This is a genomic window from Pseudomonas sp. P1_F1_2 (genome assembly GCF_056405815.1).
Window position 1 is genome coordinate 1 of record NZ_JBFUBK010000045.1, and the last position, 45,370, is coordinate 45,370.

Sequence of the window (45,370 nt, forward strand, 5' to 3'; positions counted from 1 at the left end):
GGTTTTCGCAGCTGAAAAGTACGCGCTCGAGATTGAAATCTTTGCTACCGGCAAAGGTTTCCAGAAGTAGATTTCAAGCAGCAGCGTGCAAAAAAGGCGTTTTCACCAGTCAATGACCAGGCCGTTTTGGATGACCGACTTTTTCAACAGAATCGGCCAGAAGTGGTTACCCAGCGGGAGGAACAAAAGACCGCGAACCCGCAAGCATGGCCAATCTATTCACCTTCATCGAACGTTCCAGTGCGTACCTCCCCGTCTCGCACATACCGCGTGATCAGCACACCGCTGGACGTAATTATCGAGTTCACCAATGTGAAGGCCTCAGGTTGCGCCGTGTCGTCGAACAAGCGCTTGCCGCGTCCCAGAACCACGGGAAACGTCATCAGCCGAAGTTCGTCGACCAACCCGGCGGCGAGCAGTTGATGCACCAGATTGCCGCTGCCCTGCGTCAACAGGTCAGCGCCGTCGCGGTGCTTGAGCGTGCGGATCGCGTCGACAAGGTTTCCTTGCAATGCATGACTGTTGTGCCAATCCAGCGTCTCGGGGCGATGCGTGGCTACATGCTTGGGGACGCTGTTGAACAGGCTGGCGATGTCATGACTGTTGGAGTCGGCAGGTCTGTGGGGCCAGTACGCCGCGAATATGTCGTAAGTGCGCCGCCCCAGCAGCAACTCGAACGGCTGCGAAAACAGATCCTGTATCGCCTGGCCGGAGACTTTGTCGGCGTAAGGCACGATCCAGCCACCGAAGCGGAATTCGCCACTGGTGTCTTCTTCCGGCCCGCCCGGCGCTTGCATAACGCCATCCAGACTCATGAATGCGGCAACGGTGAGCTTGCGCATGGTCTTCTCCCGGTGAGTTCTCGTACAGGGAATGCCTGAGATCGGTGCGATGCGACAGATTCATTCCCTGTTTGTTAGTCGAACAAGGCGCGGTGAAATCGACATCGTAATAGCGGTAAATATGGAGTTCGACGAATTCGCTGTCTCGCGTGGGCAGCTGTTTCATGGCCATTAAGCTCCATCGTATCGACTTTCGATTTGCTCAATTGCGAGTCACTTCTATATTGAGGAGGTGCTCTGAACTTCCTGCCCTTTGTTGAGCCTTGGCCCATGGCAACTACTGATCAGCTGATCATCTGCGAGCACTGCGACTGTGTGTATGAAAAAGTCACGCTCGCCAAACACCAGAAAACCCTGTGTACGTGCTGCGGCGGCGTGCTCCAGCGCTATAACGGTCTGACAGTGGAGCAACGCCTGGCGTTGACCTTCGCCGCGTTGATGCTGTGGGTTTTCGCCAATTTTTATCCGGTCATGAGCATCAGCCTCAAAGGCTTGAAAAACAGTGCAACGCTCTGGGATTCAGTCCTGGCCCTGAGCATGGGACCGATCACCTTCATTGCGATGGTCGCGGCGATTGCGATGATCATCGCACCGATTTTCCAGCTGTTGTTGCTCATCTGGGTCCTGGGTTTTGCCCTCTCACACCGTCGTTCACCCGGTTTTAAATTCTGCATGCGCTGGCTGGAGGCCCTCAGGCCCTGGAGCATGCTGGAAGTCTGCCTGCTGGGTGCAATGGTGGCGGTCATCAAACTCGCCGGATTGCTGGACGTACTGCCCGGCATCGGCCTGTTTGCGCTTGCCGTGCTGAGCCTGATGATGATCCGCATCGCCGGGCGCGATATCCGTGAATTATGGGACATTCTATGAATACCCCTCCGGTCGCCAGCGAACTCAACCTGTGCCTGTGTCACAGCTGCGGCCTGGCCTGCGACATGACCGGCGAGCCGCATGAATGTGAGCGCTGCGGTGCGCCCCTGCATCGGCGCAAAACCAACTCGCTGAACCGCACGTGGGCCTACATGTTCACCGCCCTGGCGTTTTACGTCCCGGCCAATCTGTTGCCGGTGATGAACACCAAGATGGTCGGTAACGGTGCCGACAGCACGATCATGAGCGGCGTACTTGAGTTCTGGGAGGCCGGCGCGTGGGACATCGCCCTGATCATTTTCATCGCCAGCATCGCGGTGCCGGGCATCAAGTTTTTGGCCCTGACGTTCCTGCTGTTGTCCGTACACCGCGACAGCCAGTGGGCACTCAAGGAACGGTCGCAGCTGTACCGCTTTGTGGAGGTCATCGGTTACTGGTCAATGCTCGATGTGATCGTCGTGGCACTGGTGGCCTCCCTGGTGAAGTTTCAGGCCCTGGCCGACATCGAACCGCGCCCGGGCATCCTGTTTTTTGGTTTGGTGGTGGTGTTCACCATGCTGTCGGCGATGAGTTTCGACCCGCGCCTGATCTGGGATTCAACGCGGGAAAACCCACAAAACGAGGAGGTCATGGATGAAGTCGCAAGCCACTGAAGGGCCACAGGCCCCCGGACAGGCCCCAATCAAGACTGGCCGCAGCGTTTCACTGGTCTGGATCGTTCCGATTGTCGCGGTATTGGTGGGTATTTCCCTGGTCGTCCACAGCATCTTGCAGGAAGGCCCGACTATCACGGTTACGTTCAAGACCGGTGATGGCCTGACGGCCAACAAGACCGAGGTCAAATACCGCAACGTGATCATCGGCCAAGTCTCGGACGTAGAACTGAGCAACGACCAGAAGAGTGTCAACGCCACGATCAAACTGGCCAAGCAGGCCGAAAGCTTCACCCGTGAAGACTCGCAATTCTGGGTCGTGCGTCCGCGCATCGGTGCCGGCGGTGTCTCAGGGATCGATACATTGCTGTCCGGTGATTACATCGGCGCCGACATCGGCCAGGCCAATGGCCGCGCGAAAAACTTCAAGGGCCTGGAAAACCCGCCGGCGATCACCTATGGCGAACCCGGCAAGCGTTTCACCTTGCACACCCAGGACCTGGGCTCGCTGGACATTGGCTCGCCGGTTTACTACCGCAAGATTCCGGTTGGCCAAGTGGTGGCCTATGGATTGGACCCGGATGGCAAAGGGGTGAACATCGACTTGTTCATCCATGCACCCAATGACCAGTACGTCACCGAAAACACCCGTTTCTGGAACGCCAGCGGTATCGACGTAAGCGTGGGTGCCAACGGTTTTGCGGTCAAGACCGAATCCTTGTCCTCGATGTTGGTAGGCGGTATTGCCTTTCGCGCGCCGGAGTACAGCCCTAACGATAAACCTGCCGCCGAAGAATATGCCTACGAACTGTTCGAGGACCAGCAAAGCGCCCTCGCGCCACCGAATGGCAAGCCGCAATTCCTGGCCCTGCGTTTCGATCAGGCCATGCGCGGGCTCAAGGTCGATGCGCCGGTGGAATTCCTGGGCATGGAGATCGGCAAGGTGGTATCGGTCAATCTGGATTTCGACGCGCAAAAGCGCACGTTCCCGGTCAATGTCGGCATCGTGATCTACCCGCAGCGTTTGGGGCAGGCCCACACCAAAATGATCAAGGCGCTCAATCATGACCCCAATGACGAAGCGGCCAGCGTTCGGATGATTGGCTCGTTTATCGAAAACGGCCTGCGCGCCCAGGCCCGTACCGGCAATCTGTTGACCGGTCAGTTGTACATTTCCCTGGACTTCTACCCTAAAACCGAAAAAGTGGCCTTCGATCCAAACGCACGCCCGGTCATGATTCCGACGTTGCCGGGTAGCCTTGAGCAATTGCAGGAAAAACTGGAGGCCATGGTCGACAAACTCAACAAACTGCCAATCGATCGTATTGCCGGCAACCTCGACAGCAACCTCGTGGAACTGCGCAAAGGCTTGGCGCAATTCAATACCAAGACCCTGCCCGGTGTGAGCACCACCCTGTCGGACGTCAGCACGACCCTGCAATCGGCCAATACGACGATAAAGTCGGCCGGTTCCACCATCGCCGAAGACTCGCCGCAACGGGTACAACTGGGAGAAACACTGGATGAACTGGGGCGCGCGGCAAGAGCGTTGCGTCAGCTGGCGGATTATTTGAGCCGGCATCCAGAATCGCTGATTCGTGGTCGACCCGAAAATGCCTCGGCTAAGGACCTGAAACAATGACCGCGCCGCAGAACAARGGAGCACGACGTATGGGTTTTTCGCCGAAGATCACCTTGATCACTGCGCTGATGCTGCTGGCGGCCTGCCGCAGTGAACCGGTTCATTACCACACGCTGATGCCGCAGCAAACCGGGGGCGCGGCGCACAGTAACGGGATGTACATCGAGTTTGATGCTGTCAGTGTGCCGGCGCAGGTCGACCGGACGCAGATAGTCATTCGCCAGGGAAACAGTGGCCTGGTCCTGCTGGAAACCGACTGGTGGGGCGCATCACTGTCTGAGGAATTACAAAGCGCACTGGCGGCTCAACTGATCAACGCCAACCCCCCACGCAAATTGTCGTTGCGAGTGGAGGTGCAGCGCTTTGATTCTGTTCCCGGCCAGTACGGGCTGATCGAGGCGACCTGGCGCTTGCGGGGCATCGGTGAAGGCAATGTTTCATCACTCACCTGCCATAGCACTTTGCAAACACCTTCGGCGACAAGTATCGAAGACCTGGTTGCCGCCCAGCAGAACAATGTCAAACGCCTGGCGGCCGTGATCGGCCAGGCGGCCAGGGGGTCGCAACAGAGTTGCCCGTCCTCCGGTTGAAACCGATTACGCCGGCTTAAGCTCAACGGTGAAACAGCAGCCGTTGGGCTCAAGGCTGCCGAGCGTCACTTGCCATTGCTGTCGGCTACAGATCCGCTGCACCTGCGAAAGCCCTGATCCCAAGCCCGCTCCCCGACTTTCATCGTCGGGTATGAAAGGCTGGAACATCGCATGACGTTTTTCTTCCTCGGCAAAGCAACTGCGGAACTTCTGTAACAAGTTTCACACCGTATTTGATATTGACTTTCAAATACTCCGCGCAACTAGTTAGTTTGTAATAATGTTGTAGATCATCACACTAGAAGCATTTGCCCTTCGATCATCTGCGCAAAATTTTCACATCCGTTTCACCACGTTCACACGCCTCAGCCTTTAACGTACCGCTCATCATCCAGGTTTAGTAAAACTTGATTTGAAATTCGTCAGGTTTTTCTGCGGCCAAAGCCGCCTTATGTCCGGTGTCGCGAACAGTCAAGGGTAAGAACATGCTCAAAACGGTATCACCTGCCACCTCAGCGCCACGCCAGGGTTCGCGCCTCACCCGAGTGGTTGCGATCTCGGGCTCACTGTTGGTGGCTGCTCTCGTGACAGGTTTTGTCATGTGGCACACCTCGCCGACAAATCTGGGAAGCGCCGACGCCCAGGCCCATGCCGAACTGCTCAAGCATTGGCAGGCCGGAGAAGTGGTGGTGTTGGTGCGACACGCCGAGCGCTGTGACCGGTCGAGCAACCCGTGCCTGGGTCCTGCCGACGGCATTACCCGCCATGGCAGCGAAACAGCTACGGCGGTAGGTAAAGGCTTTATGGGCCTGGGCATGGCGCAGACCGATGTACTTGCAAGCCCGGTGACCCGCACCCAACAAACAGCGCACGCCATGTTCGGCAAAGATGCGGTCGCCCAAGAATGGCTGGCCAGTTGTGGCACCGCACTGCGTAACGATGTGGTTGCGCACAAGGTTGCCCATCGCAACAGCGTGCTGGTGACGCACAGTGGCTGTATCAGCGACTTTGAAAAAGAGACAGGTTTCAAACACGCTGCCGACAGTGAATACACCAGTTCATTGTTCGTCAGCATCGATGCACAAGGGCAACTCAAGGTGTTGGGCATCCTGCAACCTGAAGACTGGCCCTCGCTGGCGACTGCAGCAGCACGCAAGTAACGACTCGCCAGCCGGCAGTAACAATGGAAGGTGAACGGTGCATTTTAAGTGCACCCATGGAACCTTCCTTAGTTAAGTGCCCGACAGTGAAAGTTAATCTTTCTCAATGGACAGCTGAACGCTAGTTCACCTTTATTTTCGATTTTGTCAGGAACCATTCAACCAAGGAGGCTGATAGTTCCAGATCAAAGAAATCACTTACTCCGGCTGTATCTGTGCCTTCGGGCAATTTATTCCAGTGCTGTGCTTTCGCAGGATTGCGCCGAGCCCTGCACTGAATTCGGTAACGTCTCTAAGTCAGGTCGAGTCATGACGTCCCAAAACAATCCGTTGCGACACCCGGTCGGGGCACAGTCCTACCGTTATACCGGCACTTCAAACGCCGCCAATCGCTGGATTGTGCCCGGTCTGGTTCTCGCCTTTGTGGTGTTCTACCTGCTGCCCTTGATGACCCACGGCCTGTGGATCCCCGACGAGCCCCGTTATGCCCAGATCAGCCAGGAAATGCTCCTGAGCGGCAACTGGGTCGCGCCGCACTTCATGGGCATTCGCTACTTCGAAAAGCCCATCGCCGGGTACTGGATGATTGCCATCGGCCAGGCGGTTTTTGGTGACAACCTGTTTGGTGTGCGCATTGCTTCGGCGCTCAGTACCGGGCTAAGTGTCTGGTTGACGTACCTGATCGCCCGCAGGCTTTGGAGCGACCCGCGCAAAAGCGCGGCCTGCGCGTTGCTGTACATGAGTTTCGGGCTGATTGCCGGCCAGGCCGGTTACGCCAACCTCGATCCGCAATTCACCTTCTGGGTCAACCTGAGCCTGGTTGCGCTGTGGTTTGCCCTCGACGGTCAAACCCCACGAAGCAAGGTGGGTGCCTGGGCGATGCTGGGGTTCGCCTGTGGCATGGGCTTCATGACCAAGGGCTTTCTGGCCTGGTTGTTACCCGTGTTGATCGCCCTGCCCTACATGCTTTGGCAACGGCGCATGGGTGAACTGGTGCGTTACGGTTCGTTGGCCGTGCTGGTGGCGGTGGTGGTGTGCTTGCCTTGGGTGCTCGCCATTCACCACCGGGAGCCGGACTTCTGGCGCTTTTTCTTCTGGAACGAACACGTGCGCCGGTTCGCCGCCGATGATGCACAGCATGCGCGGCCATGGTGGTTCTATCTGCCCTTGCTGGTGGTGTCGAGCCTGCCATGGGCGGCGTTGCTACCGACCACGTTCATCAACGCCTGGAAGCACAAACGCCAGCCTGTCTTCGGTTTCCTGCTGCTTTGGCTGCTGTTGCCACTGGCTTTCTTCAGTTTGAGCAGCGGCAAACTGCCGACCTACATCATGCCGTGCCTATTGCCGCTGGCCCTGCTGATGGGGCACACGGTCATGGAGCTCCTGAACCAAGGGCGAGCGCGGTCGCTTCGCATCAATGCGGCGATCAACATCACCGTGGGCACTGTTGCCCTGATCGCCCTGCTCTATCTTCAGGTTTCCAAAGAGATCTACGAAAACACCGAGATGTTCAGCCTGTCGCTGGCGTTCATCGTGTTGCTCGGCTGGATCATCAGCAATTCATTACAAGCCCTGCGTCCACTGACTTTTTGGGCGATGCCGGCGATCGGCATCTGGATATTGATTGCGTTGTTGCCAGCCGCCATGCCGGCACAGGTCGTCAACAGCAAGATGCCGGACCAGTTCATTGCCGAACACCTCGATGCATTGGGCAAAACAAGTTCTTTGCTCAGTAACGATCTCGGTGCGGCCTCCGCGTTGTCCTGGCGTTTGAAGCGCCCGCAAGTCGATCTGTTCAATACCATCGGCGAGCTGAAGTACGGTCTCGGCGACCCGGCCATGGCTTCGCGCAAAGTGACCCTGGACAACGTCGATGAGTGGATGACCGAGGCGCGCAAAAAAGGCTCGGTCGGTGTGGTGATGCGGGTCAACAGTGTCGCGGAAATCGAAGAAGTCGAGCGGTTGCCTATCGATGGCAAACGCTATCAGCGTGGCAATCTGCAGATCCTGATTTTTCCGCAAACCAGCCCTGACAAAGTTTCGCCACCAGCACCGACTGGAAACCCGTCATGAAGTTCTGGGCCAGTGACAGGGGCCGGTTAACGCTCCTGCTGGGTGCAACAGCGTTGATGCTGTTGCTGGGGCTGGGCACCCGGGAGTTGTGGGGCGCGGAAACACGCTGGGCCAACATCGCCTTACAGATGCTGCAAAGCGGTGACTATATTGATCCCTACCTCAAGGGCGGGGCCTACTACGACAAACCCCTGCCCTCCTATTGGTTGATCACCGCCTCCGCCTGGTTGACGGGTGGCCTGGACCCTTGGTCGTTGCGCCTCTCGTCAGTGATTGCGGCGTGGCTGAGCGTGTGGCTGGTGTACCTGATCGGCGAACGGCTGTATCGCAAAGGTACCGGTTTGATTGCCGGCTGGATGCTGGCGACCACCTTCTATTTTATCTTCTGGGCACGGGTTGCCACGGCTGACATTCTCACGGTGTGCGGCGTACTGGCGGCGGTGTGGTGGTACTGGCGGGGGCCCGACGACACACGGTTCAGCCGCTACCTGGTGTTTTGCCTGCTGCTGTCCTTGACCTCACTGTTCAAAGGTTTGATCGGCTTCATCCTGCCAGGGTTGTTGTTATTGCCTCATCTGTTGCAGGAGGGTCGCTGGAAACGCCACCTCAATTGGCGGCTGTGTGCAGCCCTGTCGGTTGCCGGCGTTTTCTACATGACACCGTTCATGTTGTCGCATGTGTATGGCACACCGACCTATGGCGAAAGTGGCTTGGGCTTGGTGTTGCGCGAAAATGTCGTCCGGTTCTTCCAGCCGTTCGATAACATCGGGCCGATTTACACCTACCTGCTTTACCTTCCCGTCTACACCTTGCCATGGGCGCCGTTCTGGTTGTTGGCGCTGTGGGTCTCTGCACGCAACTGGCGCAGTGTCGAACCCAATACACGTTGGCTGATCTGGGGGCTGGGGCTGCTGATGCTGTTTTTCACCGCCAGCGGAAGTCGACGCAGCTACTACGTATTGCCCCTCGTGCCCTTCGCCCAGTTACTGGGGGCTTGGTGGATCACCCGGCGCATGGCCGAACGCAACGCCGACAGTGCGTTTGGCAGTCGCGGGTTGAAGATCGGTTTCGGGGTGAGCGCAGTCGTATTGATGACTGTGCTCGGCGTGCTGTACCCCTGGACTAACAGCGGTGGCGGCGTGGTGGATTTCGGTGAGACGGTCAAGTTTGAAGCCAGCAAGCGGGCGCCGTTGGAGCACTGGCGCATGGTGATGATCGACGTCGACAACAAAGTGCCGATGTACCTGCAAACCGGTGGCGCACCGTTCTATTACGTGCAGGAAACCGAGGACTTCCCTCGCTCCGGCAACACCGCGACACTGATGGCCTGGCTGGATAACGCCAGCGGCCAACACTGGAATCCGCAGCGCACCATTGTGGTCGCGCAGTACCACAAGGGTGATGCGCTGCCGCTGAACTACCTGAGTGCCGACCACCAGGTCATCACCACCACGCCCACCAACGGCGAGCGGATGTTCCACGCCCGAGAGGAACAGAGCGTGGCGTTTATTCCCGAGTCGTCCACGACGAAAACTGAAACGACCGGCCCCTAGGCGTCCGCCGGGCCACTGAGCTATCCTTTCGCCACCTTCTGGTGTGGAGCGGCCGCCCGTCACAATCGGGGCGATTGCTCAAATCCCGATACGGCTGGTGCCCCCCCCAACATCGCGCTTGATCTGCCTGACCTTGATCGATGACATCGTTTGACATCGATCAAGGGCAAGGGGTCAAAGGAATGCTAACCTGAATGGAAATGACATGTATTAACGGTTTCTTTGACGTTTTTTTCTCATTTAGCGCTCTACATTCCCTGCCGACTCAAAGCATGCAAATGATTCGCATTGATTGACAGATGAATCGGCGTGCATGACTTCTAAAAAAGAACAGGAGCAGCCCCCCAGAATGACGCCCTCGATCCCTTCGTTCCTCAAATCCGCACTGCTAAGCACTGCACTGCTGGCCGCCGGGCACRTGTATGCCGCTGATACCGCCGGTATCGTGGTCTACAACGCCCAACACGAAAGCCTGACCAAGGCCTGGGTCGAGGGTTTCACTCAGGAAACAGGGATCCCGGTCACCTTGCGCAACGGCGACGACACCGAGATGGGCAACCAGATCGTACAGGAAGGCGCCGCCTCCCCGGCCGATGTGTTCCTGACCGAAAACTCCCCGGCCATGGTGCTGGTCGACAAGGCCGGGCTCCTTGCTCCGGTAGCGCCGACCACGCTGGAACAAGTCGAATCAGCTTATCGTCCGGCGCATGGCAAATGGATCGGGATCGCCGCGCGCTCCACGGTGCTCGTGTACAACCCGAGCATGCTGCCTGAAGCCGATTTGCCCAAGTCGCTGATGGACCTCGCCGGGCCAAACTGGAAAGGCCGTTGGGGCGCGTCGCCGGCCGGCGCCGACTTCCAGGCCATCGTCGCCGCCGTGCTCGAACTTAAGGGCGAAGCAGCTACCCTCGAATGGCTTAAAGGGTTGAAAGCCAACGCCACGATTTATCGCGGCAACAGCGCCGTACTCAAGGCAGTCAATGCCGGCCAGGTCGACAGCGGCGTGATTTACCACTATTACAGCTACGGCGATCAGGCCAAGACCGGCGAAAACAGCAAGAACACCGCCCTGTACTACTTCAAACATAAAGACCCGGGTGCCTTTGTCAGTGTTTCCGGTGGCGGCGTTCTGGCCTCCAGCAAACACAAGGAAGAAGCACAGGCGTTCCTGAAATGGATCACCGGTAAAGAAGGCCAGAAAGTCCTCGAAACCGGTAAGTCGTTCGAGTACGCCGTGGGTAAAAACGCACCCTCCAACCCTAAACTGGTGCCTTTGCAGCAGCTGGACGCGCCAGCAGTCGATGCCTCAAAACTCGACAGCAAAAAAGCCGTGGAGCTGATGACTCAGGCGGGATTGCTCTAATTGATGCCAGAAACCCTGCCAGGGGGTGTCGCCACGGCGATGCCCTCGAACTTGCGACGACGCGCCCGTGGTGTCTTCGCAGGTCGCGGCGGCGCGTGGGTGATCAGTTTATCCATACTGGTCTCGCTCCTGTCGCTATTACCGATTGCCTTCGTACTCGGTGTGTCGATCCAGACAGGCTGGGCGGCCATCGTGCCGCTGGTCTTTCGACCTCGGGTCGCTGAATTACTGTTCAACACCGTGCTGCTGGTGCTGATCACTATTCCTTTATGCATCATGCTGGGCCTGGCGCTGGCCTGGCTGACAGAACGCACCAACCTGCCGGGTCGACGCGGGTGGTCGCTGCTGGCGACGGCGCCGCTGGCCGTACCGGCGTTCGTACACAGCTATGCGTGGGTGAGCCTGGTGCCACCGATACATGGGCTGTTTGCCGGCGTCCTGGTCTCGGTCATCGCCTACTTCCCGTTCCTGTACCTGCCAATCGCCGCCACCTTGCGCCGGCTCGACCCGGCCATCGAAGACGTCGCCGAATCGCTGGGGCTCAAGCCCTGGGCGGTGTTCTTTCGTGTGGTGCTGCCGCAACTGCGTCTGGCCATTTGTGGCGGAGCGTTGTTGGTGGGCCTGCACTTGCTGGCCGAATATGGCCTGTACGCGATGATTCGCTTCGACACCTTCACCACCGCGATCTTCGACCAGTTCAAATCCACCTTCAACGGCCCGGCCGCCAACATGCTGGCCAGTGTGCTGGCCCTGTGTTGCCTGGCGATGCTGACCGCCGAATCCGCCGCTCGCGGAACGGCGCGTTATGCCCGGGTGGGGTCGGGAAGCGCGCGCGCACAGCGGGTTGTGCGCTTGGGTTCGCTAGCCAAAACACTTGGCCTGCTGCTGCAAATCATCACCTGCACGCTGGCACTGGGTGTGCCGTTGATCACGCTGGGCAAGTGGCTGATGGCGGGCGGCACACAGGTCTGGGAACTGGACGAATTGATGCCGGCACTGCAACAGACATTGCAGCTTGGCGCGGCGGGCGCGGTTCTGACGACCTGCGCTGCGATTCCGATTGCCTGGCTGTCAATTCGCTCGCCGGGACGGTTGCAACGGGTACTGGAAAGCTGCAACTACATCACCAGTTCGTTGCCGGGGATTGTCGTCGCGCTGGCCCTGGTGACCGTCACCATCCACTTTGCGCGGCCGATTTACCAGACTACGATCACCGTGCTGCTGGCGTATTTGCTGATGTTCTTGCCTCGGGCGCTGGTGAGTTTGCGCGCGGGTATTGCCCAGGCGCCGGTAGAGCTGGAAAACATCGCGCGCAGCCTCGGCCGCTCGCCCGGTCGGGCCTTGTGGCTGATCACCTTGCGCCTGGCCGCACCGGGTGCCGCCGCTGGAGCAGCGCTGGTGTTTCTGGCGATTACCAATGAACTCACCGCCACCCTGTTGCTCGCGCCCAATGGGACGCGCACCCTGGCCACCGGTTTCTGGGCCATGACCAGCGAAATCGACTATGCCGCGGCTGCGCCCTATGCGCTGTTGATGATCCTGCTGTCACTTCCGTTGACCTGGCTTCTTTATCACCAATCCAAACGAACGGCTGGCCGATGAACGCACTTGAACTGCATGCCATTTCCAAGTCCTATGGCGACCAAAAGGCGCTGGAGAGCATCAACCTGTCGGTGCCCAACGGCAGCCGAACGGTGATTGTCGGCCCGTCCGGTTCAGGCAAAACCACCCTGTTGCGGATGATTGCCGGCTTCGAGTTCCCGGACACGGGCCGTCTTTCAATCAATGGCCAGACACTCGTCGACGACACCCACGAGGTGCCGGCCCATCAGCGCCTGATCGGCTACGTCCCCCAGGACGGTGCCCTGTTCCCGCACATGACCGTGGCCGCCAATATCGGTTTCGGCCTGTCGAAAAAGGGCCACGAAAAAAACGAACGCATCGCTGAACTGATGGACAGTGTGGCGCTGGACAAGAGCATGGCCAACCGTTGGCCCCACGAACTCTCCGGCGGCCAGCAGCAACGTGTGGCCCTGGCGCGGGCGTTAGCCCAGCAGCCACGCTTGATGCTGCTCGATGAGCCTTTTTCCGCCCTCGATACCGGTCTTCGAAGCGCCATGCGCAAGATGGTCGCCCGACTGTTGTCCGATGCCGGTGTCACCACCATCCTGGTCACTCATGACCAGAGCGAAGCGTTGTCATTTGCCGATCAACTGGCCGTGATGCGTGATGGCCGGCTCGTGCAGTCAGGCCACCCGCTGGATCTCTATCGCTACCCCGACGATGAGCAAACCGCGCTGTTTCTCGGGGATGCCGTGGTCATGCCTGCCAGAATCGAAGCCGGCTGGGCCCATTGCGACCTCGGCCGGATACCGGTGAACAACCACCGCAACAACAAATCGGCGCAAATCATGCTGCGCCCCGAGCAACTGCAACTCGTCAGCATCCATCCCAGCCCCGACGAAGTGGCCGGGTGCCGCGCCGTGGTCACCGACCGGGACTTCAGTGGCAATACCTGCACATTAACCGTGGAATTGCAGACCCCGGTCTTGGGGGAACAGTCGGGTCGGTCATTAACGGTACGCAGTTCAGGTATGTACGCGCCGCCTGCCGGCAGCGCGGTGCATGTCTCGACCATCGGCCATGCCCACGTGTTCAGCGAGTCGTAACCGGCCTGTTTTAAAGATCAAAGCGATCCACTGCGCGTCGCCGCTCGTTGTCGTCGCGCACATCGTAATTGGCGGTCGTCTGGATATTGCTGTGATGCGCCAGTTTCTGGGCAATGGACAAATCGTGCTCCTCGATCACGCGAGTAATGAATGAGCGCCGAAAATCATGCGGCATGATCTTCACACCCACCTCGGCACCGCGCTGGCGCGCAATGTAATAGATCGCATGCTTGGTCACGCGCTCGCGGGTGATATGGCTGCCACGCCGGATCCGATTGAACAGAAACGGGTCGTCCACTTCGCCCTCCTTGAGCTGTGAACGACGAAACGCCAGCCAGGCCTCCAGTTTGGTGAAGGCCCAGGCGGGTGCGTACTTGATCAATTGCTTGTTGCCCTTGGCGGTGACCCGCAGGCTGCGCTCGGCAAAATCGACCTGTGACAGGTCCAGGTTCACCGACTCCGACTTGCGCATGCCCGAACCGTACAAAATCCCGATGATCGCTGCGTCCCGCAACCCTTGTGGCCGGGGATCGGCGGCACACACCGCCATCAACTCCTGGATCAGCGTGCGCCGCAAGTTACGCCCCTGGGACAACCGGGTGCCGGCAATCCCTTTGACCGAGCGCATTTTCAGCAGATGCTCCTGACTGATCAGGCTCATACGCCACGCCTCGTTCATCACCCCGCGCACCGCGTTAACGTACAGCGATGATGTATTGGGGGCGTAGCCGTCTTCGCGCAACGCAGCCACTAGCGCAATGACATTTTCCGGCTGCAGCTGATGCCAGGGGATCTCCTCGATGTTCACGTCTTCGAAACCCAGGCGATCCGCGGCATCCTGCAAAACATATCGCATGGTCAACTGACTGGAGGGCGCGAGCCGGGCCAGGTACAGGGTCAACGGATTGGTCTTTGTAGCAACAGGATGGGTAACAGGTAAGTCAATCAAACGAAACGGCCTTGTGAAAACGATGCAGTAAAGCAACTAAGGGTTGAAATATCCTTCATCTAAAATGGAGACTTCCGTAGGACTTTCCCTCTAAAAACCGCGATGAACGRCACGAGTCTGAACAGTGCCTGTATGACGCTCAGATAAACGAATTGCCAACCGGGTTTTCATGTTCCTTTCACGAAAATGCGCATACCCTCAACGAGTCGCGACTGTCCCTCACAGGGCTCCAACGTGCCGACCGGAACAAAAAAAGTCAATTGATGCGGTTTATCACGCAGTTTCGGTAACTGATTGAAGCAGCTAATTTTTTATCGTCTACGCTTGCCTTGGATCCAACACATCCGGTATTTATGTCCGTTCATTTCAGCCCGAGGTGCCCATGAGTCAGGCGTTTCTCCCCTTCTCCCGCCCGAGTATCGGCGATGAAGAAATTGCAGCCGTAGAGCAAGTATTGCGCTCCGGCTGGATCACTACCGGGCCGAAAAACCAGCAATTGGAAGAGCAATTCGCCAACTATGTTGGCTGCCGGCATGCCGTTGCACTTTCTTCGGCCACCGGTGGCATGCACATCACCTTGCTGGCACTGGGCATTGGTCCGGGCGACGAAGTCATTACCCCGTCCCAGACATGGGTGTCCACCGCCAACATGATCTGCCTGCTGGGCGCCACGCCAGTGTTCGTCGACGTTGACCGCGACACACTGATGAGTGATGCCACCAGCATCGAGGCGGCCATCACCCCGCGCACCAAGGCCATCATTCCGGTGCACTACGCCGGCGCTGCCTTCGATCTCGACCCGCTCTATGCGTTGGCCGACAAACACGGTATCGCCGTCATCGAAGATGCCGCCCACGCCGCCGGCACCTTCTACAAAGGTCGACACGTCGGCTCGACAGGCACGGCCATCTTCTCGTTCCACGCCATCAAGAACATGACCTGCGCCGAGGGTGCGATGTTCGTCACCGACGACGAAGCGCTGGCCAGCCGGGTGCGCATGCTCAAGTTTCATGGCCTCGGCGTCGATGCTTACGACCGCATGACTCACGGCCGCAAACCTCAGGCACAGGTGATGGAGCCGGGTTTCAAATACAACCTGGCCGACATCAATGCCGCCATCGCACTGGTACAGCTGGAGCGCCTGGACGACATCAACGCCAAACGCACCGAACTGGCACGCACGTACCTGCAACGCCTGGAAGGCAGCGCCGTGCAGCCGCTCGCGGTGCCGACCTACCCGCAACAACACGCCTGGCACCTGTTCATCCTGCGCATCGATCCCGAGCGCTGCGGGCTGGACCGTGAAGCGTTCATGAAGGGTTTGCAGGAGCAAAACATCGGCACCGGCATCCACTTTATAGCCACACACCTGCACACGTATTATCGTCAGCGTTTCCCGAACATTTATTTGCCCAACACCGAATGGAACTCGGCGCGGCTATGTTCGATTCCCTTGTTCCCGGACATGACCAACGATGATGTCAATCGTGTGGTCGATGCCATTGAAAACGTTATGGACAGAGCTCAGTGAAACCTTACCCAATCAATTGCGTATCGGTTGTTATCCCGGTCTACAACGAGCAAGACAGCCTGCCCGAGTTGCTTCGACGTACTGAAGCGGCGTGTGAGCAGTTGCACCATGAATACGAAATCGTGTTGGTGGATGACGGCAGCCGCGACGATTCGGCGCAAATCCTCGAGGACGCTACCAATCGCGAAGGCAGCAAAGTGGTCGCGGTCATTCTCAACCGCAACTACGGCCAACACGCTGCAATCATGGCGGGCTTCGAGCATTGCAAAGGTGATGTCGTCATCACCCTCGATGCCGACCTGCAAAACCCGCCTGAAGAAATTCCGCGACTGGTGGCCCAGGCCGAACTCGGTTATGACGTGGTCGCCACGGTGCGCAACAACCGTCAGGACTCGGCCCTGCGCCGCTGGCCTTCGAAGCTGATCAACCTCGCCGTTCAGCGCTCGACCGGCGTTGCCATGAGCGATTACGGCTGCATGCTGCGTGCTTACCGCCGCACCATCGTCGACGCGATGCTGGCCTGCCGCGAACGCAGCACCTTCATCCCGATCCTGGCCAACAGTTTTGCCCGGCACACCACGGAAATCCTGGTGATGCATGCCGAACGTGAACACGGCGAATCCAAGTACAGCCCCATGCGCCTGGTCAACCTGATGTTCGACCTGATTACCTGCATGACCACCACGCCATTGCGCCTGCTGAGCATCATCGGCTTCGCCATGGCCGGTCTGGGTGTGCTGTTTGCCATGACATTGATTTTCTTGCGCCTGGTGTTTGGCGCTGAATGGGCCGGCGACGGTTCGTTTGTACTGTTTGCCGTGCTGTTCGTGTTCACCGGTGGGCAATTCATCGGCATGGGACTGTTGGGCGAGTACCTGGGACGCATGTACAGCGATGTCCGTGCCCGCCCTCGTTTCTTTGTCGAAAAAGTCTTGCGCAGCCAACCCGCCGCGCCCGCCCCCGTTGTCACCGTTGACGGTCTCACTTCCACTTCTTCAGATCAGGTTCTCTCATGAGTGCAAAAGCTGTTGTCTTCGCCTACCACGATATTGGCTGTGCCGGTATCGAATCCCTGCTTGCGTCCGGCATTGAAATTGCCGCCGTGTTTACTCATGCCGATGATCCCAAAGAAAACGCCTTCTACGGTTCCGTTGCCCAGTTGTGTGCTCGAAAAGGCATCCCGGTTCATGCCCCTGAAGACGCCAACCATCCGCTGTGGATCGAGCGCATCGCCAAACTCGACCCGGATTACCTGTTCTCGTTCTACTACCGCAACCTGCTGACCGAACCGCTGCTGGCCACCGCCCGCAAAGGCGCATTCAACCTGCACGGTTCGTTGCTGCCAAGCTACCGTGGCCGCGCGCCGGCCAACTGGGTACTGGTGAACGGTGAAACCGAAACCGGCGTGACCTTGCACCGTATGGTCAAGCGCGCCGACGCAGGCGCGATCATCGCCCAGCAAAAAGTTGCCATCGAGCGCAGCGATACCGCCCTGACCCTGCACGGCAAGTTGCGCCTGGCCGCCACCGACCTGCTGCGCGACACCCTGCCCGCCTTGCTGCAAGGCAAAGTCACCGAAACGGCCCAGGACGAATCCAAAGCCACGGTGTTTGGTCGCCGCACACCTGCCGATGGCAAGCTGTTCTGGAAAAAGCCGGCAGAAGAACTGTTCAACCTGGTCCGCGCCGTGACCCAACCTTACCCGGGCGCTTTCTGCGACGTGGGCGAGCACAAGCTGATCGTCTGGAATGCTGAAGTAGCCAAGGGCAATGAAGGCCTGGCGCCGGGTCGCGTCATCAGCGTCGACCCTCTGCGCATCGCTTGCGGCGAAGACTCGCTGGTGATCACCGCCGGTCAGCGCAATGACAACGGTCTTTACCTGAGCGGCCCGCAACTGGCCAACGAATTGGGCCTGGTCGACGGCTCCGTACTGCGCGGTGCCGAATCCGGTCGTGCACCACGCCGTACCCGCGTGCTGATCCTGGGCGTCAACGGCTTCATCGGCAATCACTTGTCCGAGCGCCTGCTGCGTGACGACCGCTATGAGGTTTATGGCCTGGACATCGGCTCGGACGCTATCGAGCGCCTGCGCAGCCACCCGAACTTCCACTTCGTCGAAGGCGATATCAGCATTCACTCCGAGTGGATCGAGTATCACATCAAGAAGTGCGACGTGGTCCTGCCGCTGGTGGCGATTGCCACGCCAATCGAATACACCCGCAACCCGCTGCGCGTATTCGAACTGGACTTCGAAGAAAACCTGAAACTGGTTCGCTACTGCGTCAAATACAACAAGCGCGTGATCTTCCCGTCGACCTCGGAAGTCTATGGCATGTGCCAGGACCCGAACTTCGACGAAGACACCTCCAACCTCGTCGTCGGCCCGATCAACAAGCAACGCTGGATCTACTCGGTCTCCAAGCAACTGCTTGACCGCGTGATCTGGGCCTACGGCCAGAAAGGCTTGAACTTCACCCTGTTCCGTCCATTCAACTGGATGGGTCCACGTCTGGACCGTCTGGATTCGGCTCGTATCGGCAGCTCCCGCGCCATTACCCAGCTGATCCTGAACCTGGTGGAAGGCACGCCGATTCGCCTGTTCGACGGCGGCGAGCAAAAACGCTGCTTCACCGACATTGCTGACGGTGTTGAAGCGCTGGCACGCATCATCGACAACGACAACGATGTCTGCAACGGCCAGATCATCAACATCGGCAACCCGGAAAACGAGGCCAGCATCCGTCAACTGGGCGAAGAGCTGCTGCGTCAGTTCGAAGCTCACCCGCTGCGCAGCAACTTCCCTCCGTTCGCCGGTTTCCGCGACATCGAGAGCAAGGCGTTCTACGGCACCGGTTACCAGGACGTGTCCCACCGCAAACCGAGCATCGCCAACGCCAAGCGCCTGCTGGACTGGACGCCAACGGTGGAAATGAGCGAGACCATTGGCAACACGCTGGACTTCTTCCTGCGTGAAGCCATGCTCGAAATCGCGGACAAGCGTTAATGCAGGCAGGCCTTCGAATCGATGTCGACACCTACCGAGGCACCCGTGAGGGGGTGCCCCGGCTGCTGGAACTCCTCGATGAAGCGCAAGTCAAGGCGACGTTTTTCTTCAGTGTCGGACCGGACAACATGGGGCGCCACTTGTGGCGCCTGATCCGTCCGCAATTCCTCTGGAAAATGCTCCGTTCCAATGCTGCCGGGCTGTACGGCTGGGATATTTTGCTAGCCGGCACCGCCTGGCCAGGCAAACCGATCGGCCGTGACCTGGGGCATTTGATGCGCCAGGCCCAGGCTGCCGGGCATGAAGTCGGCCTGCACGCTTGGGATCACCATGGCTGGCAGGCCAACGCCGGACGCTGGAGCGACGCACAGTTGATCGAACAGATCCGCCGGGGCGTCGACACGCTCAGCGACATCCTTGGGCAAAAGGTCGACTGTTCAGCCGCTGCCGGTTGGCGCGCGGACGAGCGTGTGATCGAAGCCAAAGAGACGTTCGGCTTTCGCTACAACAGCGATTGTCGCGGACAGAGTCTGTTTCAGCCGATCCTGGCCGGTGGTGGTTTAGGTGCACCTCAGATACCGGTGGACTTGCCGACCTTCGACGAGGTGGTCGGCCCGACGGTCGCCGCCAATGACTTCAACGCCTTCATTCTTGATCGCTTTACCCCTGAACAACTCAATGTCTACACCATTCATGCAGAAGTAGAAGGGATTCTGATGGCCAACGATTTCCGTCAGCTGCTGGCCGATGCACGCCAGCGTGACATTCATTTCCAGCCCTTGGGCGATCTGCTCCCGGACGCTCTCAACACCTTGCCCACAGGACGTGTGCTACGTGGTGCCCTTGACGGCCGCGAAGGCTGGCTGGGAGTGCAAGGCGCATGAGCAAACGCTGGGCTCTTCCCCTATTGCTGGTCCTTTTCGCCTTGGCGTATCTGCTGCCACTGGGTACCCATGGCTTGTGGATTCCAGACGAAACCCGCTACGCGCAGATCAGTCAGGACATGCTCCTGAGCGGCAATTGGGTATCGCCGCATTTCATGAGCGTGCGCTATTTCGAAAAACCGGCGGCTGGTTACTGGATGATCGCTGCCAGCCAGGCGCTGTTTGGTCAGAACCTGTTTGGCGTTCGGTTTGCCTCGGCGCTGAGCATGGGCCTGAGCGTGTTGCTGTGTTTCCTGATCGCCCGCCGACTGTGGAACGATCCGCGCAAGAGTTTTGCCTGCGCACTGCTGTACATGAGTTTCAGCGTCATCGCCGGTCATGCCGGGTATGCCAACCTGGATCCGCAATTCACCTTTTGGGTCAACCTGAGCGTGGTCGGCCTGTGGTTTGCCCTGGACAGCGTCGGCCGTCAGCGACTGTTCGGCTGGGCAGTTCTGGGACTGGCCTGCGGCATGGGCTTCATGACCAAGGGGTTCCTCGCCTGGTTGCTGCCGGTGCTGGTGGCCCTGCCCTACATGATTTGGCAAAAACGCTGGAAAGAACTGCTGATCTACGGCCCGGTTGCGATTGTCGTGGCCATTGTGGTGAGCCTGCCGTGGGTGTTGGCCGTTCACTCGCAGGAGCCCGATTACTGGCGGTTCTTCTTCTGGCACGAGCACATTCGCCGCTTTGCCGGCGACGACGCTCAACATAGCGAGCCGTGGTGGTACTACCTGCCGCTGTTGGTCGCCTTCAGCTTGCCGTGGGTAGCGTTGCTGCCATCGGCGCTGAAACAGGCCTGGCAAACCCGTCGCCAGGCCAGCATCGGTTTCCTGTTGCTGTGGATGGTCATGCCGCTGGTGTTTTTCAGCATCAGCAAAGGCAAATTGCCGAGTTACATACTGCCGTGCCTGCTGCCCTTGGCCCTGCTGCTGGGGAACGCACTGGCCGACCGATTGAAGCTGGAACAGGGTCGCCTGCTGGGCATCAACGGCTTGCTGAACCTGGTGCTGGGCCTGGTCACCCTGATTGCCCTGGTCTACCTGCAACTGAAAAAGCCGCTGTATGACCATGAACTGCACAACCTGGTGTTGGTGTTCATCGGTTTGATTGGCTGGATCATGGCCAACCTGCTGCAAGCCTTTAGACCGTTGCAATGCTGGGCCGCACCGGCATTTGGCAGTCTGCTGCTGATCGGTTTGATTCCGGCCGGCTTGCCCAATTCGGTGGTCGCCAACAAGACGCCCGACCAATTCATCCTCCATCACATGGATGAGCTGGCACAGACCGACAAACTGTTGAGCAACGATCTCGGCGCCGCTTCCGCGCTGGCCTGGCGCATGAAGCACCCGGACGTGGCGCTGTACAACACGATAGGCGAATTGAAATACGGTCTTGCCTACCCTGACTCGGCACAGAAGCTGGTCACTGTCGGCCAGGTTCAGCAGTGGATGAGCGACGCCCGCCGAAGCGGCTCGGTCGGTGTGGTCATGCGGGTGAAGGGTGACGAGGAATTGCAGGAAATCGATCTGTTGCCCAAGGACGGTAAACGCTATGAACAAGGCAACCTCGTCATTCTGATTTTCCCTAAGGAGGCACCGTGAGCCTGCTGTTGGTACTGGTTGCGTGCCTACTGACATGCCTGGGACAGATTGCTCAGAAATACGCCGTAGAGAGCTGGCGTGGCCAGACCTCGGGATGGGCCGACAAGCTGCGCTCGCCGTGGTTGTGGCTGGCGCTTGTCTCGTTGGGGTTGGGCTTGCTGGTTTGGCTGCTGGTGTTGCAGCGCCTTGAAGTCGGCATTGCCTACCCGATGCTCAGCCTCAACTTTGTGTTGGTCACGCTGGTCGCCCGTTTTGTTTTCCATGAAACGATCGACCGCCAGCACTGGTTCGGGGTGGCACTGGTGATCGGTGGCGTGGTTCTGCTGGGGCAACACGCATGAGCCTGCGTCGCGGAATCACCTTCGCCATGGGCAGCGTGCTGCTGGTCAGCGCCGCGCAATTGGGCATGCGCTGGAGCATGACGCGCCTGCCGTCTCCGGAAAACGTGTTGTCTTCCAGCATCGATCTGGTCGCGGTGGCGGTCGTGCTGAGCGCGATTGTGGCCTACGCCCTCTCGATGCTCTGCTGGCTGGCCGCCCTGCGTGACGTGCCGCTGGGCCGGGCCTATTCGCTGCTGAGCATCAGCTACGCGCTGGTGTACTTGCTGGCCGCCAGCCTGCCAGTGTTCAACGAATCATTCAGTCTTTCAAAGACCGTCGGGGTGGCTTTGGTCATGCTCGGGGTCATCGTCATTAACTCTCGTTCAGTTCGCGCGCCCGAAATCAGGAGTGCTTCATGAAAATCAGTGTATTTGGTAGTGGTTACGTTGGTCTGGTGCAAGCGGCCGTCCTGGCTGAAGTCGGCCACGACGTGGTCTGCATGGACATTGACGAGAAAAAAGTCGAATTGCTGCAACAAGGCCATGTCAGCATTTTCGAACCGGGGCTGGCCAGCCTGGTGCGCGAAAGCCTGGACGCCAAACGCCTGCAATTCACCAGCGATGAAAAATTCGCCGTGCAACATGGCCAGGTCCTGTTCATTGCGGTGGGTACACCGTCCCAGGACGATGGCTCGGCGGACCTGAGCTACGTGATGTCGGTGGGCGATGCGGTAGCACGCCATCGCGAACAGCCGGCGATTCTGGTGGAGAAATCCACGGTACCGGTAGGCACCGGCGACGCATTGCGCGCGCATATCGACAAATGCCTTGCGAAGATCGGCCGCGATTTGCAGTTCGATATCGTCTCCAACCCCGAATTTCTCAAAGAAGGCTCGGCCGTGGCCGACTGCCGGCGCCCGGACCGGATCATCATTGGCTGTGAACGTGACGAAGTCCGCGAAGTCATGCGCGACCTCTATGCACCGTTCAACCGCAACCACGACCGTGTCATGTTCATGGACCTGCGCAGCGCCGAGCTGACCAAATACGCCGCCAACTGCATGCTGGCGACCAAGATCAGCTTCATCAACCAGATCGCCGAACTGGCCGAGCACCTGGGCGCCGACATCGAATCGGTGCGCCTGGGCATCGGCGCCGACTCGCGTATCGGTTACCACTTCATCTACCCCGGCTGCGGTTATGGCGGTTCGTGTTTCCCCAAAGACATGCGCGCGCTGATTCACAGCGCCCAGGAAGCGCACTGTTCCAGCGACCTGCTGCAAGCGGTGGAAGCCATCAACGAGCGCCAGAAGCACAAGCTGTTCGAACGGGTCAAGGCGTTCTATCGCGGTGATCTGCGGGGCAAGACCTTTGCCGTATGGGGCCTGGCGTTCAAACCCAACACCGATGACATGCGCGATGCGCCGAGCCGGGTACTGCTGGAATCGCTATGGGCTGCGGGCGCCAATGTGCGGGCTTTCGACCCGGAAGCCATGCAGGAAACTCAAAAGCTCTATCCGAATGAATCGAAGCTGATGCTCATGGGCACGCCGGAATCGGTATTGACCGGTGCCGACGCACTGATCGTCTGCACCGAATGGCAACAGTTCAAGGCGCCAGACTTCGACCTGATCCAGCAGCGCCTGAACGCACCAGTGATTTTCGACGGCCGTAACCTGTACGACGCAGACCGTATGGCACGCAACGGCTTCAAGTACTTCCCGATGGGCCGTGGCGAATCGCGCAACCTGCCGATTCCGTATCAGCAATGGTCCAGCAACGCCGTGGACGCGTAATCGCCATGTACCCACGCATCCGCCAACAGTCCCTGGCGTTCGGGCTGTTGGCGCTGTTGTTGTTCTGTGCCGGGATGTCTCACCAGGCGGCCATCGGTTTCGATTCGCGCTTTGTGCTGTTCGCCCAGGAGATGCTGCGCAACGGGCCGTCGTTTTTTCCGACGACCTATGGCCAGCCCTATGCCGATTACTCGGGGCTGTCGACCGTGTTTATCTGGCTGCTTTCCTTGCCTTTCGGGCAGGTCAACAGCCTGAGCGCATGGCTCCCGAGCGCTATCGCCGCAGCGGTCATCGTGACATTGATGTACCGCCTGCTGGCGCCCTATTCCACGCGTTGGGCGGTGTTGAGCATCGCCATGATGCTGCTGACCTTCACCTTCATTACCGAAGCCCGGGCCGTGTCCCTGGACTTGATGCTCGCAGCGGTAGCGTTTGCGGTGTTTTATCTGGGCTACGCCGCCGATCATTTTGGCGCGCCGCGTCGATGGGTGCTGATCTTTGCCTTGCTGGCGCTGGGTTTCTGGATTCGCGGGCCTATCGGCCTGGTGATTCCCACCGGCGTGCTCTGCAGCTATTTCCTGCTCGATCGCCAATGGCGCAGACTGTTTGTCTTCGGTCTGTTGGCATCGGTCCTGCTGGTGGCCTGCATTGGCGTGTTGCTATGGCTGGCGGATGTCAGTGGTGGCCCGGCGTTTTTGCAGGAAGTGATTCGCATGCAGTTCACGGGACGCATGGACGGCACCGAAGGCTCCAACGACGCGCTGTATTACTTCACCAGCTCGGTAGGCAACTATGCCCTGGCGTGGCCCTTGGCCGTACTTGTGCTGATTGCCGTCGTGCTGTCACGCCCGAGGGAGGCTGGCCCGGCATTGCGCCTGGTGCAGTACTGCGTCGCGGCCGGGTTGATCGTGATGATCGGCCTTTCCGTGCCTCAGGCAAAAAAGGCCCGCTACCTGCTGCCGATGCTGCCCATGGCGGCGATTGTGGCGGCGTACCCGTTTCAGGTCGCTCATGGGCGCTTGTTCCATTGGTTGCGGGGGTTGATCCAGAGTCTTTGGTTGCTGATGCCTGGCCTTCTGATTATTGGCTTGGTTGTCTTGCAGCGAAAATTTCCTGACCAGGTTGCGCATCACCCTTCGCTGTTTGTCGTTCTTGGCTTGCTGCAAGTGGTTGCCCTGGTGGCACTCAAGCGCCCGCAATGGCGAGCGCAGACATTGGCGCTTTGTGCGGTTCTGGCACTGTGGTCGTTTTATATCCTGCAATTCGAGCCTGTCCAGCGACAGCTCTACGACACCCGGACGTTCAGTCGCGAGGTGTTTGAACAGGTGCAGAAGGATCCGGCGCCGCTGGTTATGCACGGCATGGGTAAAGACGCCAAGGCCATCAAGTTCATGGTCAACATCAAACAGGACCTGCATCCGGTTTTCACTGAGTCGCCTCAGGAACTGGAAAGCCTCAAGGGACCTGCGTGGTTGATGATGGACCTGAACGTCTATAAATCGCTGCAAGGCACTGCATTCGGTGCGTTGCCACCGGTGCTGAGCGGTCGATTCGACAAGAATGATTTTGTGCTGCTGCATTTACAGTGAGGATTTCAGGCAGTCGCGCAATCGCGAGACTGCTAAAGTAGCGCCGACGATCGAGCTGAAACCGGCTTGATCGAATAGGGATATTCATCACCGTGGTCGCTTACTCTCCGCTTGTTCGCCGTCTTTTGATCTGCTCGCTGACCATCGTTGTCAGCCGCGCCATCACCAGCCCCTTGCTCACGCTGTTTGTGAGCGACAAGCTTGGCCTCAACCAACAAGACGTTGGTTTGCTGCTGGGTATCGCCGTGTTCGTCGCCACCCTGCTCTCTCTTTACGGCGGCTACATCATCGATCGCTTCGAGAAGCGTCGATTGCTGATCCTCGCCATGCTCTCCAGCGCTGTCGGCCTGGTGCTGCTGACCTTTGCTGAAAACCTGTACCTGACCACCCTCACATTAATTGTCACCGAAACTGCATCATCGTTATTCCTGATCGGCTCGAAGGCGATCCTCAGCGACAACCTGCCCGTGGGCCAGCGCGCCAAGGCATTTTCCTTGAGCTATACGTTGACCAACATGGGTTACGCGGTCGGGCCGATGCTCGGTGTGTTGATCGCCAGCGTTTGTGCCAGCGCGCCATTCCTGATTGCGGCGGCCATCGCTTTTTTCAGCATGTTCTTGATGACCGGCATTGCGAAAGACCCGGGCACGGCTCCCCTCATCGGTCAGGCCCAGAGTTTCCTCAAGACGCTGGTCACCCTGAAAAACGATCGCACCCTGATCATGTTCACCGGGGGCTGCTTGCTCAGCACGGTAGTGCATGGCCGCTTTACCTTTTATCTGTCGCAGTACCTGCTGGCGACCAGCAACCCAAAGCACACCATGGAAATCATGGCCGCCCTGCTCGCCTGCAATGCCATCAGCGTGATCCTGCTGCAATACCAGATCGGCCGGTTCCTCAAGCGCGAGCAATTGCGCTACTGGATTGTCGGTGGCACCGGCCTGTTCATAGTCGGGTTGATTGGCTTCAGCCTGGCCGACAGTCTGGTGTCGTGGTGCGTGGCGATGTTCATCTTCACCCTCGGCGAAATAATCATTTACCCCGCCGAATTCCTCTTCGTCGACACCCTCGCCCCGGAAGAACTGCGCGGCAGCTATTACGGCGCGCAGAACCTCGCAGCGCTCGGCGGCGCGTTGAGCCCGGTGATCTGCGGTTTCCTGCTGATGCACACGCCCGCACCCACGATGTTCTATGCCCTGGGCGCATTGGCCGCGATGGGCGGCGGCCTGTGTTTCATGAGTGGGCGACGCGGCTCCATACTGCAAAATTAGTGCACTGAAAGCTCATTAATATGAATTTGTCAGTGCCGGGAATGCGCGGCAAACTGTGTCCCGTTCCTCCCCCAATAGTGGGAACAACTTCAAGGGCTTTCTGGGTATCCCAGCCAAGCCTTTTTTTTTGCTCACGTTTTTGTCTTCGGATTGATTTCATCATGTTCGCTCGCTGGTTGCCCGCCGCCATCAACACCCGTCCCTCCGAATGGAGCCGCGCCGCCATCGGCATGGCCCTTGGGACGATGCTCAGCGTCTGGTTGTGCGGTCAGGTATTCGGCATGGAGGTAGCACTGCATTTGATCGGACCACTGGGCGCATCGGCGGTGTTGTTGTTCGCCGTCTCCTCCGGCGCCCTCGCCCAGCCATGGTCGATTCTGGGCGGCTACTTGAGCGCCGGTGTCGTTTCGTTATTGGTTGCGCACGTGCTCGGTCGCACGCTGGGCAGTGCTTGCCTTGCGGCCGGCATGGCGCTGGTGTTGATGTGCTGGCTGCGTTGCCTGCACCCGCCAGCCGGCGCATTGGCCTTGCTCCTGGTGTTGGCCGACCCGGCCACCATTGCCATGGACTGGAAAGCCCTCGGCCCGGTGATGCTCGGCGCCTGCGCCATGCTGTTCTGCGCCCTGGCCTACAACAACCTGACGCGCATTCGCTACCCAAAACGCGCCGCCGAACCGGTAGCCGTATTACCCGCCGGCCCTCCGTCCATCGACAGCCAGGCCATCACCGCCCAGGATCTGAAACTGGCCTTGGCGGACATGGACGCGTTCATCGACGTCACGCCTGAAGACCTCGAACAGCTTATCCATGCCAGCGAGTTGCACGCCAAACGACGCAGTATCAGTGAAGTGTTTTCCAGTCGGCCTTAGATGCCTCCCATGCATTAATGCAAAGACGACCTGCATTATTCCGGGTTGTACAGGGCAAATTTGCACTGGTACGATCCGGGATCGCTCGCGTGCGAGCATCCTATAAAGAACAATAAAAGCAGGGAGTTAGTGATGACTGCTCAGGTTTCTTCTCCGGGGACTGGCTCCATGGACCCCACGCAAAATGAAGTGCTGGCCGAGGTTCGCAACCACATTGGCCACCTGACCCTCAATCGCCCCGCCGGCCTCAACGCCCTGACCCTGGACATGGTGCGCAACCTGCAACGTCAGCTCGACGCCTGGGCGCTGGATTCACAGGTGCACGCGGTGGTTTTGCGCGGTGCTGGTGAAAAGGCTTTCTGTGCCGGCGGCGATATTCGCTCGCTGCATGACAGCTTCAAAAGCGGCGACACGTTGCATCAGGATTTTTTCGTCGAGGAATACGCTCTCGACCTCGCCATCCACCATTACAGCAAACCCGTACTGGCCTTGATGGACGGCTTTGTCCTCGGTGGCGGCATGGGTCTGGTGCAAGGCGCCGATCTGCGAGTGGTCACCGAGAAAAGTCGCCTGGCGATGCCGGAAGTGGGCATCGGTTATTTCCCGGATGTCGGCGGCAGCTACTTCCTGCCACGCATTCCGGGCGAGCTGGGGATATACCTCGGTGTCAGCGGTGTGCAGATTCGCGCCGCCGACGCGCTCTATTGCGGTCTGGCCGACTGGTATCTGGACAGCGCCAAACTGGCGTTGCTGGACGAAAAGCTCGATCAACTGAAGTGGCACGACACGCCACTCAAAGACCTCCAAAACCTGCTGGCCACACTCGCCGTGCAGCAATTACCCGACGCGCCGCTAAAAGCTTTGCGTCCGGCCATCGACCATTTCTTCGCCCTGCCCGATGTGCCGAGTATTGTTGAGCAACTGCGTACAGTGACGGTTGCCGACAGCCATGAATGGGCACTCGCCACCGCCGACCTGCTGGACAGCCGTTCGCCGCTGGCCATGGGCGTGACGCTGGAAATGCTGCGTCGTGGTCGGCACTTGAGTCTGGAAAACTGCTTCGCCCTTGAGCTGCACCTGGACCGTCAATGGTTCGAGCGCGGCGACCTGATCGAAGGCGTGCGCGCGTTGCTGATCGACAAAGACAAGAGCCCGCGCTGGAACCCGCCGACCTTGCAGGCGCTGGACGCCGAGCACGTCGCGAGTTTTTTCAGCGGGTTTGATGAGAGCGGGAACTGAGCCATGCACGATATCGAATTGAGTGAAGAGCAAGTCATGATCCGCGACATGGCCCGGGACTTTGCCCGTGGCGAAATCGCGCCCCACGCCCAGGCCTGGGAAAAGGCTGGCTGGATTGACGATGGCCTGGTGGCGAAGATGGGTGAACTGGGCCTGCTGGGCATGGTGGTGCCCGAAGAATGGGGCGGCACCTACGTCGACTACGTCGCCTACGCCTTGGCGGTGGAAGAGATTTCCGCTGGCGACGGCGCGACCGGTGCGCTGATGAGCATCCACAACTCGGTAGGCTGCGGGCCGGTCTTCAATTACGGCACTGAAGAACAGAAACAGACGTGGTTGCCGGATCTGGCCAGCGGCCAGGCCATTGGCTGCTTCTGCCTGACCGAACCGCAAGCCGGTTCCGAAGCGCACAACCTGCGCACCCGCGCCGAACTGCGCGACGGTCAGTGGGTGATCAACGGCGCCAAGCAATTTGTCAGCAACGGCAAGCGGGCGAAACTGGCGATTGTGTTTGCCGTAACTGACCCGGACCTGGGCAAACGCGGCATTTCGGCCTTTCTGGTGCCGACCGACACCGCCGGTTTCATCGTCGATCGCACCGAACACAAGATGGGCATTCGTGCCTCGGACACCTGCGCGGTCACCCTGAATAACTGCACCATCCCCGAAGCGAACCTGCTGGGCGAACGCGGCAAAGGCCTGGCCATCGCCCTGTCCAACCTCGAAGGCGGCCGCATCGGCATCGCCGCTCAAGCGTTGGGCATTGCTCGTGCGGCGTTTGAAGCGGCGCTGGCGTATTCGCGAGATCGGGTGCAGTTCGGCAAAACGATCAATGAACACCAGAGCATCGCCAACATGCTCGCCGACATGCACATGCAATTGAACGCCGCCCGGTTGATGATCCTGCACGCCGCACGCCTGCGCACGGCCGGCAAACCCTGCCTGTCGGAGGCGTCACAAGCCAAGCTGTTTGCGTCGGAAATAGCGGAAAAGGTCTGCTCGTCCGCCATTCAGATTCATGGCGGTTATGGCTACCTGGAAGACTATCCGGTGGAGAAGTACTACCGGGATGCGCGAATTACGCAGATCTACGAAGGGTCGAGCGAGATTCAGCGGATGGTGATCGCCCGCGAGCTCAAAAACTATCTAGTGTGAAGATGATCGTTCCCACGCTCTGCGTGGGAACGATCAAACCTGTGGGAGCCGGGCTTGCCCGCGATGGCGTCAGCGAAAACGCCGCATTACTTACCGACGAACTGCGCCTCACGCTTGGCAATAAACGCCGCCATCCCTTCTTTCTGATCCTGCGTCGCAAACGCTGCATGGAACACGCGACGCTCAAAGCGCACGCCTTCGGACAGGCTCACTTCAAACGCGCGGTTCACGCTTTCCTTGACCATCATTGCAATCGGCAGCGACTTCTTCGCGATCAGCGCCGCGACTTTCAGGGCTTCTTCCAACAGTTCATCCGCCGGAACGATCCGTGCGACGATCCCGCAACGCTCCGCTTCCACGGCATCGATCAAACGCCCGCTCAGGCACATTTCCATGGCCTTGGCCTTGCCCACTGCGCGAGTCAGGCGTTGAGTGCCGCCCATGCCTGGCAGCACGCCGAGGTTGATTTCCGGCTGACCAAATTTGGCGTTGTCGCCGGCCAGGATGAAGTCGCACATCAGCGCCAATTCACAGCCACCACCCAAGGCAAAACCATTGACCGCCGCGATGATCGGCTTGCGGCGGTTGGCCACGCGGTCGCTGTCGCTGAACAGGTCGTCGATGTAAATCTGCGGGTAGGTCAGCTCGGCCATTTCCTTGATGTCGGCACCGGCGGCGAAGGCTTTTTTCGAGCCGGTCAGCACGATGCAGCCGATGTTCGAATCGGCTTCCAGGCCATCGAGGGCGTGGTTCAGTTCACTGACGATCTGCGCATTCAACGCGTTCAGCGCTTGCGGACGGTTCAGGGTAATCAGGCCAACGCGACCGTGGGTTTCCAGCAAAATCGTTTCGTAGCTCACAGGGGACTCCTTCTCAAAGATTGCGCGAAATAACCATGCGCTGAATATCGCTGGTGCCTTCGTAGATCTGGCACACCCGCACGTCGCGGTAAATCCGCTCCAGCGGGAAGTCATTCAAGTAACCGTAACCGCCGAGGGTTTGCAACGCCGAAGAGCAGACTTTTTCAGCCATTTCCGAGGCAAACAGTTTGGCCATGGAGGCTTCGACCAGTGCCGGTTTGCCGCTGTCCCTCAAAGCCGCTGCGTAATGCACCATCTGCCGGGCCACGGCAATTTGCGTGGCCATGTCGGCAAGGCGGAACGCGACAGCCTGATGTTCGATGATCGGTTTGCCGAAACTCTCGCGCTCACGGGCGTAGTCGCGGGCCGCTTCGAACGCTGCACGGGCCATGCCCACCGATTGCGAGGCGATGCCGACACGGCCGCCTTCAAGGTTGGCCAGGGCGATTCGGTAACCTTCACCCTCCTCACCCAAGCGGTTGGCCACCGGCACTTTCACGTCTTCAAACAGAATCTGGCAGGTGTCGGACGCGTGCTGGCCGAGTTTGTCTTCGACCCGGGCGACTTTATAGCCTGGCGAATCGGTCGGCACGATCAATGCGGTAATACCGCGCTTGCCGGCACTTGGATCAGTCACGGCAAACACAATCACCACCCCGGCGTTCTGCCCGGAGGTGATGAACTGTTTGCAGCCGTTGAGCACGTAGTGATCGCCTTCCAGGCGCGCACGGGTTTTCAGGCCGCTGGCGTCGGAACCGGCCTGCGGTTCGGTCAGGGCAAAGGCACCCAGCATCGCTCCGCTGGCCAGGGGCTTGAGGAAGCGCTCTTTCTGGTCGTCGTTGCCGTAGTGCAGGATCGGCACGCAACCGACCGAGTTGTGCACGCTCATGATGGTCGAGCAGGCGCCGTCGCCGGCCGCGATTTCTTCCAGGGCCATGGCGTAGGCCAGGTAACCGGTGTCGCAACCGCCCCACTGCTCAGGCACCAGCATGCCAAAGAAGCCCAGGTCGGCCATCTCAGCGATGGCCTCCTTGGGGAAGCGGTGTTCGCGGTCCCACTCGGCGGCGAACGGTTTCAGCCGTTCCTCGGCGAATTGCCGGGCCATGTCGCGAATTTGTTGTTGGTCGTCATTGGGAATCATGGCAAATCCTTAATATAAGCCCTGTAGGAGCAGAGCTTGCTCGCGATGGCGATTTCAAGGCCCCCATCGCCGGCAAGCCGCGCTCCTACGTTACTTCTATGCCACCTGCCCCGTAGGAGCTGAGCTTGCTCGCGATGGCGGCCTCAAAGTCCCCATCGCCGGCAAGCCGTGCTCCTACAACAGGCACTCAACAGCCATGGCCGTGGCTTCACCGCCGCCGATGCAGATCGCAGCAACGCCACGCTTCAGACCTTTCTGGCGCAGGGCCGAGAGCAAGGTCACCAGGATCCGTGCGCCGGATGCGCCGATCGGGTGGCCCAAGGCGCACGCGCCGCCGTGAACGTTGACCTTCTCGTGCGGGATTTCCAGTTTGGCCATCGTCACCAGACTGACCACGGCGAAGGCTTCGTTGACTTCGAACAGCTCAACTTCATCCAGCGACCAGCCGGTTTTCTTCATCAGTTTTTTGATCGCGCCCACCGGCGCCACCGGGAACAGGCCCGGCGTATCGGCAAACGCGGCATGGCCGTGAATCACTGCCAGCGGTTTCAGCCCTTGTTTCTCGGCATCGGAACGGCGCATCAGCACCAATGCCGCCGCGCCGTCGGAAATGGAACTGGAGTTCGCTGCCGTCACCGTACCGCCATCGCGGAACGCCGGTTTCAATGATGCGATTTTGTCCAGCTTGGCTTTCGGTGGCTGCTCATCGTTGCTGATCAGCACCTGTTCTTTACCGACCATCACCGACACCGGGACGATCTCGGCGTTGAAGCTGCCGTCCTTGATTGCCTGTTGCGCACGGGTGGTCGACGCGACCGCAAACGCGTCCTGCGCCTCGCGGGTGAAGCCGTTGGTTTCGGCGCAATCCTCGGCGAAGGTGCCCATCAAGCGGCCCTTGTCGTAGGCATCTTCCAGGCCGTCGAGGAACATGTGATCAAGCACCCGACCGTGGCCCATGCGGTAACCGCTACGTGCGCGGTCCAGCAGGTACGGCGCGTTGGACATGCTTTCCATGCCGCCCGCCACCACCACGTCGGCGCTACCGGCCACCAACATGTCGTGGGCCAGAATCGCCGCTTCCATGCCCGAACCGCACATTTTGTTCAGCGTGGTGCAACGGGTCGATTTATCCAGCCCGGCGCCCAGCGCGGCTTGACGCGCTGGCGCCTGACCGAGGCCTGCGGACAGAACGCAGCCGAACAGCACTTCTTCTACCGATTCGGCGTTGATGCCGGCGCGCTCGACCGCCGCGCGGATCGCGACAGCGCCGAGTTGCGGTGCGCTCAGGCTTTTCAGTTCGCCCTGAAAACCGCCCATCGGGGTGCGGACGGCGCTGACGATAACGATGGGATCGTTGGCAATAGTCATGACAAATCTCCTTACTTGGCGGCCATGCGCAAGGCGCCGTCGAGACGGATCACCTCGCCGTTGAGCATGCTGTTTTCAATGATATGCCGGACCAGCGCGGCGTACTCGCCAGGCTTGCCCAGACGCGGCGGGAATGGCACGCCAGCGGCCAGCGAATCGCGGACTTCCTGGGTCATGCCGGCCATCATCGGTGTTTCGAAAATGCCTGGGGCGATGGTCATCACGCGGATACCAAAGCGCGCCAGTTCACGGGCGGCTGGCAGAGTCAGGCTGACAATGGCGCCCTTGGACGCGGCATAAGCGGCCTGGCCAATCTGGCCGTCATACGCCGCTGCCGACGCGGTATTGATGATCACACCGCGCTCGCCATCGGCATCCGCCTCGGTTTCGGCGATAGCGGCAGATGCCAGGCGCAGCATGTTGAAGCTGCCGATCAGGTTGACGTTGATCACTTGGCTGAAACTGGCGAGCCCATGCGGGCCGTTCTTGCCAAGGATCTTCTCGCCGCGCACGATGCCAGCGCAATTGACCAGGCCGTTGAGACCGCCAAAGGCTTTGACCGTCGCCTGCACTGCGGCTTCGGCGGCGGCTTCGTTGCTGATGTCGGCCACCACACTTTGCGCACCAAGACGTTGAGCCTGAGCCGCTACAGCCTCGGCATTCATGTCCACCAGCATCACTTTGGCGCCAGCCGCGACCAGCATTTCAGCTGTTGCCGCACCCAGGCCGGAAGCACCGCCGGTGACGAGAAAAACCTTGTTTTCGATCTGCATCATTGTTTCCTTGGATTCAAGCTGAAACGTTCTTCGCGGCGGCCTCTTGAGCCTTGGCGATTTCCTGGTTGCGCAAGATAAAGCGCTGCAATTTGCCGCTTGGGGTTTTCGGCAACTCGCTGACAAATTCGATTTCACGGGGGTAAGAATGCGCCGCCAGACGCTTGCGCACGTGTTGGCGCAGTTCTTCGGCCAGCTCCGGCGTGGCGCGGTATTGCGAGCAAATCACCACGAAGGCTTTGACCAGCTCGGTACGCTCCGGATCGGGTTTGCCGACCACGGCGGCCTCGACCACAGCCGGGTGTTCGATCAACGCGCTTTCCACGTCGAACGGGCCGACGCGGTAGCCGGACGTGGTGATCACGTCATCGCTGCGACCGACGAAACTGATGCTGCCGTCAGGGTTCCATTCCACGGTATCGCCGCTCAGGTAATAGTCGCCGACGAACGCTTTGGTCGGCGCGCCTTCGTAACCGTTGAACCAGCACATCGGCGACTGGCTGCGGTCGATGGCCAAAATGCCCGGCTGACCCACACCCAGCTCTTTGTACGCTTCGTCCAGCACCACGATGCGGTGGCCGGGTGAAGCAAAACCGGCGGCGCCGACGTGCACGGGATGTTCCAGTGCGTGGTGGTTGCACAGGACCATACCCAGTTCGGTCTGGCCGTAATGGTCGTGAATCACCACGCCAAGGTTATCGGCGAACCAACGGATGACTTCCGGGTTCAGCGGCTCTCCGGCGCTGCTGACGATGCGCAGCTTGCCCTTGATCGACTTGGCAAACTCGTCGCCGCCCGCGATCAGCAGACGGTACGCGGTCGGTGATYCGGTGAGGTTGGTGATGCCGTACTTGTTGATCACCCGGCAGGTGCTTTCGAGGGTAAACGGGCCATCGTAGAAGGTGATCGGATGCCCCATCGCCATCGGCCCGGTGACCCCGAAATAGATGCCATAGGCCCAACCCGGGTCGGCGACGTTCCAGAACGCGTCTTCAGGGCGCAAATCCACGGCGTCGCGGGTGTAGCTCTGGAACGCGACGATGGCCTTGAGCGGCACCGACAGCGCTTTCGAGGGACCGGTGGTGCCCGAGGTGAACATCAGCAGGAACGGGTCTTCGCCGGTCAGCAGCACCGGTTCGCAGTCTGCGGAAAAATTGGCCAGTTCGGCCCAGAAACTGAAATCGCCCTGCACGATGCCCGTGCCTTTAGGGCCACCGACCGTGACGATGGTCGGGCAGTCGGCGACTTCCGCGAGTTTCGAGCGATTGACCGCGTCGGTCACCACCACTTTGGCACCCGAGCTGCCGAGACGGTGTTCAATGGCTTTGGGGCCGAAAGCGGTAAACAGTGGCTGATACACCGCGCCGATGCGCCAGGTGGCGAAGACGGTGATCAATAGTTCGATATTACGTGGCAGGAGGCCGGCGACCTTGTCGCCCTTTTTCACCCCTTGGGCCAGCAGGAAATTGGCAAACCGTGCCGCTTTGTCCTGCAAGTCAGTGAAGGTGTACGAAGCGCTGGCGCCATCGCGCCCTTCCCAGAACAGCGCAATGCGCCCCGGCAAGGCGTGCCGGTCGCAACACTCGACGCAGGCGTTGAGCGCTTGCAAGGAACCACTGAGTGCGGCATCGACGGTGTGCTGATAATTGAACTGTGATGTGGCAGACAAGTAATCGCGCATTGCCAGAATCCCTCGGTATTTTTATTAGGTTGGGGGAACCGTATAAACCAGAGAAATACTCGCTCCGTGCGTAGAACGGGGCAATGGTCAAAGCCTTCAGATTGCGTGACTGGTTTGGCCAAAATTCAAGAGGTGTGCCGCCTGGGCGCACGCTTTCGCGGGCAAGCCACGCTCCCACATTTGCAATGCACTCCCCTGTGGGCGTGGCTTGCCCGCGATGGCGTCAGTCGATCCAATATGGGGACCGGATCAGTGCGCCTCGTTAAGGATCAAACTCCGGTAATGCCCCGGATTGGACCCCGACCACTTGCGAAACGCCTTGTAGAACGAACTCGCATCGGCAAACCCCAGCCGGGCCGCAATCTCGGCGAAGCTGATGTTCGGCTCTGCCAGCCAAACGATCGCCAGTTCCTTGCGCACGCTGTCCTTGAGCCCTTGGTAGGTCTGCCCTTCTTCCGCCAGACGTCGGCGCAAGGTCGAGGCGGACATGTGCAGTTGCTGCGCCAACGGTTCGGTTTCCGGCCAATGTTCTGCGGGCAAGTGCCGCAAATTCTGTTTGATGCGGCTCGCCAGGCTCTCAGGATCACGGTACTTGACCAGAATATTGGCCGGCGCGTGCGCCAGGAAACGCTTGAGTTCTTCCGGGCTGCGCTTGATCGGCAAGTCCAGGCACTCAGCCGAGAAAATCATCCGCGTGCGCGGCCGGTCGAAGCGCAGGTTTTCGGAGAACATCACCTGATAGTCGCCGCAAAAATCCGGCGCCGGGCAGCGCAATTCGATGGCCAGGATTGGAATCCGCCGCCCCGCGAGCCAACAGGCAACGCCGTGAACGATCATCCAGTAGGTGAAATAAGTGAAGGCACGACGCGGATCCTGATCGTCTTCCGCCAGCACGATTTCGGCCAGGCTTTGCTGGCGAACCAGCTGCGCGGGCATGTTTTCAAGCATCAGCGACAGAAAACCCAGGCCCGAGGTCAGCCCAGCGGCCAGGCTCGGCTGGACCATCGAGCAACGACACAGAAACTCAAGACTGCCGGATTTGAGCTTGCGCGGGTCCATGCCAAAAAACTCATCGTCACCGCGTCGCGCCAGCAGGCGCCACAACCGCGCATAGGCCGTCGCCGGAACTCGCGCGTCAGGGGTTTGCAACCATGCCGGATCGATGCCGACCTTGTTCAACACCTCATCGGTGGCCTGGCCCGGGGCGCAGCTTTGCAACAGCGCTTCGCGCACCAGTTGAATGGAGATGGTGTCTTTTTCCGACATTGAGCGCGGTGAGCCCTGTTGTTTTTTGAGTGCGGGCATCTTACCGCAGCACGCTTGAGCAAAGGAGATCCTGTGGGAGCGGGCTTGCCCGCGAAAGCGGTGGATATGCCGACATATGTATCGAAGGTGACTGCGTCATCGCGGGCAAGCCCGCTCCCACAGTGATGTTCAGGGTTGTTCAGCTTAGGTTCAGGTAAATGTCAATTATTTGCATATGTGAATGAATGTCATTATGTTACAAATTAGCACCCTAACTAATTGTGTCCCGGTGCTGAATGCTCGTCCCTTTCCTGATCATGCTGCGCGAAGGCATCGAAGCCGCGTTGATCGTTGGCATCATCGCCAGCTACCTCAAGCAAACCGGCCGGGGTCAGTGGATGCCCGCGGTGTGGATCGGTGTGTTCCTCGCTGCGGCGTTGGCCCTGCTGGTGGGGGGTGGTCTGGAGCTGGTCAGCGCCGAATTCCCGCAGAAACAACAAGAGCTGTTTGAAGGCGTGATCGGTCTGCTGGCCGTCGGCATTCTCAGTTCGATGGTGTTCTGGATGCGCAAAGTGGCGCGCTCGATCAAACATTCGCTGCAGGCGTCCCTCGATCACGCGCTGGCCGGCTCCAGACACCAGGTCATCGCCCTGATCGCCATGGTGTTTTTCGCCGTGGCCCGGGAAGGCCTGGAGACGGTGTTCTTCCTGCTGGCGGTGTTCCAACAGAGCGAGGGCCCGGCCGCGCCCATTGGCGCCCTGCTCGGCCTGATCCTGGCCATCGCCGTCGGTTTCCTCATCTACAGCGGCAGCATGCGCCTGAACCTTGGTGCATTTTTCCGCTGGACCGGGTTGTTCATCCTGTTCGTGGCCGCCGGCATTCTCTCCAATTCGGTGCAGGCGCTGCATGAAGCCGGGCTATGGAATCACCTGCAAACCGTGCTGTTCGACTTCAGCGCAACGCTGCCGATGGACGGCCCGTTGGGCTCGGTGCTGGCGGGCATGTTCGGCTATCAGGACGCCCCAACGGTCAGCACCCTCGGTGCCTACCTGATTTATCTGGTAGTGGCGTTGGTGATGTTTTTCGTCCCGGCCCCCACGCCCGCCAAACAGCCTTCTTCCGTTTCCAGTCAGTAAGGGCCTTCATGTCAAAGCCTATTCCTACAGCCGGCCCGTCCCGGGCCTTGCGTTGGGCAGTGGCCGGTTCGGTGATCGTGATGATCGCCGCCGGTGGCCTGTTCTATTACGCCTCGAAAATGGCCGCCGCCAAGCGCCAGGCCAACCATGACGACGTGGTGGTCAACATTCACCCGCACAGCTGCGAGCCCAATGCGCTGACGGTCCCGGCCGGTCGCGCCAGTTTCCGCATCGTCAACCGCTCGGACCGCGCTGTTGAATGGGAAATCCTCGACGGTGTGCTGGTGCTCGAAGAGCGCGAGAACATCGCGCCGGGCCTGAGCCAGGTGATCAACGCCAACCTGTTGCCCGGCGACTACACCATCACTTGCGGTTTGCTCAGCAACCCGCGCGGCACCTTGCACGTGACCCCGACCGAGGCGTCCGAGGCCGCCGCAAAAGCCAAACCGTCGATGGTCGCGTTCGTTGGTCCGTTGTCAGAATTTCGCGTGTACCTGAGCATGCAAGGCACGGCGTTGATCAAAGCCGTTACCGCGCTTGAGCAAGCCATCGAGGTCGGCGACCTAAGCCAGGCGCAATCCTTGTATGCGCCGGCCCGCGCTGCGTATCAACGCATCGCCCCGGCCGCCCAGCGCTTGGCCGAGCTGGATAACGCGATCAATGCCCGCGCCGACTATTTCCAAAAACGCGAGCAGGACCCGGCCTTCGTCGGCTTCCATCGCCTGGAATATGCGCTGTTCCAGCAACGTAGCCTCGATGGTTTGGCCCCGGTTGCCCAACGTCTGACCGCTGACGTCACCACGCTCAAGCAGCAACTGCTGGCCGAACCGCTGCCGCCGGAGCAACTGGTGAGCATTGTGGTGCGCAACCTCAATACCCTCGCTGATGTACGTGCCAGCAGCGGTGAAGAAGAACGCTACAGCCACACCGACCTGAACGGTTTTGCCGCCAACCTCGACGTCGCCCGCAAAGTTGTCGACTTGCTGCGCCCGATGCTGAGCACATCCGCCGCCGATTTACTGCCCACGCTCGACAGCGCCATCGTCGCCTTCGACACCGAACTTAACGGCCTCAAGGTCAACGATGGTTACGCCCGCTACGACAGCGTCAGCGCCGAACAGCGCAAAAAAATCGCCGAAAAGGCTCAGGCACTGGCCGGCGCCCTCGATGCCATCGATCCCGCCCTTGGCCTCTCCGGCCTGTAAGCAGAAGACTTGAACCCATGAATGACTCAGAGCAATTCAACCTCCAGCGTCGCCGGATATTGATGGGCATGGGCGCGGCCGGCGTGGCGTTGAGCTGTCCGGTCATGGCCGCCAGCCCCGCGCAGGTCACTGAAGCGCCGAGCAGCGACAAGACTGAAGACCGCCATGAATTCCACGGCAAACACCAGGCTGGCATCGTCACCCCACKTCCGGCATCCGGCATGCTGGTGTCGTTTGATGTGCTGGCCACTGACCGAGCCGACCTCGAACGGCTGTTTAGCACCCTCAACGAGCGCATCGCGTTCTTGATGAAGGGCGGCCCGGTAACCCAGGTCGATCCGAAACTGCCGCCAGTGGATTCCGGGATTCTTGGCCCGGTGGTCACACCGGACAACCTGACCATCACTGTGTCGGTGGGAGAGTCGTTGTTCGACGAGCGTTTCGGTCTGGCCAGCGTCAAACCCAAGCGACTGGCGCGCATGGTCGGTTTCCCCAACGATGCACTGGAGGCTGACTGCTGCCACGGCGACCTGAGCCTGCAGTTCTGCTCCAACACTACCGACACCAACATCCACGCCCTGCGCGACATCGTTAAAAACCTGCCGGACTTGCTCCTGGTGCGCTGGAAACAGGAAGGCAGCGTGCCGCCGCAAGCTCCGGCGAAACCGGGTGTTCCGGCGCAGAGCGCGCGCAATTTCCTGGGTTTTCGCGACGGCTCGGCCAATCCTGATTCGAACGATGCCAACGTCATGGACCGCATCGTCTGGGTCCGACCCGGCAGCGATGAACCAGGCTGGGCAACCCATGGCAGCTATCAAGCGGTGCGGATCATCCGCAATTTCGTTGAGCGCTGGGACCGTACGCCGTTGCAAGAACAGGAAACCATCCTCGGACGGGTCAAAAGCACCGGTGCGCCCATGGGTGGCGCCCATGAAACCGAAGTCCCGGACTACGCCAAGGACCCGCAAGGCAAGCTGACCAGACTCGACGCGCACATCCGGCTGGCCAACCCGCGCACCGCCGCCACCCAAGCCAATCTGATCCTGCGCCGGCCGTTCAACTACTCCAATGGCGTGAACAAAAACGGCCAGCTCGACATGGGCTTGTTGTTCATCTGCTACCAGGCCGATCTGGAAAAAGGCTTTATCACCGTGCAAACCCGTCTGAACGGCGAGCCGCTGGAGGAATACCTGAAACCCGTCGGCGGCGGCTACTTCTTCACCCTGCCAGGTGTCACCAGCGACCAGGACTTCATCGGTCGCTCGCTGCTTCATGCCACATCCTCAACAACAACCGCCTGACAACTCCCAACACGGAACCGCCCATGAAAAAGTCGCCACTCGCTTTACTGCTGACCCTTGGCTTGCTCAACACTCCGCTTTCGGCGTTCGCGACCACAGCGCCGATGGACCTGGTGGGGCCGGTTTCGGACTATAAGATTTACGTCACAGAGCAACTGGACGAATTGGCCAGCCACACCCAACAGTTCACCGACGCGGTGAAAAAAGGTGATCTGGCCACCGCGCAAAAGCTCTACGCCCCGACCCGCGTTTACTACGAGTCGATCGAGCCGATTGCCGAGCTGTTCAGTGACCTGGACGCGTCCATCGATTCGCGCGTAGACGACCACGAAAAAGGCGTGAAAGCCGACGACTTCACTGGCTTCCACCGCATCGAGTACTCGCTGTTCTCGGAAAAAAGCACCCAAGGCCTGGGCGATTTGGCCGACGGCCTGAACAAAGACGTCAAGGACCTGCAAACCCGCGTGGCCGGCCTGACCTTCCCGCCTGAGAAAGTCGTCGGTGGCGCGGCGGCGCTGCTCGAAGAAGTCGCGGCCACCAAGATCTCCGGTGAAGAAGACCGCTACAGCCACACCGACCTCTATGACTTCCAGGGCAACGTCGACGGCGCGAAGAAAATCGTCGACCTGTTCCGTCCGCAGATCGAGAAGCAAGACGCGGCATTCATCGCCAAAGTCGACAAGAACTTCGCGACCGTGGACAAGATCCTGGCCAAGTACAAGACCCAGGATGGCGGTTTCGAAACCTACGACAAGGTGAAAGAGAATGACCGTAAAGCGTTGGTTGGGCCGGTGAATACCTTGGCTGAAGACCTGTCGACGTTGCGCGGCAAACTGGGTTTGAACTGATCGTTTTCTAGCGTCTGAGCGGGCCCCATCGCGGGCAAGCCCGCTCCCACAGAGGATCTTCGGTGTTCACAAGATCTGTGGGAGCGGCGGTGCGACGATTCGACTTGCCCGCGATGGCATTATCACTGCCACCGATACTCCTCCTGCCTTGCACATAACCCGCGCTACTATCCCCCCCACTCTAAAAGCTCACGGACGACTCCCCCATGACCACCCCTGCCTTCGATCTGCGCCCATTGATGGTCGCGAACATGGCCTGTTCCATGTCGATGATGGCGTTCGTATCGCTGATCGGCCCGATTGCCCGCGTGCTGGGCCTGGCCACCTGGCAGGCTGGTGCGGCGGTGACGGTGTCCGGGGTGATCTGGATGCTGCTCGCCCGCCCTTGGGGCCAGGCCAGTGACCGCTATGGTCGACGACGAATATTGCTGATCGCCACCGCTGGCTTCACCCTCGCCTATTGGGCCTTGTGCCTGTTCATCGATGCTTCGTTGCGATTTCTACCCTCGGCGCTGCTGGGGTTCATCGGCGTGATGATCGGGCGCGGTTTGATCGGTGTGTTCTATGCGGCGATTCCGGTGGGTGGCAACGCGCTGATCGCCGACAACATCGAACCGCAACACCGCGCCAAAGCCATGGCCGCCTTGGGTGCCGCCAATGCGTGCGGCCTTGTAATCGGCCCGGCCATCGCCGCATTGCTGTCACGCTTCAGTTTGAGCCTGCCGTTCTACGCCATGGCCGTCCTGCCGCTGCTGGCTTTTCTGGTGTTGCACTTCAAGCTCAAAGGGCAAGAACTGCACCTGCGCCAGGCGCCGCGCAAGGTACACCTGAACGATCCACGCCTGCGCCGGCCCATGGCTGTCGCGTTTGTCGCGATGCTGTGTGTGTCGATTGCGCAGATCACCGTCGGTTTTTTCGCCCTCGACCGCCTCGGCATGAGCCCGGCCGACGCCGCGCAAACAGCAGGCATCGCCCTGACCATGGTCGGTTTCGCGTTGATCTGTGCGCAATTGGTGGTGCGCAGACTCGATTGGCCGCCATTGCGGTTGATCCGCGCCGGGGCGCTGGTGGCATCAGCAGGATTTGCCGGCAGCATTCTCGCGAATACGGCGTGGGGGTTGTGGCTGTGCTTTTTCGTGTCGGCGGGCGGGATGGGCTTGATCTTCCCGTCCTTTGCCGCGTTGGCCGCCAATGCGGTCGAGGCCTCGGAGCAAGGCGCGACGGCGGGCACCATCGGCGCGGCACAAGGGTTCGGCGTGGTGATCGGGCCGTTGGCGGCCACTCTGATTTACGACCTCGAACCCCGCCTGCCCTATCTGGTGGCCGCGGCGTTACTGCTGTTGGTGGCTTTGTGGCCAAAGCCCCGCGAACTGGAGCTTACAAAATGCGATACAGCAGACGCTCGATCCGCACCCGACTGACGCGGGTGAGAAACTTGGCCACCGCCGGCGGGTAATCCAGCAGCGTTTCAAGGTCCTGGTATCGCTCGATTCGCTGGGTATTCTGGAAAATCTGCACCAGTTCGCCAGCGCGCGACTCAAGCAATTCGCCTTTCGGGTCATCGATCAGCAGTGCGTTTTCCAGGTCAAGACGGAACGCCCGCGGGTTGAGGTTGTTGCCGGTCAGCAAGGTGTAGCGCTGGTCGATCCACATGCCTTTGAGGTGATAGGTGTTGTCGCCATCACGCCACAAATGCAGGTTCAATTTGCCGCTGTCGATACTGTGCTGATGCTTTTTGGCAAAGCGTCGCAGGCTGATCTCGTAGAGATACGGCAACGCGGCGATCACCTTGAACGGCTCACTCGGCGGAATGTAGAAGTCGTTGGCGGTCTTGTCACCGACCACAATATCGATCTTCACGCCCCGGCCCAGCGCCCGGTTTATTTCCCGAGTCACCGCCAGTGGCAGGTTGAAGTACGGCGTGCAGATGGTCAGTTGGTGCTGGGCGCTGGCGATCAACTCGCAAATCACCCGATTCAATGGATTGTTCTTGCCTACACCGAGTAACGGACTGACGGATAAACCACCTTTTTCCGTGGTGCCCGCCGTGGTGTCGTACGCGGCATGCTTGAGGCGGCTGCGCAAGTCACCGATATCGTGGCGCAGGCTGCGAGTGGTCGGCAGGTTCGGCAAATCGAGGCGATGCACGGCCTTGGAAGCGATGAAACCGTGCTGGACAAGGTGTTGCATCGAATTGGCCAGCGCCTGGTTTTCCAGTACGTGATAACGGTCAAAGCGGTATTTGTCGAACTTGTGCAGGTACACGTTGTTCAGGCTCGCACCGCTATAAATCACACAGTCATCGATCACAAAGCCCTTCAAATGCAGCACGCCGAACAGCTCACGCGTCTGCACCGGCACGCCATACACCGGCACTTCACTTGCGTGGGTACGCGTCGCTTCCTGATACCAGGCCGAGTTGCCCGGTTGCTTGCCGGCACCAATCAAACCGCGTTGGGCGCGCAACCAGTCAACCACCACGACCACGTCCAGTTCCGGACGCGCCAGTTTGGCGGCGTGCAAGGCATCGAGGATTTCCTGGCCCGCTTCATCTTGTTGCAGATACAGCGCAACGATATAGATGCGCCGGGTCGCTTGGGCGATTTTCTCCAGCAGGCAGCGACGAAACCCGGCAGCGCCAGACAGGATGGTGACGGCATCGGCGGTCAGCGGAAAACTGCGCAGTTTGGGCAGCAGAGAGCGTTTGAAAAGCGACGGCATAGGGCTCGCAATGGGTCAATTCCGAATAGTCACAGAGCTTACACGATGGATCAGTTTGGGTCTTGTTACGGTCTGTAATGCCGCCTCAGTTCGCTCCTGCGCTCTGGGTGGGAATGGCTCCGCGTTCGCTTCTAAATGCGACGCGGAGCGTCACCGGATGCATTCCCACGCAGAGCGTGGGAACGATCTTTAAACAGGCGTAAAATTTTTTATTGACCATGAAGAATGATCGTTCTACTGTTCAGCACATGAACAAAATAACCAGCAACGACACACGCGACATCATTCTGGATGTCACCGAAAAGTTGATCTACAAAAGTGGTATCGCTGCCACTGGCATGGATCTTCTGGTGAAAACCGCCGGCGTCTCCAGAAAAAGTATTTACCGCTACTTCACCAACAAGGAGGAGCTGACCGTTGCGGCCCTGCAACGGCGCGACGTGCGCTGGATGCACTGGTACCGGACGGAAGTCGGCATGGCCGAGACCCCGGCCGACCGGCTGCTGAACCTGTTTACCGTGCTCAAGGCCTGGTTTGCCTCGGACGGCTTCCGCGGCTGCGCTTTCATCAACACCAGTGGTGAAACCGGCGACCCGCAAGACCCGGTTCGCCTGGTTGCCAAAGAACACAAACAGAAGCTGCTCGACTACGTGCGCGAGCTCTGTACCGAACATGGCGCTGCCGACGCGGAAACACTGGCCAAACAGCTGCTGATCCTGATCGACGGTGCCATTACCGTAGCGCTTGTGATGGGTGATCACAGTGCCGCCGATAATGCGCAATGCATGGCGCGAAAGTTATTGGACCTGTAACCACTTTATATAAGCCTGACAACTTGGTTTAACTTTACTTTTACTGGGAGACATTAAATGTCTAACGCAGAAGTTCGTCCGCCATTGCCGCCCTTTACCCGTGAATCAGCCATCGAAAAAGTTCGCCTGGCCGAAGACGGCTGGAACTCACGCGATCCGGAACGGGTGTCGCTGGCCTATACGCTGGACACCAAGTGGCGTAACCGCGCCGAGTTCRCCTACAACCGTGAAGAAGCCAAGGGTTTCCTGACCCGCAAATGGGCCAAGGAACTGGATTATCGCCTGATCAAGGAACTCTGGGCCTTCACCGGCAACCGCATCGCCGTCCGTTACGCCTATGAATGGCACGACGACTCGGGCAACTGGTTCCGTTCCTACGGCAACGAAAACTGGGAGTTCGATGAGAACGGTTTGATGGCTAACCGGTTCGCCTGCATCAACGACCTGCCGATAAAGGAAAGCGACCGCAAATTCCACTGGCCGCTGGGGCGTCGGCCGGATGATCACCCGGGGTTGTCGGACCTCGGCCTTTAAGTTCACCTAAATCCAACTGTAGGAGCCGGGCTTGCCCGCGATGGCGATGTCACAAGCAACTGAAGTGTTGAATGTGATGCCGCC

Annotated in this window: 40 protein-coding genes and 1 pseudogene; 30 read left to right on the forward strand and 11 right to left on the reverse strand. The window is 59.5% G+C overall.

Features of this window, described 5'->3' with window-relative positions:
* Positions 1-215 precede the first annotated feature (215 nt).
* Positions 216-842 (reverse strand): dihydrofolate reductase family protein, encoded by a 627-nt coding sequence (locus AC1D2P_RS15235; protein ID WP_109784820.1) that lies wholly within the window; start codon positions 840-842, stop codon positions 216-218.
* Between the two features lie 270 nt (positions 843-1,112).
* On the opposite strand from AC1D2P_RS15235, the gene AC1D2P_RS15240 reads away from it, so the two are divergent.
* The 4 genes from AC1D2P_RS15240 to AC1D2P_RS15255 are packed head-to-tail and all read left to right on the forward strand — an operon-like array spanning position 1,113 to position 4,594.
* Entirely contained in the window at positions 1,113-1,709 is a 597-nt protein-coding gene (locus tag AC1D2P_RS15240; protein ID WP_109784819.1) for a paraquat-inducible protein A, read from the forward strand.
* Positions 1,706-2,362, forward strand: a complete 657-nt coding sequence (locus AC1D2P_RS15245; protein ID WP_109784818.1) for a paraquat-inducible protein A — start codon at positions 1,706-1,708, stop codon at positions 2,360-2,362. Before AC1D2P_RS15240 ends, AC1D2P_RS15245 begins: the two co-directional genes overlap by 4 nt.
* Complete coding sequence (locus AC1D2P_RS15250; RefSeq protein ID WP_046027304.1) at positions 2,343-4,004, forward strand: PqiB family protein; 1,662 nt, start codon at positions 2,343-2,345, stop codon at positions 4,002-4,004. Before AC1D2P_RS15245 ends, AC1D2P_RS15250 begins: the two co-directional genes overlap by 20 nt.
* 29 nt (positions 4,005-4,033) lie before the next feature.
* Positions 4,034-4,594 (forward strand): PqiC family protein, encoded by a 561-nt coding sequence (locus AC1D2P_RS15255; RefSeq protein ID WP_077430185.1) that lies wholly within the window; start codon positions 4,034-4,036, stop codon positions 4,592-4,594.
* 6 nt (positions 4,595-4,600) lie between these two features.
* Here AC1D2P_RS15255 and AC1D2P_RS15260 read toward each other — a convergent pair.
* Positions 4,601-4,780: pseudogene (locus AC1D2P_RS15260) on the reverse strand (two-component sensor histidine kinase); the annotation flags it as partial.
* A 211-nt stretch (positions 4,781-4,991) separates the two neighbouring features.
* Complete coding sequence (locus AC1D2P_RS15265) at positions 4,992-5,195, reverse strand: hypothetical protein (RefSeq protein ID WP_477811488.1); 204 nt, start codon at positions 5,193-5,195, stop codon at positions 4,992-4,994.
* Here AC1D2P_RS15265 and pmrG point away from each other — a divergent pair.
* The 6 genes from pmrG (at position 5,194) to AC1D2P_RS15295 (ending at position 13,412) form a co-directional block, all read left to right on the forward strand.
* Entirely contained in the window at positions 5,194-5,754 is a 561-nt protein-coding gene (pmrG, locus tag AC1D2P_RS15270; RefSeq protein ID WP_477811489.1) for a lipopolysaccharide core heptose(II)-phosphate phosphatase PmrG, read from the forward strand. The two genes, AC1D2P_RS15265 and pmrG, sit on opposite strands and share 2 nt — an antisense overlap.
* A 309-nt stretch (positions 5,755-6,063) precedes the next feature.
* Positions 6,064-7,827: a lipid IV(A) 4-amino-4-deoxy-L-arabinosyltransferase gene (arnT, locus tag AC1D2P_RS15275; RefSeq protein ID WP_477757314.1), complete on the forward strand. Its 1,764-nt coding sequence runs from the start codon at positions 6,064-6,066 to the stop codon at positions 7,825-7,827.
* Positions 7,824-9,380, forward strand: a complete 1,557-nt coding sequence (locus tag AC1D2P_RS15280; protein WP_223525311.1) for an ArnT family glycosyltransferase — start codon at positions 7,824-7,826, stop codon at positions 9,378-9,380. The genes arnT (AC1D2P_RS15275) and AC1D2P_RS15280 overlap by 4 nt, the downstream gene beginning before the upstream one ends.
* Before the next feature lie 349 nt (positions 9,381-9,729).
* The gene (locus AC1D2P_RS15285; RefSeq protein ID WP_477811490.1) at positions 9,730-10,743 is read left to right on the forward strand and encodes an iron ABC transporter substrate-binding protein; all 1,014 of its coding nucleotides are present in this window, start codon (positions 9,730-9,732) and stop codon (positions 10,741-10,743) included.
* A 3-nt stretch (positions 10,744-10,746) separates the two neighbouring features.
* On the forward strand, positions 10,747-12,345 hold the full coding sequence (locus AC1D2P_RS15290; protein WP_477757312.1) for an ABC transporter permease: 1,599 nt from the start codon (positions 10,747-10,749) through the stop codon (positions 12,343-12,345).
* Positions 12,342-13,412 (forward strand): ABC transporter ATP-binding protein, encoded by a 1,071-nt coding sequence (locus AC1D2P_RS15295; protein WP_109784812.1) that lies wholly within the window; start codon positions 12,342-12,344, stop codon positions 13,410-13,412. The genes AC1D2P_RS15290 and AC1D2P_RS15295 overlap by 4 nt, the downstream gene beginning before the upstream one ends.
* Positions 13,413-13,422: 10 nt before the next feature.
* On the opposite strand, the gene AC1D2P_RS15300 is transcribed toward AC1D2P_RS15295, so the two are convergent.
* Positions 13,423-14,361 (reverse strand): site-specific integrase, encoded by a 939-nt coding sequence (locus AC1D2P_RS15300; protein ID WP_408980989.1) that lies wholly within the window; start codon positions 14,359-14,361, stop codon positions 13,423-13,425.
* A 382-nt stretch (positions 14,362-14,743) separates the two neighbouring features.
* Between AC1D2P_RS15300 and arnB the strand changes: the two genes are divergently transcribed.
* The 13 genes from arnB (at position 14,744) to AC1D2P_RS15365 (ending at position 29,661) form a co-directional block, all read left to right on the forward strand.
* A complete protein-coding gene (gene arnB, locus AC1D2P_RS15305; protein ID WP_109784810.1) occupies positions 14,744-15,892 on the forward strand; it encodes a UDP-4-amino-4-deoxy-L-arabinose aminotransferase in 1,149 nt (382 codons plus the stop codon).
* On the forward strand, positions 15,889-16,908 hold the full coding sequence (gene arnC / locus AC1D2P_RS15310; RefSeq protein WP_477757311.1) for an undecaprenyl-phosphate 4-deoxy-4-formamido-L-arabinose transferase: 1,020 nt from the start codon (positions 15,889-15,891) through the stop codon (positions 16,906-16,908). The genes arnB and arnC overlap by 4 nt, the downstream gene beginning before the upstream one ends.
* Complete coding sequence (gene arnA, locus AC1D2P_RS15315) at positions 16,905-18,896, forward strand: bifunctional UDP-4-amino-4-deoxy-L-arabinose formyltransferase/UDP-glucuronic acid oxidase ArnA (protein ID WP_109784808.1); 1,992 nt, start codon at positions 16,905-16,907, stop codon at positions 18,894-18,896. Before arnC ends, arnA begins: the two co-directional genes overlap by 4 nt.
* Entirely contained in the window at positions 18,896-19,780 is an 885-nt protein-coding gene (gene arnD, locus AC1D2P_RS15320) for a 4-deoxy-4-formamido-L-arabinose-phosphoundecaprenol deformylase (protein WP_109784807.1), read from the forward strand. The genes arnA and arnD overlap by 1 nt, the downstream gene beginning before the upstream one ends.
* Positions 19,777-21,423 carry a lipid IV(A) 4-amino-4-deoxy-L-arabinosyltransferase gene (gene arnT / locus AC1D2P_RS15325; RefSeq protein ID WP_477757310.1) on the forward strand — a complete coding sequence of 549 codons (1,647 nt, stop codon included), beginning with the start codon at positions 19,777-19,779 and terminating at the stop codon, positions 21,421-21,423. The genes arnD and arnT (AC1D2P_RS15325) overlap by 4 nt, the downstream gene beginning before the upstream one ends.
* Positions 21,420-21,764, forward strand: coding sequence for a 4-amino-4-deoxy-L-arabinose-phosphoundecaprenol flippase subunit ArnE (gene arnE, locus AC1D2P_RS15330; protein ID WP_109784805.1), 345 nt, complete (start codon positions 21,420-21,422; stop codon positions 21,762-21,764). Before arnT (AC1D2P_RS15325) ends, arnE begins: the two co-directional genes overlap by 4 nt.
* Positions 21,761-22,162 carry a 4-amino-4-deoxy-L-arabinose-phosphoundecaprenol flippase subunit ArnF gene (gene arnF, locus AC1D2P_RS15335; RefSeq protein ID WP_109784804.1) on the forward strand — a complete coding sequence of 134 codons (402 nt, stop codon included), beginning with the start codon at positions 21,761-21,763 and terminating at the stop codon, positions 22,160-22,162. Before arnE ends, arnF begins: the two co-directional genes overlap by 4 nt.
* Positions 22,159-23,538 (forward strand): UDP-glucose dehydrogenase family protein, encoded by a 1,380-nt coding sequence (locus tag AC1D2P_RS15340; RefSeq protein ID WP_109784803.1) that lies wholly within the window; start codon positions 22,159-22,161, stop codon positions 23,536-23,538. Before arnF ends, AC1D2P_RS15340 begins: the two co-directional genes overlap by 4 nt.
* A 5-nt stretch (positions 23,539-23,543) precedes the next feature.
* Positions 23,544-25,127: an ArnT family glycosyltransferase gene (locus AC1D2P_RS15345; protein WP_109784802.1), complete on the forward strand. Its 1,584-nt coding sequence runs from the start codon at positions 23,544-23,546 to the stop codon at positions 25,125-25,127.
* Positions 25,128-25,219: 92 nt separating this feature from the next.
* Positions 25,220-26,398 carry an MFS transporter gene (locus AC1D2P_RS15350; RefSeq protein ID WP_109784801.1) on the forward strand — a complete coding sequence of 393 codons (1,179 nt, stop codon included), beginning with the start codon at positions 25,220-25,222 and terminating at the stop codon, positions 26,396-26,398.
* Between the two features lie 161 nt (positions 26,399-26,559).
* A complete protein-coding gene (locus AC1D2P_RS15355; protein WP_223525304.1) occupies positions 26,560-27,267 on the forward strand; it encodes an HPP family protein in 708 nt (235 codons plus the stop codon).
* Between the two features lie 132 nt (positions 27,268-27,399).
* Positions 27,400-28,506 carry an enoyl-CoA hydratase/isomerase family protein gene (locus tag AC1D2P_RS15360; protein ID WP_477757309.1) on the forward strand — a complete coding sequence of 369 codons (1,107 nt, stop codon included), beginning with the start codon at positions 27,400-27,402 and terminating at the stop codon, positions 28,504-28,506.
* Positions 28,507-28,509: 3 nt separating this feature from the next.
* A complete protein-coding gene (locus AC1D2P_RS15365) occupies positions 28,510-29,661 on the forward strand; it encodes an acyl-CoA dehydrogenase family protein (RefSeq protein WP_077430194.1) in 1,152 nt (383 codons plus the stop codon).
* An 86-nt stretch (positions 29,662-29,747) separates the two neighbouring features.
* Here AC1D2P_RS15365 and AC1D2P_RS15370 read toward each other — a convergent pair whose 3' ends face one another.
* The 6 genes from AC1D2P_RS15370 to AC1D2P_RS15395 form a co-directional block, all read right to left on the reverse strand.
* Positions 29,748-30,521, reverse strand: a complete 774-nt coding sequence (locus AC1D2P_RS15370) for an enoyl-CoA hydratase (RefSeq protein WP_077430195.1) — start codon at positions 30,519-30,521, stop codon at positions 29,748-29,750.
* 13 nt (positions 30,522-30,534) lie between these two features.
* A complete protein-coding gene (locus AC1D2P_RS15375) occupies positions 30,535-31,662 on the reverse strand; it encodes an acyl-CoA dehydrogenase (RefSeq protein WP_046027328.1) in 1,128 nt (375 codons plus the stop codon).
* Positions 31,663-31,836: 174 nt separating this feature from the next.
* Entirely contained in the window at positions 31,837-33,030 is a 1,194-nt protein-coding gene (locus AC1D2P_RS15380) for an acetyl-CoA C-acyltransferase (protein ID WP_109784798.1), read from the reverse strand.
* A gap of 11 nt (positions 33,031-33,041) precedes the next feature.
* Positions 33,042-33,803 carry an SDR family NAD(P)-dependent oxidoreductase gene (locus AC1D2P_RS15385; protein WP_109784797.1) on the reverse strand — a complete coding sequence of 254 codons (762 nt, stop codon included), beginning with the start codon at positions 33,801-33,803 and terminating at the stop codon, positions 33,042-33,044.
* Between the two features lie 16 nt (positions 33,804-33,819).
* Entirely contained in the window at positions 33,820-35,484 is a 1,665-nt protein-coding gene (locus AC1D2P_RS15390) for an AMP-binding protein (RefSeq protein WP_477811491.1), read from the reverse strand.
* Positions 35,485-35,733: 249 nt separating this feature from the next.
* Positions 35,734-36,750, reverse strand: a complete 1,017-nt coding sequence (locus AC1D2P_RS15395) for an AraC family transcriptional regulator (RefSeq protein ID WP_077432156.1) — start codon at positions 36,748-36,750, stop codon at positions 35,734-35,736.
* Between the two features lie 275 nt (positions 36,751-37,025).
* Here AC1D2P_RS15395 and efeU point away from each other — a divergent pair, with 275 nt between their 5' ends.
* The 5 genes from efeU to AC1D2P_RS15420 all read left to right on the forward strand — a co-directional run bounded on the left by efeU (position 37,026) and on the right by AC1D2P_RS15420 (position 42,640).
* A complete protein-coding gene (efeU, locus tag AC1D2P_RS15400; protein WP_077430197.1) occupies positions 37,026-37,865 on the forward strand; it encodes an iron uptake transporter permease EfeU in 840 nt (279 codons plus the stop codon).
* Between the two features lie 8 nt (positions 37,866-37,873).
* Positions 37,874-39,070 carry an iron uptake system protein EfeO gene (gene efeO, locus AC1D2P_RS15405; protein ID WP_477757308.1) on the forward strand — a complete coding sequence of 399 codons (1,197 nt, stop codon included), beginning with the start codon at positions 37,874-37,876 and terminating at the stop codon, positions 39,068-39,070.
* A 17-nt stretch (positions 39,071-39,087) separates the two neighbouring features.
* A complete protein-coding gene (efeB, locus tag AC1D2P_RS15410) occupies positions 39,088-40,371 on the forward strand; it encodes an iron uptake transporter deferrochelatase/peroxidase subunit (RefSeq protein WP_477811492.1) in 1,284 nt (427 codons plus the stop codon).
* Positions 40,372-40,394: 23 nt separating this feature from the next.
* On the forward strand, positions 40,395-41,219 hold the full coding sequence (efeO, locus tag AC1D2P_RS15415) for an iron uptake system protein EfeO (RefSeq protein ID WP_477757306.1): 825 nt from the start codon (positions 40,395-40,397) through the stop codon (positions 41,217-41,219).
* 206 nt (positions 41,220-41,425) lie between these two features.
* Positions 41,426-42,640, forward strand: a complete 1,215-nt coding sequence (locus AC1D2P_RS15420; RefSeq protein ID WP_109784792.1) for an MFS transporter — start codon at positions 41,426-41,428, stop codon at positions 42,638-42,640.
* Here AC1D2P_RS15420 and pssA read toward each other — a convergent pair.
* A complete protein-coding gene (gene pssA, locus AC1D2P_RS15425) occupies positions 42,597-43,940 on the reverse strand; it encodes a CDP-diacylglycerol--serine O-phosphatidyltransferase (RefSeq protein WP_046027337.1) in 1,344 nt (447 codons plus the stop codon). The two genes, AC1D2P_RS15420 and pssA, sit on opposite strands and share 44 nt — an antisense overlap.
* Positions 43,941-44,188: 248 nt before the next feature.
* Between pssA and AC1D2P_RS15430 the strand changes: the two genes are divergently transcribed.
* Both AC1D2P_RS15430 and AC1D2P_RS15435 read left to right on the forward strand, forming a co-directional pair.
* On the forward strand, positions 44,189-44,752 hold the full coding sequence (locus AC1D2P_RS15430; RefSeq protein ID WP_223525296.1) for a TetR/AcrR family transcriptional regulator: 564 nt from the start codon (positions 44,189-44,191) through the stop codon (positions 44,750-44,752).
* A 57-nt stretch (positions 44,753-44,809) separates the two neighbouring features.
* Positions 44,810-45,286, forward strand: coding sequence for a nuclear transport factor 2 family protein (locus AC1D2P_RS15435; RefSeq protein ID WP_477811493.1), 477 nt, complete (start codon positions 44,810-44,812; stop codon positions 45,284-45,286).
* Positions 45,287-45,370: the final 84 nt, after the last annotated feature.

What these genes read in the sequence shown, in the direction of transcription:
- AC1D2P_RS15235 (WP_109784820.1), bottom strand. Translation starts at nt 842, where the DNA reads ATGCGCAAGCTCACCGTTGCCGCATTCATGAGTCTGGATGGCGTTATG.
- AC1D2P_RS15240 (WP_109784819.1), top strand. Translation starts at nt 1,113, where the DNA reads ATGGCAACTACTGATCAGCTGATCATCTGCGAGCACTGCGACTGTGTG.
- AC1D2P_RS15245 (WP_109784818.1), top strand. Translation starts at nt 1,706, where the DNA reads ATGAATACCCCTCCGGTCGCCAGCGAACTCAACCTGTGCCTGTGTCAC.
- AC1D2P_RS15250 (WP_046027304.1), top strand. Translation starts at nt 2,343, where the DNA reads ATGAAGTCGCAAGCCACTGAAGGGCCACAGGCCCCCGGACAGGCCCCA.
- AC1D2P_RS15255 (WP_077430185.1), top strand. Translation starts at nt 4,034, where the DNA reads ATGGGTTTTTCGCCGAAGATCACCTTGATCACTGCGCTGATGCTGCTG.
- pmrG (WP_477811489.1), top strand. Translation starts at nt 5,194, where the DNA reads ATGTGGCACACCTCGCCGACAAATCTGGGAAGCGCCGACGCCCAGGCC.
- AC1D2P_RS15265 (WP_477811488.1), bottom strand. Translation starts at nt 5,195, where the DNA reads ATGACAAAACCTGTCACGAGAGCAGCCACCAACAGTGAGCCCGAGATC.
- arnT (WP_477757314.1), top strand. Translation starts at nt 6,064, where the DNA reads ATGACGTCCCAAAACAATCCGTTGCGACACCCGGTCGGGGCACAGTCC.
- AC1D2P_RS15280 (WP_223525311.1), top strand. Translation starts at nt 7,824, where the DNA reads ATGAAGTTCTGGGCCAGTGACAGGGGCCGGTTAACGCTCCTGCTGGGT.
- AC1D2P_RS15290 (WP_477757312.1), top strand. Translation starts at nt 10,747, where the DNA reads ATGCCAGAAACCCTGCCAGGGGGTGTCGCCACGGCGATGCCCTCGAAC.
- AC1D2P_RS15295 (WP_109784812.1), top strand. Translation starts at nt 12,342, where the DNA reads ATGAACGCACTTGAACTGCATGCCATTTCCAAGTCCTATGGCGACCAA.
- arnB (WP_109784810.1), top strand. Translation starts at nt 14,744, where the DNA reads ATGAGTCAGGCGTTTCTCCCCTTCTCCCGCCCGAGTATCGGCGATGAA.
- arnA (WP_109784808.1), top strand. Translation starts at nt 16,905, where the DNA reads ATGAGTGCAAAAGCTGTTGTCTTCGCCTACCACGATATTGGCTGTGCC.
- arnD (WP_109784807.1), top strand. Translation starts at nt 18,896, where the DNA reads ATGCAGGCAGGCCTTCGAATCGATGTCGACACCTACCGAGGCACCCGT.
- arnT (WP_477757310.1), top strand. Translation starts at nt 19,777, where the DNA reads ATGAGCAAACGCTGGGCTCTTCCCCTATTGCTGGTCCTTTTCGCCTTG.
- arnF (WP_109784804.1), top strand. Translation starts at nt 21,761, where the DNA reads ATGAGCCTGCGTCGCGGAATCACCTTCGCCATGGGCAGCGTGCTGCTG.
- AC1D2P_RS15340 (WP_109784803.1), top strand. Translation starts at nt 22,159, where the DNA reads ATGAAAATCAGTGTATTTGGTAGTGGTTACGTTGGTCTGGTGCAAGCG.
- AC1D2P_RS15345 (WP_109784802.1), top strand. Translation starts at nt 23,544, where the DNA reads ATGTACCCACGCATCCGCCAACAGTCCCTGGCGTTCGGGCTGTTGGCG.
- AC1D2P_RS15355 (WP_223525304.1), top strand. Translation starts at nt 26,560, where the DNA reads ATGTTCGCTCGCTGGTTGCCCGCCGCCATCAACACCCGTCCCTCCGAA.
- AC1D2P_RS15360 (WP_477757309.1), top strand. Translation starts at nt 27,400, where the DNA reads ATGACTGCTCAGGTTTCTTCTCCGGGGACTGGCTCCATGGACCCCACG.
- AC1D2P_RS15365 (WP_077430194.1), top strand. Translation starts at nt 28,510, where the DNA reads ATGCACGATATCGAATTGAGTGAAGAGCAAGTCATGATCCGCGACATG.
- AC1D2P_RS15375 (WP_046027328.1), bottom strand. Translation starts at nt 31,662, where the DNA reads ATGATTCCCAATGACGACCAACAACAAATTCGCGACATGGCCCGGCAA.
- AC1D2P_RS15380 (WP_109784798.1), bottom strand. Translation starts at nt 33,030, where the DNA reads ATGACTATTGCCAACGATCCCATCGTTATCGTCAGCGCCGTCCGCACC.
- AC1D2P_RS15385 (WP_109784797.1), bottom strand. Translation starts at nt 33,803, where the DNA reads ATGCAGATCGAAAACAAGGTTTTTCTCGTCACCGGCGGTGCTTCCGGC.
- AC1D2P_RS15395 (WP_077432156.1), bottom strand. Translation starts at nt 36,750, where the DNA reads ATGTCGGAAAAAGACACCATCTCCATTCAACTGGTGCGCGAAGCGCTG.
- efeU (WP_077430197.1), top strand. Translation starts at nt 37,026, where the DNA reads ATGCTCGTCCCTTTCCTGATCATGCTGCGCGAAGGCATCGAAGCCGCG.
- efeO (WP_477757308.1), top strand. Translation starts at nt 37,874, where the DNA reads ATGTCAAAGCCTATTCCTACAGCCGGCCCGTCCCGGGCCTTGCGTTGG.
- efeO (WP_477757306.1), top strand. Translation starts at nt 40,395, where the DNA reads ATGAAAAAGTCGCCACTCGCTTTACTGCTGACCCTTGGCTTGCTCAAC.
- AC1D2P_RS15420 (WP_109784792.1), top strand. Translation starts at nt 41,426, where the DNA reads ATGACCACCCCTGCCTTCGATCTGCGCCCATTGATGGTCGCGAACATG.
- pssA (WP_046027337.1), bottom strand. Translation starts at nt 43,940, where the DNA reads ATGCCGTCGCTTTTCAAACGCTCTCTGCTGCCCAAACTGCGCAGTTTT.
- AC1D2P_RS15430 (WP_223525296.1), top strand. Translation starts at nt 44,189, where the DNA reads ATGAACAAAATAACCAGCAACGACACACGCGACATCATTCTGGATGTC.